Source organism: Gordonia sp. IITR100 (assembly GCF_002009645.1).
Taxonomy (GTDB): Bacteria; Actinomycetota; Actinomycetes; order Mycobacteriales; family Mycobacteriaceae; genus Gordonia; species Gordonia hongkongensis.
This window is the reverse complement of sequence record NZ_MVKV01000006.1, coordinates 173,015-223,109: the sequence shown is the minus strand read 5'-3', so window position 1 is coordinate 223,109 and position 50,095 is coordinate 173,015. Positions and strand designations below refer to the sequence as shown.

At 68.8% G+C, this 50,095-nt stretch carries 44 protein-coding genes (1 of these 44 only partly in view); 6 read left to right on the top strand and 38 right to left on the bottom strand.

Annotated features, from left to right (window positions below; all coding sequences use genetic code 11):
* Positions 1 to 327: 327 nt before the first annotated feature.
* The 29 genes from B1818_RS11990 to B1818_RS11850 all read right to left on the bottom strand — a co-directional run bounded on the left by B1818_RS11990 (position 328) and on the right by B1818_RS11850 (position 32,363).
* Positions 328 to 633: an SHOCT domain-containing protein gene (locus tag B1818_RS11990; protein WP_078112865.1), complete on the bottom strand. Its 306-nt coding sequence runs from the start codon at positions 631 to 633 to the stop codon at positions 328 to 330.
* A gap of 10 nt (positions 634 to 643) precedes the next feature.
* Positions 644 to 1,102: a DUF6325 family protein gene (locus B1818_RS11985; protein ID WP_058251776.1), complete on the bottom strand. Its 459-nt coding sequence runs from the start codon at positions 1,100 to 1,102 to the stop codon at positions 644 to 646.
* 52 nt (positions 1,103 to 1,154) lie between these two features.
* Complete coding sequence (locus tag B1818_RS11980) at positions 1,155 to 2,984, bottom strand: long-chain fatty acid--CoA ligase (protein ID WP_078112864.1); 1,830 nt, start codon at positions 2,982 to 2,984, stop codon at positions 1,155 to 1,157.
* Between the two features lie 108 nt (positions 2,985 to 3,092).
* Positions 3,093 to 5,078, bottom strand: coding sequence for an ABC transporter ATP-binding protein/permease (locus B1818_RS11975; protein WP_078112863.1), 1,986 nt, complete (start codon positions 5,076 to 5,078; stop codon positions 3,093 to 3,095).
* A 221-nt stretch (positions 5,079 to 5,299) separates the two neighbouring features.
* Complete coding sequence (locus B1818_RS11970; protein WP_249145343.1) at positions 5,300 to 5,809, bottom strand: hypothetical protein; 510 nt, start codon at positions 5,807 to 5,809, stop codon at positions 5,300 to 5,302.
* A 25-nt stretch (positions 5,810 to 5,834) separates the two neighbouring features.
* Positions 5,835 to 6,713 carry an acyl-CoA thioesterase II gene (locus B1818_RS11965; RefSeq protein WP_065632354.1) on the bottom strand — a complete coding sequence of 293 codons (879 nt, stop codon included), beginning with the start codon at positions 6,711 to 6,713 and terminating at the stop codon, positions 5,835 to 5,837.
* Positions 6,714 to 6,777: 64 nt separating this feature from the next.
* Entirely contained in the window at positions 6,778 to 8,202 is a 1,425-nt protein-coding gene (pyk, locus tag B1818_RS11960) for a pyruvate kinase (RefSeq protein WP_065632353.1), read from the bottom strand.
* Positions 8,203 to 8,376: 174 nt separating this feature from the next.
* Positions 8,377 to 9,882, bottom strand: coding sequence for a glutamate synthase subunit beta (locus tag B1818_RS11955; RefSeq protein ID WP_078112862.1), 1,506 nt, complete (start codon positions 9,880 to 9,882; stop codon positions 8,377 to 8,379).
* Complete coding sequence (gene gltB, locus B1818_RS11950; RefSeq protein ID WP_078112861.1) at positions 9,875 to 14,446, bottom strand: glutamate synthase large subunit; 4,572 nt, start codon at positions 14,444 to 14,446, stop codon at positions 9,875 to 9,877. The genes B1818_RS11955 and gltB overlap by 8 nt, the downstream gene beginning before the upstream one ends.
* 273 nt (positions 14,447 to 14,719) lie before the next feature.
* A complete protein-coding gene (gene lgt / locus B1818_RS11945) occupies positions 14,720 to 16,324 on the bottom strand; it encodes a prolipoprotein diacylglyceryl transferase (protein WP_078112860.1) in 1,605 nt (534 codons plus the stop codon).
* A 78-nt stretch (positions 16,325 to 16,402) separates the two neighbouring features.
* Entirely contained in the window at positions 16,403 to 17,212 is an 810-nt protein-coding gene (gene trpA, locus B1818_RS11940; protein ID WP_058251767.1) for a tryptophan synthase subunit alpha, read from the bottom strand.
* The gene (trpB, locus tag B1818_RS11935; RefSeq protein ID WP_058251766.1) at positions 17,209 to 18,555 is read right to left on the bottom strand and encodes a tryptophan synthase subunit beta; all 1,347 of its coding nucleotides are present in this window, start codon (positions 18,553 to 18,555) and stop codon (positions 17,209 to 17,211) included. Before trpB ends, trpA begins: the two co-directional genes overlap by 4 nt.
* A 62-nt stretch (positions 18,556 to 18,617) precedes the next feature.
* Positions 18,618 to 19,436 (bottom strand): indole-3-glycerol phosphate synthase TrpC, encoded by an 819-nt coding sequence (gene trpC, locus B1818_RS11930; protein WP_058251765.1) that lies wholly within the window; start codon positions 19,434 to 19,436, stop codon positions 18,618 to 18,620.
* A 158-nt stretch (positions 19,437 to 19,594) separates the two neighbouring features.
* Positions 19,595 to 20,389 carry a TIGR02234 family membrane protein gene (locus B1818_RS11925; protein WP_058251764.1) on the bottom strand — a complete coding sequence of 265 codons (795 nt, stop codon included), beginning with the start codon at positions 20,387 to 20,389 and terminating at the stop codon, positions 19,595 to 19,597.
* Positions 20,386 to 21,960: an anthranilate synthase component I gene (locus B1818_RS11920; protein WP_058251763.1), complete on the bottom strand. Its 1,575-nt coding sequence runs from the start codon at positions 21,958 to 21,960 to the stop codon at positions 20,386 to 20,388. Before B1818_RS11920 ends, B1818_RS11925 begins: the two co-directional genes overlap by 4 nt.
* Positions 21,957 to 22,136, bottom strand: coding sequence for a tautomerase family protein (locus B1818_RS11915; protein WP_004021167.1), 180 nt, complete (start codon positions 22,134 to 22,136; stop codon positions 21,957 to 21,959). The genes B1818_RS11920 and B1818_RS11915 overlap by 4 nt, the downstream gene beginning before the upstream one ends.
* Positions 22,137 to 22,209: 73 nt before the next feature.
* Positions 22,210 to 22,611, bottom strand: a complete 402-nt coding sequence (gene hisI, locus B1818_RS11910) for a phosphoribosyl-AMP cyclohydrolase (RefSeq protein ID WP_058251762.1) — start codon at positions 22,609 to 22,611, stop codon at positions 22,210 to 22,212.
* Positions 22,612 to 22,651: 40 nt separating this feature from the next.
* A complete protein-coding gene (gene hisF, locus B1818_RS11905) occupies positions 22,652 to 23,425 on the bottom strand; it encodes an imidazole glycerol phosphate synthase subunit HisF (protein WP_058251761.1) in 774 nt (257 codons plus the stop codon).
* Entirely contained in the window at positions 23,422 to 24,288 is an 867-nt protein-coding gene (locus tag B1818_RS11900; RefSeq protein WP_068970344.1) for an inositol monophosphatase family protein, read from the bottom strand. The genes hisF and B1818_RS11900 overlap by 4 nt, the downstream gene beginning before the upstream one ends.
* Positions 24,288 to 25,031 (bottom strand): bifunctional 1-(5-phosphoribosyl)-5-((5-phosphoribosylamino)methylideneamino)imidazole-4-carboxamide isomerase/phosphoribosylanthranilate isomerase PriA, encoded by a 744-nt coding sequence (gene priA, locus B1818_RS11895; RefSeq protein ID WP_058251759.1) that lies wholly within the window; start codon positions 25,029 to 25,031, stop codon positions 24,288 to 24,290. The genes B1818_RS11900 and priA overlap by 1 nt, the downstream gene beginning before the upstream one ends.
* Positions 25,032 to 25,111: 80 nt before the next feature.
* Entirely contained in the window at positions 25,112 to 25,447 is a 336-nt protein-coding gene (locus B1818_RS11890) for a hypothetical protein (protein ID WP_058251758.1), read from the bottom strand.
* Positions 25,444 to 26,085, bottom strand: a complete 642-nt coding sequence (gene hisH, locus B1818_RS11885) for an imidazole glycerol phosphate synthase subunit HisH (RefSeq protein WP_058251757.1) — start codon at positions 26,083 to 26,085, stop codon at positions 25,444 to 25,446. The genes B1818_RS11890 and hisH overlap by 4 nt, the downstream gene beginning before the upstream one ends.
* On the bottom strand, positions 26,082 to 26,720 hold the full coding sequence (gene hisB / locus B1818_RS11880; RefSeq protein ID WP_055476578.1) for an imidazoleglycerol-phosphate dehydratase HisB: 639 nt from the start codon (positions 26,718 to 26,720) through the stop codon (positions 26,082 to 26,084). Before hisB ends, hisH begins: the two co-directional genes overlap by 4 nt.
* The gene (locus tag B1818_RS11875) at positions 26,717 to 27,862 is read right to left on the bottom strand and encodes a histidinol-phosphate transaminase (protein ID WP_058251756.1); all 1,146 of its coding nucleotides are present in this window, start codon (positions 27,860 to 27,862) and stop codon (positions 26,717 to 26,719) included. The genes hisB and B1818_RS11875 overlap by 4 nt, the downstream gene beginning before the upstream one ends.
* Entirely contained in the window at positions 27,859 to 29,202 is a 1,344-nt protein-coding gene (gene hisD, locus B1818_RS11870) for a histidinol dehydrogenase (RefSeq protein ID WP_058251755.1), read from the bottom strand. Before hisD ends, B1818_RS11875 begins: the two co-directional genes overlap by 4 nt.
* Before the next feature lie 203 nt (positions 29,203 to 29,405).
* Positions 29,406 to 30,335, bottom strand: coding sequence for a carboxylating nicotinate-nucleotide diphosphorylase (gene nadC / locus B1818_RS11865; RefSeq protein WP_058251754.1), 930 nt, complete (start codon positions 30,333 to 30,335; stop codon positions 29,406 to 29,408).
* Entirely contained in the window at positions 30,332 to 31,405 is a 1,074-nt protein-coding gene (nadA, locus tag B1818_RS11860; protein ID WP_055476574.1) for a quinolinate synthase NadA, read from the bottom strand. The genes nadC and nadA overlap by 4 nt, the downstream gene beginning before the upstream one ends.
* Before the next feature lie 194 nt (positions 31,406 to 31,599).
* Positions 31,600 to 32,106, bottom strand: a complete 507-nt coding sequence (locus B1818_RS11855; protein WP_078112859.1) for a DUF1990 family protein — start codon at positions 32,104 to 32,106, stop codon at positions 31,600 to 31,602.
* Positions 32,103 to 32,363: a helix-turn-helix domain-containing protein gene (locus B1818_RS11850; protein ID WP_055476572.1), complete on the bottom strand. Its 261-nt coding sequence runs from the start codon at positions 32,361 to 32,363 to the stop codon at positions 32,103 to 32,105. The genes B1818_RS11855 and B1818_RS11850 overlap by 4 nt, the downstream gene beginning before the upstream one ends.
* 101 nt (positions 32,364 to 32,464) lie before the next feature.
* Between B1818_RS11850 and map the strand changes: the two genes are divergently transcribed.
* Both map and B1818_RS11840 read left to right on the top strand, forming a co-directional pair.
* Entirely contained in the window at positions 32,465 to 33,238 is a 774-nt protein-coding gene (gene map / locus B1818_RS11845; RefSeq protein ID WP_058251752.1) for a type I methionyl aminopeptidase, read from the top strand.
* A 160-nt stretch (positions 33,239 to 33,398) separates the two neighbouring features.
* The gene (locus tag B1818_RS11840) at positions 33,399 to 34,127 is read left to right on the top strand and encodes an NUDIX domain-containing protein (protein ID WP_058251751.1); all 729 of its coding nucleotides are present in this window, start codon (positions 33,399 to 33,401) and stop codon (positions 34,125 to 34,127) included.
* Here the strand turns inward: B1818_RS11840 and B1818_RS11835 are convergent.
* From B1818_RS11835 to B1818_RS11810, 6 genes are all read right to left on the bottom strand, one after another.
* Positions 34,090 to 34,686 (bottom strand): DUF2567 domain-containing protein, encoded by a 597-nt coding sequence (locus B1818_RS11835; RefSeq protein WP_058251750.1) that lies wholly within the window; start codon positions 34,684 to 34,686, stop codon positions 34,090 to 34,092. The genes B1818_RS11840 and B1818_RS11835 overlap by 38 nt on opposite strands.
* A complete protein-coding gene (locus B1818_RS11830) occupies positions 34,683 to 34,922 on the bottom strand; it encodes a hypothetical protein (RefSeq protein ID WP_055476568.1) in 240 nt (79 codons plus the stop codon). The genes B1818_RS11835 and B1818_RS11830 overlap by 4 nt, the downstream gene beginning before the upstream one ends.
* A gap of 33 nt (positions 34,923 to 34,955) precedes the next feature.
* Positions 34,956 to 35,993: a biotin synthase BioB gene (bioB, locus tag B1818_RS11825; protein ID WP_058251749.1), complete on the bottom strand. Its 1,038-nt coding sequence runs from the start codon at positions 35,991 to 35,993 to the stop codon at positions 34,956 to 34,958.
* A gap of 41 nt (positions 35,994 to 36,034) precedes the next feature.
* On the bottom strand, positions 36,035 to 36,718 hold the full coding sequence (bioD, locus tag B1818_RS11820) for an ATP-dependent dethiobiotin synthetase BioD (RefSeq protein ID WP_254859655.1): 684 nt from the start codon (positions 36,716 to 36,718) through the stop codon (positions 36,035 to 36,037).
* A 308-nt stretch (positions 36,719 to 37,026) separates the two neighbouring features.
* Positions 37,027 to 38,226: an 8-amino-7-oxononanoate synthase gene (locus B1818_RS11815; protein WP_078112858.1), complete on the bottom strand. Its 1,200-nt coding sequence runs from the start codon at positions 38,224 to 38,226 to the stop codon at positions 37,027 to 37,029.
* Positions 38,223 to 39,551 carry an adenosylmethionine--8-amino-7-oxononanoate transaminase gene (locus B1818_RS11810; RefSeq protein WP_078112857.1) on the bottom strand — a complete coding sequence of 443 codons (1,329 nt, stop codon included), beginning with the start codon at positions 39,549 to 39,551 and terminating at the stop codon, positions 38,223 to 38,225. The genes B1818_RS11815 and B1818_RS11810 overlap by 4 nt, the downstream gene beginning before the upstream one ends.
* 130 nt (positions 39,552 to 39,681) lie before the next feature.
* Between B1818_RS11810 and B1818_RS11805 the strand changes: the two genes are divergently transcribed.
* The 4 genes from B1818_RS11805 to treY all read left to right on the top strand — a co-directional run bounded on the left by B1818_RS11805 (position 39,682) and on the right by treY (position 47,541).
* Positions 39,682 to 40,239: a TetR family transcriptional regulator gene (locus tag B1818_RS11805; RefSeq protein WP_078112856.1), complete on the top strand. Its 558-nt coding sequence runs from the start codon at positions 39,682 to 39,684 to the stop codon at positions 40,237 to 40,239.
* A gap of 159 nt (positions 40,240 to 40,398) precedes the next feature.
* Positions 40,399 to 42,576: an acyltransferase family protein gene (locus B1818_RS11800; protein WP_078112855.1), complete on the top strand. Its 2,178-nt coding sequence runs from the start codon at positions 40,399 to 40,401 to the stop codon at positions 42,574 to 42,576.
* 229 nt (positions 42,577 to 42,805) lie between these two features.
* Positions 42,806 to 45,220: a glycogen debranching protein GlgX gene (glgX, locus tag B1818_RS11795; RefSeq protein ID WP_249145358.1), complete on the top strand. Its 2,415-nt coding sequence runs from the start codon at positions 42,806 to 42,808 to the stop codon at positions 45,218 to 45,220.
* A gap of 5 nt (positions 45,221 to 45,225) precedes the next feature.
* Complete coding sequence (gene treY / locus B1818_RS11790; protein WP_078112853.1) at positions 45,226 to 47,541, top strand: malto-oligosyltrehalose synthase; 2,316 nt, start codon at positions 45,226 to 45,228, stop codon at positions 47,539 to 47,541.
* Between the two features lie 81 nt (positions 47,542 to 47,622).
* Here the strand turns inward: treY and B1818_RS11785 are convergent, their stop codons facing one another.
* The 3 genes in view from B1818_RS11785 to B1818_RS11775 are tightly spaced (at most 59 nt apart) and all read right to left on the bottom strand, a layout consistent with a single transcriptional unit that may run on beyond the window.
* Complete coding sequence (locus B1818_RS11785) at positions 47,623 to 48,519, bottom strand: hypothetical protein (RefSeq protein ID WP_078112852.1); 897 nt, start codon at positions 48,517 to 48,519, stop codon at positions 47,623 to 47,625.
* A 59-nt stretch (positions 48,520 to 48,578) separates the two neighbouring features.
* Positions 48,579 to 49,751 (bottom strand): MlaD family protein, encoded by a 1,173-nt coding sequence (locus B1818_RS11780; RefSeq protein WP_078112851.1) that lies wholly within the window; start codon positions 49,749 to 49,751, stop codon positions 48,579 to 48,581.
* Positions 49,748 to 50,095, bottom strand: the 3' end of a protein-coding gene (locus tag B1818_RS11775; RefSeq protein WP_078112850.1) for an MlaD family protein. The gene runs 801 nt beyond the window's last position; only the last 348 of its 1,149 coding nucleotides appear in the window; its start codon lies off the right edge, out of view; its stop codon occupies positions 49,748 to 49,750. The genes B1818_RS11780 and B1818_RS11775 overlap by 4 nt, the downstream gene beginning before the upstream one ends.

The following is a 50,095-nucleotide window of genomic DNA, read 5'->3' as shown; positions in this document are numbered from 1 at the left end:
ACCACACGCCCACAACACAATCAGACGATCACGCGCCCCAACCCACCCCACCTGAAACCCTTCCACGGATTCAGGCTGAGGTGCGAGGAGCGTAAGCGACGCCCCCTCCGCTCCCTGAGGTGCGAGGAGCGCAAGCGACGCCCCCTCTGCTCCCTGAGGTGCGAGCGAAGCGAGCCACGAAGGGTCTCGCAGACGCCTCACCAGGCCCTTCGTGGCTCGTCGCTATCGCTCCTCGCACCTCAGGGAGCAGGGGGGTCGACTCCCTCGCACCTCAGGGTCCGGGGGTTATGCGGTTCTTTCGGATCAGGGAGCAGGGCGGAGCGGCGATCAGGTCCCGAGGATCTTCGCTTTCTGCGCGGCGAACTCGGCTTCGGTGAGAATGCCCTGCTGGTACAGGGCTCCGAGCTCCTTCAGCGCCGAGATCGTGTCCGTCGGACTCGATGCGGGCGCTTGCGGCTGAGGTGGCTGGGCGTACTGGGGTTGTACGTACTGCTGTTGCGGCTGTGGGTCCTGGGCGGCGGCACCCTGCTGGGCCCACCGGCTCGCCTGGCGCCGGGACACCCGATTGCTCACCGCTGTCGCGGTTCCGGAGATGACAGCGGTGCGTGCGACACCGCGGAGAAGTCCTGGCATGTCGGTCCTTTCAGGATTCGATTCGGTTGTCGGCGGCATCGAGCTGCTCCAGTAACGCGTCCACCGGAATCCGGCCCGATGCGACGAGCTGTCCACCGCCGTTACGGACGGCTGTGGCGAACGGCGCGGCCCAGGCGTTCTCCCAGACGACAACGGCCGCACTGGAGCCCGGGTCGATGATCGCGGCTGCCTCCGCGAGATCGGAATCGTCGAGCAACGAGGTCGCCGCGCCGTCGAAGATCGCGAAATCAGCGCCGAGCGAGTTGATCTCGAGCCGGGCGACCGTACCGTCGGCGTCCTTGGTGATGAAGACGATGTCGATCAGTCGCACGATCCCGCGGTCGATCAGATCGATGAGGTGTGGAAGTGCCTCACCGGTCGGCTGCTTGCCCGTCCACTCGACCACGATGTAGTCGATGGGTCCGAGTTCGCGGTCAGCCGTCTGGTCGACACCTGCTTGGTCGTCCAATTCCTTCTCCCTGTCTCGTGCCGGCGATGTGACCGTCTGCAACGAGCCCCGGTCACGACCTCAGATCCACCACCGAACGTCCCGGTTGCGCCTCGTACAGTTCGCCGATCTCACTGGCGTACTTGGTCGCAATCGGCTTGCGGCGCAACTTCATCGTGGGGGTGAGCTCGTCGCCGCCGGGATCCCAGGCAGTCGGCACGATGGTAAATCGTTTGACCTGCTCCACGCGGGACAGTGACCGATTTCCGGCACGGATTGCCACCGCCACCTCGTCCACCACATCGGGGTGCGAGGACAACTCGGTCAGGTCGGCACCGGACAGGTCGAGTCGCTTGGCTCGCGCGGCCGCCGCATCCGGGTCGAGAACCACGAGCGCGGACACATAGGGCCGGCCGTCGCCGATCGCCGCGACCTGACCGATCAGCGACGACGCCGCCTTCATCGCGTTCTCGATGTTGTTGGGCGACATGTTCTTCCCGGACTCGTTGATCATCAGTTCCTTCTTGCGGTCGACGATGGTCACGTTGCCGTCACCGTCGATCGTCGCGATGTCACCGGTCGACAGCCAGCCGTCGGCATCGATCGTCTCGGCCGTCTTGTCGGGCTGTTTGCGGTAACCGCGCATCACGACCGGTCCGCGGACGAGGAGCTCTCCGTCGTCGGCCAGTCGCACCTCCATGCCGCGCACCGGTTTGCCGACGGTGCCGATCCGGAGGTTGTCGCTGGTCGTCATCGTCGAGACGCCAGTCGTCTCCGACATCCCCCAGACCTCGAGAACCGGAATACCGAGTCCCAGGAAGAACTTCAGCACCTCCGGTGGGATCGCGGCCGCACCCGATCCGGCGAAGGAGACCTGATCGAGGCCCAGCGCGGAACGGACCTTGTGCAGCACAAGGCGATCGGCGAGACCGTGTGTGAGACCGCCGGAGCCCTTGCCGTCGATCTGGGCCTGCGCCGCCGAGGCCCCGGCGCGGAACGCCCAGTCGGCGAGCGCCTTCTTGACCGGGCTGGACTCCTCGGCGAGCTTCGCCTCGATCCCCGCTCGGATCTTCTGCCACACCCGCGGCACCCCGAAGAAGAACGTCGGGTGCACGTCGGGAAGGGCCGCGGCGATCTCCCGGGGATCAGGCACCGTGGTGATCTGGATGCCGCGCATCATGTTCGCGGCGTGGGAGGAGACCCGGTCGGCGATGTGCGCTGCCGGTAGATACGAGATGGCCCGGTCGTCGAAGCCCGCCTGAACGATCTCGGCGAGCGCCGTCATCTCGGCGACGATGTTGCGATGGGTGATCTCGACGCCCTTCGGCGGGCCGGTGGTGCCCGAGGTGTAGATCAGGGTCGCGAGGTCCTCGGGTTCCACCGCCTGCCACGTCGCGGTGAAGTCGAATCCGGCCGGCGGCGGGGACTGTTCGAGATCGGCCAGCGACAACGCGCCCGTCGCGACGCCGTCGACGACGATCCTGGTGGACACCCCGGTCGCCGCGGCGGTGATCGCGGGCAGGAACACCTGCTCGGTGACGACGACGGAGTTCTCCGCGTTGCCGAAGAGGTACTCGATCTGTTGGGGCGAACTGGTGTTGTAGATCGAGAAGGGAACCGCGCCGAGGTGCAGCGCCGCGGCGTCGACGAGGTGGAACTCGGGGCGGTTCGTCAGCATGATCCCGACGGTGTCACCGCGCTTGACCCCCAGGGCCGCGAGCCCACCGGCGATGGCTTCGACGCGCGCGGCGTACTCCGCCCACGTGATCTCCTGCAGCCCGCCGACCGTACGGATGGCGACGGCGTCGGGCCGTACGGTGACCGTCTGCTGGAACGCGGCGGGCAGTGTCGCCACTGCGACACCGGTCTGATGGGGGAACGTGATGGTCTCTGCAGCGGTCATGACAGTCCTCGACTGGCCGGAGTGATGTGTTGCACGTCACATTAGCCAGTCCGGGCGTGTGTCACGGCCGGTTCCGGTGAATGGTGAACGGTTGACAAAAACCCCAGATCAGGACGGTTTGTCGAGCGAAGGACGCTCGGTCAGCGACTCGAGATTCCAGGCGCCGCCACCGGTCAGTTCGAGCAGGTCGGTGTGATGCTGGTCGGTGGTGCTCCGGTGACTCACCGACACCAGGATCGTCTCCGGCAGCTCCGTGCGGATGAGCGAGTACAGCGAGTACTCCAGCCCCTCGTCCACGGCCGAGGTCGCCTCGTCCATGAACACGGCCTGCGGCCGGGTCAACAGGATGCGCGCGAAGGCGACGCGCTGCTGCTCGCCCGGGGAGAGCACCTTGACCCAGTCCTCCTCGTCGTGGAGCCGGTCGACCAGATGCGGGAGGAAGACCTTCTCGAGCGCCGCCTTGATGGCCTCGTCGCCGACGTCGTCGGGCAGTGCCGGGTAGGCGACCGCCGTGCGCAGATCCCCCAGCGGGATATAGGGCATCTGCGACAGGAACAGGGTGTGCTCTCCCGGCGGTCGGGTGAACTCGCCGTCGATGAAGGGCCACAGTCCGGCGAGGCCGCGGAGCAGTGTCGTCTTGCCCGAGCCCGACCGCCCTTTGACGACGAGAGCGGCCCCGGGTACCAGGGAGAGGTTGAGCCCGCTGATGAGTTCGTCGCCGCTCGGGGTCTTCACGTCGACGTCCGAGAGGGCAACGGCGCGTTCCCGATCCACGGTCGTGACCTGGGCCATGGTCCGCGACCGTGCATCGGCGTCGGCGAGACCGTCGAGACGGATGATCGACGCGCGAAGAGCGGTGAAATCGTCGTAGGCGTTCCGGAAGAACGAGAGTGCGTCGTGCATCTCGCCGAAGGCGCGGGCGGTCTGCGTCATGTCACCGAGCTTGATCTGACCGTCGAAGAACCGCGGTGCCTGCACGAGAAGTGGGAACACCACCGCGAGCTGCGACGCGCTGAAGTTCCATCCGACGAACGCCAGCTGCACATGGATGATCTGCCAGAAGTTCTTCACGACCGCACGGAATCGAGTCATCAGGTTGTTGTGTTCGACGCGCTCGCCGCTGTAGAAGGCGACGTTCTCCGCGCTGTCACGGACGCGGACGAGTGCGTAGCGGAAGTTCGCGGTGAGGCGTTCGCGCCAGAAGTTCAGTCGGATCAGCGGGCGTCCGATGGCGAACGCGACCACGCTGGCGACGAGAACGTAGACCAGGACCAGCCACATCATCATGCGCGGGATCTCGACCCCGAACAGCGTGACCGGCCCGGACAGGTCCCAGAGCACGACCGAGAACGACACGATGGACGCACACGCCGGGAGCACACCGTTCGTCGAGACCCCACCGCCGCCCCAGAACAACGACGAGCCGACGGTGGCGATGTTGGTGATGTCGGCCTCGATACGCTGGTCCGGGTTGTCGACCCCGGGGTGGATGTCGACGGCCCGTCGCTGCGGATCCGACTTACCGCGCCCGAATCGTCTGCGCCGTAACAGTCCCGCGCTGAGGTCGACGAACCGGTTGCGGTAGAAGGCACGGCCGGACATCCAGTCGGCGGTCGCCCCTTCGGTCAGCCAGTAGCGGAGCCGGATCTCGAAAGCCGCACCGACATAGATCTCGACCATGGTGCGGACGACGTGAGTGGCGGCGAGGATGCCGAAGATCGTAATCGAGTGCCAGAACGCGTCTTTGCCGATCTGGAGCATCTCCGCCCCCTGTGGCCCGCCCGTCGCGATGCCCTCGGCCGCGGTCTGCAGAGACGTGTACAGGTCGTTGCTCCAGTAGCTGAACAGGACGCTCAGCCGCACACCGAGCAACGAGAGCAGGGTGAGGACGACGACCAGCGCCCACGCCCAGACCCGAGTTCTCGGGTCGGTGAAGAACCCCCCGATCACCCGCCACAGCGGGCCGCCCCACCGGCTGAACCGCGACAGCAGGTAGCCGATCACCAGGATGGCCACGGCCGAGATCGCGAACGCGATCGCCAACCACTCCAGACTGGCCCACACCTCGTTGCCCCAGTCGATGCTGTACTCCACGCACACTCCTCGCGTCGGATGGCCCGGCGGCGGGCATCACGGTCGACAAACCCCGGTCGATCGCAGCGAGGACCCCGTCGCCACAACGGGTCCGGGCCTCAACGATGATCCGGCGCAGTTTAACCCGGCGTTCACCCGGTGTCCGGGCAACCGCGTCGACGGAGCGCCGACCGGTCGCCGGGAGCGCGGAATGTCGGTTTTGCCGAGCGGTTCTGGTGACGTCAGCCCAGCGGGCGCAGCACCGCACCCTGCTGGAGCGCCGCGGTCGAGACCGACTCCGAGAAGCGACCGTCGGCATCGCCGACGCTGACGAGATAGCCCGCGTCGGTGTACTCCACGCCGCTCACCTCGAAAGTGAGTTGGCACCCGTCGTCGCCGCGGAGGAACACCGACAGCGTGGTGGTCGCCACATCGCCACCGGCCGCGTCGTAGAGGACGACCGGTGCGCCGCGGGCGAGGGTGCCGCCCCCGGGCAGGGTGGCGACCTCGGTCAGACAATCCGCAACGACCCCGCCCTTGGCGGTGAACGTGGGCGCGGTCAGGAGTCCGGCGACGACCGCGACGCCCACGATGACCGCGAAGACGATCATCGCGGCGGCGGTCGCGACGATGACCGGGACCCGCGTGCGCCGCTGCCATGTCCGGCGCGGCAGCGGCGGGCCGGGGTCCAGCCACATCTCGGGTGCGGGGCCGTACCCCGGGGTCATCGACCCGCCCGTGCCGCGATCCATCAGCTTCCCCTGCAGACCCGTGCGGTCACTTCTTGGGCGGGAAGTACTTGATGAGCGCTTCTTGCACGACCGACGTCGCGAGAGTGCCGTCGCGCATCCAGAACCGGCCCGATCCCATCCCGCGTGACCCGGTGGCAACCGGTGACCGCGTGGCGTACAGCAGCCAGTCGTCGAACCGGAACTCGCGGTGGAACCACATCGAGTGATTGACGGTCGCGGCGAACAACCGGTCCATGCCCCAGGAGAGGCCGTGGGTGGTGATGATCGAGTCCAGTACCGTGGTGTCGGAGGCGTAACACATTGCGGCGACGTGCATCACGGGGTCGTCGGGCATCGTGCCGTCGGCCTTCATCCACACCCGGTTGTCGGTCAGCTTCTCCCCCGCCTCCTTCGCCTTCCAGCTCGGATCGTTCGCGAAACGGATGTCGATGGGGTGCAACGCATTCACGAAGGCCGCGATACGGTCCTCGTAGCCCTTGAAATGCTCACCGAGAGTGGGTAATTCCTCCGGATAGGGCACCTGGGGGATCTCCACCGCGTGCTCGAGCCCAGAAGTGTTGTCCTGGAACGCGACCAGCATCGTGAAGATCTCTTCGCCGTCCTGCTTGGCAGTCACCTGACGATTGGCGAACGACCTGCCGTCGCGGAACCGGTCGACGTGGTACTCCAACGGTTTGGTGACATCACCGCCACGGATGAAGTGCGCGTGCAGCGCGTGGATCGGCGGGTTGCCCCGACTCAGACTCCGGGCCGCCGCGACGACCCCCTGGCCGAGCAACTGACCGCCGAACGTCCGGGCGGTGACCTGCTCGGGATGGTGCCCGATGAACAGGTCGTCACCCTGACGTTCGACGTCGAGCAATGCGAGCAGCTTGCCGAGATCCCCGGCCTGGTCCACGGTCATGCCTCACACCCTAGAACCCGGACGCGGCTGCGTCGTGCACCGGCCCGAGCAGGAGCGGACGCGGTCAGTGGTCCTGCTCGCCGATCCGGTGCACGTGGATCAGGTTGGTCGAACCCACCGTCCCGGGCGGGGCCCCGGCCACGATCACCACGACGTCACCCTCACTGAGGCGCCCGATACGCAGCAGCTGATGGTCGACCTGGTCGATCATGTGGTCGGTCGTGTCCACGTGGTCGACGATGAACGTCTCGGTTCCCCAGCTCAACGCGAGCTGGCTGCGGACAGCCTGGGTCGGCGTGAACGCCAGCAACGGGAGGCGCGAGTGCAGACGGGCCAGTCGACGCACGGTGTCCCCGGATTGGGTGAACGCGACCAGCGCCTTCACCTCGAGGCGCTCGCCGATGTCGCGGGCCGCGTAGGAGATGACACCGCGCTTGGTACGGGGCACGTGGGACAGCGGCGGCACGTCGCGGGGGCCGGTCTCGACCGCCCGGCAGATCCGGTCCATGGTCCGCACCGTCTCGAGCGGGTACTTGCCCACCGACGTCTCGCCGGACAGCATGACCGCGTCGGCACCGTCGAGCACCGCGTTCGCAACATCGGAGGCCTCGGCCCGGGTCGGCCGCGAGTTCTCGATCATCGAGTCGAGCATCTGCGTCGCCACGATCACCGGCTTCGCGTTCTCGCGGGCCATCTGGATGGCCCGCTTCTGGACGAGCGGGACCTCTTCGAGCGGGAGTTCGACGCCCAGGTCACCACGGGCGACCATGATCGCGTCGAAGGCCAGCACGATGGCCTCGAGGTTCTCGATCGCCTCGGGCTTCTCGAGCTTCGCGATGACCGGCACCCGGCGGCCGACGCGGTCCATCACCTCGTGGACCAGTTCGATGTCGGACGGGCTGCGCACGAAGGAGAGCGCCACCATGTCCACGCCCAGTTCGAGGGCGAATTCGAGGTCTGCGATGTCCTTCTCCGACATCGCCGGCACCGAGACACTCATCCCGGGCAGCGACAGCCCTTTGTTGTTGCTGACCGGGCCGCCCTCGGTCACGGTGCAGAGCACGTCGTTGCCCTCGACCGCGGACACGGCGAGGCCGACCTTGCCGTCGTCGACGAGCAGGCGGTCGCCGGGGCTCGCGTCCTCGGCGAGCTGCTTGTAGGTGGTCGAGACGCGGTCGTGGTCGCCCACGACGTCGTCGACGGTGATGCGCACCTGCTCGCCGGTCTCCCAGACGGTCGAGCCGTCACAACCGTCGAAACGGCCGAGCCGGATCTTGGGGCCCTGTAGGTCGGCGAGGACGCCGACGGCTTTCTCCGTGGTGTCCGAGGCCTTGCGGACGCGCGCATAGACGGCCGCATGGTCCTCATGCGTGCCGTGGCTGAAGTTCATCCGGGCCACGTCCATGCCGCTTTCGACGAGCTCTTTCAGTCGCTCGTCGCTCGCGGTGGCGGGGCCCAGGGTGCAGACGATTTTGGTTCGGCGTGTCACAAGAACACCTTAGTCCCGTCCATGGTCCATCTCCATGTCGCCGACGACATGTCACCGGCCCGCCACCGGCTGTTACCGCTGGTGGCGAGCCGCTACCGCCGAGTATGAAATTTACTTAACTTGTTGCGGCCGCGTGTGTTCGACCGAGCCCGTCGGGTGGCGACGAGGGCCTGCTCAGCGCACCGACAGGGGCAGGGACGCCGGACGGACCGGAGACGGGAGGTCGGACTCGCCGACCAGGAACTCGTCGACCGCACGCGCGGTCGAGCGACCCTCCGCGATCGCCCACACCACCAACGACGCGCCGCGGTGGGCGTCACCGCAGACGAACACGCCCGGGGCGTCGGTCTGCCAGTCGCTCCCGCAGGAGATCACGCCGCGCCGGTTCGGCTCGATCTCGAGATCGGTCAGCAGCGTCCCACCCCGTACCCCGGCGAACCCGATCGCGAACAGGGCCAGCTCGCAGGGGATCTCGAATTCCTCACTCACCGGCGTGATCTCGCGGCGACCGTCGGCGTCGCGCGTCACCTCGACCTCGGCGAGCACCATCGTCGTGACGTTGCCGTCCTCGTCACCCTCGAATCGCTGCACCGCGACCTGGTGCAACCGTTCGCCGCCTTCGTCGTGTGCGCTCGAGGTCCGCATGATCAACGGCCATGTCGGCCACGGCGACCGTTCGTCGTCGCGCTGCCCGGGCAGTTCCGGGTTGTAGTCGAGTTGCACGACCGAGGCCGCGCCCTGACGGTGCGCCGTACCCAGGCAGTCGGCTCCCGTGTCACCACCGCCGATGATCACCACGTGCTTGCCCGCGGCGGTGATGGGTGACGGCCCGTCGCCCTCGCACTCCTTGTTGGCGGGCACGAGATGCTCCATGGCGAGGTGGATGCCGTTCAGCTCCCGCCCCGGCACCGGGTTGTCGCGTGCCTCCATCGCACCGATGGCCAGGACCACCGCGTCGTGCTTCGCATGTAGATCAGCCACGGACAGGTCGGCCCCCACGTCGCAGTTGGTGACGAAGGTCGTTCCCTCCGCCCGCATCTGGGCGATACGCCGGTCGATGTCGGACTTCTGCAGCTTGTACTCCGGGATGCCGTAGCGCAGCAACCCGCCGAGACGGTCGTCGCGCTCGTAGACGGTGACGTCGTGACCGGCCCGGGTGAGCTGCTGTGCCGCAGCCAGTCCCGCGGGTCCCGAGCCGACGACCCCGACCGACTTGCCGGTCGTGGACTCGGGCGGCTCGGGCCCGATGATGCCTTCGGCCCACGACTCGTAGGCGATGGTCTTCTCGATGCGCTTGATGGTCACGCTGCCGCCGGTCGCCGGTTCGGAGATCGACAGCACGCAGGCGGACTCGCACGGCGCCGGGCACACCATCCCGGTGAACTCCGGGAAGTTGTTGGTCGCGTGCAGCCTGCTGCTCGCGGCATCCCACCGGCCGCGCCGGACGAGGTCGTTCCACTCCGGGATGAGATTGCCCAGTGGGCAACCCGCGGTTCCGGAGTGACAGAACGGGATACCGCAGTCCATACACCGGCGGGCCTGTCCGCTGACCTCGTCGAGAACCTTGATCGGATTGTCGGCGTGTTCGTAGACATCGTCCCAGTCCTGGACGCGTTCGGCGACCGGACGGTACTTAGCCTCTTTCTTCGGGACCTCCAGGAACCCGCGCGGGTCAGCCACGTGCCGCCTCCATGATCGCTGAATCGACGTCGCGCCCTTCGGCTTCGGCCATCCGGGCCGCGTCGAGGACACGCTTGTAATCGGTGGGCATCACCTTGGTGAACGCCAGGCAGCGTCGAGGCCAGTCGGCCAGTATCGACGCGCCGATCGCGGAACCGGTCAATTCCGTGTGCGTGGCGATGGTGTGCTTGAGCCAGGCGAGGTCCTCCGGGTCAGGACGCAGGAGTTCGACCATGGCCATGTTGACCTTCGCGGGATCGAGGTCGTGGACGAACGCGATACCACCCGACATGCCGGCCGCGAGATTGCGTCCCGTCGGTCCGAGGACGACCACCCGGCCACCGGTCATGTACTCGCAGGCGTGGTCGCCCACTCCTTCGACGACCGCCGTCGCACCCGAGTTGCGTACCGAGAAGCGTTCGCCCACTCGGCCTCTGAGGTACACCTCACCGGAGGTCGCCCCGTAGAGGATCGTGTTGCCGGCGATCACCTGGTCCTCGGCGACGAACAGCGAGTCGGGATTCGGCGTGACGACGATCTTGCCGCCGCACAGCCCCTTTCCGACGTAGTCGTTGGTGTCACCGGTCAACCGGATCGTCACGCCCGGCGGCAGGAAGGCTCCGAGCGACTGCCCGGCCGAACCCTCGAGCCTGACCGTGATCGTGTCCTCGGCGAGGCCGTCGGCCCCGTACCGCCGGGTCACCTCCGAACCGAGCAGGGTGCCGACCGTCCGGTTCACGTTGCGCACCGGCAACTCCAGGGTCACCGGGTGTGCGTCCTCGAGTGCACCCTCGGCGAGCTGGATCAGCGTCTGGTCCAGCGCGCGCTCGAGGCCGTGTTCCTGGCCCCGCACCCGACGACTCGGACCCTTGTCCTCGACCTTGCGGAAGATCGGGCTGAGGTCGAGCCCCTTGGACTTCCAGTGCGCGACCGCGGCGTCGGTGTGCAGACGCTGAGACTGCCCGATGGCGTCGTCGAGCGTGCGATAACCCAACTGCGCCAGATACTTCCGGACGTCCTCGGCGATGAAGCGGAAGAAGTTGACCAGATGGTCGACCTGACCGGTGAAGCGGGACCGCAACAGCGGGTTCTGGGTGGCGACGCCGACCGGGCACGTGTCGAGGTGACAGACGCGCATCATGATGCACCCGGCGACGATCAGCGGCGCGGTCGAGAACCCGTATTCCTCGGCGCCCAGCAAGGCCGCGGTGATGACATCGCGCCCGGTGCGCAGCGCCCCGTCGCACTGCACCGTGATGCGGTCGCGCAGGCCGTTCAACATCAGCGTCTGCTGGGCGTCGGCGAGGCCGATCTCCCACGGCGTGCCGGCGTGTTTGAGCGAGGTGAGCGGCGACGCGCCGGTGCCGCCGTCGTGCCCGGAGATGAGGACGACGTCGGCGTGCGCCTTCGACACTCCGGTCGCGACCGTCCCCACGCCCACCGCACTGACCAGCTTCACGTGGATGCGTGCCTGCGAGTTCGCGTTCTTCAGGTCGTGGATCAGCTGGGCTAGGTCCTCGATCGAGTAGATGTCGTGGTGCGGCGGCGGCGAGATCAGCGCGACACCCGGCGTCGAATGCCGGGTCTTCGCGATCCACGGATACACCTTGTAGGCCGGGAGCTGGCCGCCCTCACCGGGTTTGGCACCCTGCGCCATCTTGATCTGAATGTCGGTGGCGTTGATGAGGTAGTCGCTGGTCACGCCGAACCGGCCCGACGCGACCTGCTTGACCGCGCTGCGGCGTTCCGGATCGTACAGACGCTCCACGTCCTCGCCGCCCTCCCCGGAGTTCGAGCGGCCGCCGATCCGGTTCATGGCCATCGCGATGGTCTCGTGGGCCTCCGCGGAGATCGAGCCGTAACTCATCGCGCCGGTGTTGAAGCGCTTCATGATGTCCTCGACCGGCTCCACCTCGTCGAGCGGGATCGGTTCGCGCGCATCGAGATCGAAGTCGAACAGTCCGCGCAGGGTGCCGCCCTCACGCGAGAGCCGGTCGACCTCGTCGGAGTACTGCTGGAAGATCTCGGCCCGGCCGGTCTTGGTGGCGTGCTGCAGCAGGAAGATGGTCTCGGGCGAGAACAGGTGCAATTCGCCCTCGCGGCGGTACTGGTACTCGCCGCCGACCTCGAGCCGACGGTAGACCTGTTCGGTGGGGTTCTCCGGGAAGGCCCGGTGGTGGCGGATGCGCACCTCCTCGGCCAGTTCGTCGAGTCCGACGCCCTCGATCCGCGACACCGTACGGGTGAAGTACTCGCGCACCACCTCCGACGACAATCCCACGGCCTCGAAAGCCTGTGCCGCGGTGTAGGAGCTGATGGTCGAGATGCCCATCTTGCTCATCACCTTCAACACGCCCTTGCCGAGCGCCTCCAGATAGTTGCCGATCGCCTTGGCCCGGGTCACCCCGGTCAGCTCACCCTCGGCGATCAGGTCTTCGATGGTCTCGAGCGCCAGGTAGGGATTGACCGCGGCCGCCCCGAAACCGATCAGGGTGGCGATGTGGTGGACCTCGCGGGCATCGCCGGACTCCACCACCAGCGCGACCCGCGTCCGCTCCTTGGTGCGGACCAGGTGGTGGTGCACCGCCGAGGTGGCCAGCAGCGACGGGATGGGCGCGTGCTCGGCGTCGGTGAGCCGGTCGGAGATCACGAGCGTCGTGTGCCCCTCGGCGATCGCCTGACTGGCGCGCAGCCGGAGGTCCTCGAGCGCCGCGGCGAGACCCGCACCGCCCTCGGACACCTCGTAGAGCGCCCGGAGCACCTTCGCCGACAGACCGGGATTGTCCCCGTCGTCGTTGATGTGGACGAGTTTGGCCAGCTCGGCGTTGTCCAGCACCGGCCAGTGCACCATGATCTGGCGGCACGACGCCGCGGTCGGCCGCAGCAGGTTCTGCTCCGGGCCCATCACGCGGCTCATCGACGTGACGATCTCCTCGCGGATCGCATCCAGCGGCGGATTCGTGACCTGGGCGAACAGCTCGACGAAGTAGTCGTAGAGCAGCCGCGAACGCTGCGACAGCACGGCGACCGGGGTGTCGGTGCCCATCGATCCGAGGGGTTCGTAGCCCGACGCCGCCATCGGGGTCAGGAGTACGCGCAGATCCTCCTCGGTGTAACCGAAGGAGATCTGCCGGCGGACGACGGTGTCGTGGTTGGGCTGGAAGACCGGCCGGTCCGGGAGCGTCGCGATGTCGAGCAATCCGGCGTGCAACCACTCGTCGTACGCCTCGGCGTTCATGAGCTCGCCCTTGAGTTCCTCGTCCGGGATGATCCGGCCCTGCTCGGTGTCGACGAGGAACATGCGGCCGGGTTCGAGCCGGCCCTTGCTGATCACGTCGTCGACCGGGACGTCGAGCACACCGGACTCGGAGGCGAGGATGACCCGGCCGTCGCGTGTCTGCCACCACCGGCCCGGGCGCAGTCCGTTGCGGTCGAGGACCGCGCCGACGACCGTGCCGTCGGTGAACGTGACGCACGCGGGACCGTCCCAGGCCTCCATGATCGAGGAGTTGAACTGCAGGAACGCCCGACGACGGGGATCCATGTCGGGCACGTTCTCCCACGCCTCGGGCACCATCATCATCACCGCGTGGTGGACGTCCCGACCGCCGAGGTGCAGGAGCTCGAGGACCTCGTCGAGCGACGCCGAGTCGGAGGCCTCGGGCGTGCAGATCGGGAACGCGCGCTTGAGATCGCCGGGGATGAGGTCGGTCTCGAGGAGCGCCTCGCGGGCACGCATCCGGTTCCGGTTGCCGCGCACGGTGTTGATCTCGCCGTTGTGCGCCACGAACCGAAAGGGGTGCGCGAGCGGCCACGACGGGAAGGTGTTGGTGGAGAACCGGGAGTGCACGATGGCGATCGCACTGAGGCAGCGATCATCTCGCAGATCCTCGTAGTACAGCGGGAGCTGCATCGTGGTGAGCATGCCCTTGTAGACCATCGTTCGACTCGACAGCGATGGGAAGTACAGCCCGGTGCCGGCTTCGTCGATCTCCAGTGTCACCCGTTCGGCCTGCTTGCGGAACGGGTAGATGAAGCGGTCGAGAGCGAGCCCGGCGATGCGGTCGGCGCCAGGCGCCGGGTCGACGGTGACGAACAGCTGCATCATGTACGGCATGCACGCGACGGCCGTTCCGCCGACGTCGGCGTGTTCGTGGTCGACGGGGAGGTCCCGCCAGCCGAGTACGGTGATGCCCTCGTCGGCGGCGAGGGCCTCGACCCGTTCGATCGCCGCGCGGCGGAGATCGGGGTCCATGGGCAGGAAGCACGTTCCCGCGGCGTAGCTGTTCGATCCGTCCGCGGCGGGCTCGGGAAGGTCGAAGTCGACGGTGTCGCGCAGCAACTCGTCGGGGAGTTGGATCAGAATTCCCGCGCCGTCACCGCTGTTGGTCTCCGCCCCGGCCGCACCGCGATGCTCGAGGTTCTCCAGCGCCAGCAACCCGTCGGCGACGATCGAATGCGAACGGCGACCGTGGATGTCGGTGACCATGGCCACACCACACGAATCGACCTCGGCCTCCGGGTCGTACAGACCCTGCTTGGCCGGCAGCGCAGAAAACAGCATCACTACCTCCACTCGAACCGAGAACCGGCTCGCTGCTGAGTGTCCAATGGGACAGCACTGGCCCGTGGAGCATTGCGCGGCGTACGAATGACCGTGCCGAGATCGGTACCGGGCTGAGTCAGAACCGTTGAGCGCTCACGTGCTCTGGAACGGTCGGTACCGGGCGGAGGGATCGCGCACCGTGAGATCCGATCCTATCCGAACACCCGGGGAGGCGTCGTCACCCGCGACCTGTGACCCTGCCGACGGATCAGCGCGTGGCAGGACCGAACGTCAGGACTTGTCTGCGTCAGACGAACCGGCACCGGCACCCGGTGTGGTGTCGGTGGGGGTGTCCGTCGGGATGTCGGTATCCGACTCCTCAGCGGGATCGGCGGTGTCGGTGACCGCGTCGGCCTCAGGGTCTGCGGAGTCCACGGTCTCGTCGGCAGCCGGTTCGTCCCCCGGCGACGTCGCCGTCTCCGGCTGAGCGGGCGTTCCGGCCTCGGTACCGGCCTCGGTCGCCGAGGTCGTCTCCTCGTCGGCCCCGAGCTCGTCCGCGGGCGCGACCGCTTCGTCTGTCGGAGTCTCGGGATCCGAGGTGGTGTCCGACTCGGCCTCGTCGAGCGCTTCGCCGGCCGGCTCGTCGACTGGCTCCTCGTCACCGGCCTCGACGGTGTCCTCGCCTGGCTCGACCGGACCGTCGGCAACCGGCTCCACGTCGGTCGTCGAGTCCGTGTCCGGTTCGGCGCCCGGTTCCGCATCGCTGCCCGCGGTCACGGGGTGTGCGGCCGCAACCGGGTCATCCGTGCCGGCGGTGTCGTCGGTGGACGGCTTCCCCGCCGTGCCCGCCTTCCGACCATGGTCGTCGGAATCGAACAGGGATGATCCCGCCGCACCCGTCGCCACCCCGGCGGCGGCCGCCGGACTCGGGTCCGGTTCGATGTCCTCGTCGTACCAGTCGTCGACGTATCCGGCGACACCCTGCTCCGCGAGCTCCGCGGCACGGTCGTCGTGATACATCTCCAGTCCCTGTTCGCGTCCCTTGGGCGCGACCACGAAGTAGACGACGGCGGCGAGGAACACCAACGCCGCGGTGAAGAGGTTCGGTCGGATGCCCGCGATGTCGTTGGCGACGGCCGCGCGGTCGTCGCGCAGCAACTCGATGAAGAACCGGCCCAGGCAGTAGCCTGCGACGTAGAGCGCGAACAACCGGCCGTGCCCGATGCGGAAGTACCGGTCGACGACCACCAGGAGCACGACGATGAGCACGTTCCACAGCAGCTCGTAGAGGAAGGTCGGATGGACCACCGCGACCACGACGCCGTTGGACACGCCGTCGATCAGTCCGGGGTCGGAGTACCCGGCGGCGTTCTCGCGTTCGTAGATCTCCAGGCCCCACGGGAGTGTGGTCTCGCGTCCGTAGAGCTCCTGGTTGAAGTAGTTGCCGAGGCGACCGATCGCCTGTGCCAACAGGATCGGCGGCGCGATGGCGTCGCCGAAGGCGGGCAGGCGGATGCCGCGCCGACGAGCGCCGATCCACGCGCCCACCGCACCGAGCGCGACCGCGCCCCAGATACCGAGTCCGCCGTCCCAGATCTTCAGTGCGTCGATCGGTTCCTTCAGCGCATCAGCACCGAAGTACGTCTTCCAATCGGTGATGAGATGGTAGAGCCGGCCACCGATGAGGCCGAACGGGACCGCCCAGATCGCGACGTCGAGAACTTCGCCGTCCTGGCCACCGCGGGCCATCCATCGGCGGTTGCCCCACCAGACCGCGACGATGATGCCGACGATGATGCACAACGCATACGCGCGTAGCGGGAAGGGTCCGATCTCCCAGACGCCCTGAGGCGGACTCGGGAGGTAGGCGAGCATCGTCGAGGTCGGCGCGATCACGCTGTCACCCTAGCCGACCGGATGGGACGTTCGACCTGTCGACCGGGACCCGCCGAGTCGATCACGAGAGCGTCCGCTTCAGACAGACGCCCGACGCGAGCGGACCCCTTCGGCCAGTTCGCAGACGAGCGAGGCCAACCGGTCCTGGCCCGCGTTCGCGGCGGTCACCAGCGCCGAACCCACGATGACTCCATCTGCGTACGAGGCGATCTGGGCCGCCTGCTCACGGTTGCGAACGCCGAGCCCGACGCCGATCGGGATGTCGGAGTACTCGCGAACCCGCGCGCACAGCTCGGGAGCCATGTCCGACACGGCATCTCGCGCACCGGTGACACCCATCGTGGATGCCGCGTAGACGAAACCCCGGGATGCATCGACGGTGAGGGCGATCCGCTCGGTCGTCGACGACGGAGCGACGAGGTAGATGCGGTCGAGCCCGTGCCGGTCCGCCGCCTCGTGCCACTCCGCGCCCTCTTCGGGGATCAGGTTCGGGGTGATGAGTCCGGCACCGCCGGCCGCCGCCAGATCGCGGGCGAAGTTCTCGACGCCGTACTTGAGAACGGGGTTCCAGTAGCTCATGACCACCGCGTTACCGCCGGCGGAAGTGATGGCCTCGACGGCGGTGAACACGTCACGGACACGCACACCGTTGGTCAGTGCCTGGTCGGCGGCGTCCTGGATGGTCGGGCCGTCCATCACCGGGTCGGAGTAGGGCACGCCGACCTCGATGATGTCGCAACCGGCGTCGACCATCGTCCGGAACGAGGTCAGCGACTCGTCAACGGTCGGGAAACCGACCGGGAGGTAACCGATCAGTGCACTGCGACCCTCGTCCCGGCAGCGGGCGAACACGGGGCCGAGCTTCGACGGGATCGACTGTGTACTCATGCCTGCTCTCCGGGCTTTTGGACGTCCGACGATTCCGACAGGGTGGCCTCGTCCTGGGACGGCGGGGCGTCGAACAGCCCGAACCAGCGGGCGGCGGTGTCCACGTCCTTGTCGCCGCGACCGGAGAGACTCACGACGATGATCGCGCCCTCCCCCAGTTCCTGCCCGAGCTTCAGGGCGCCGGCGACCGCATGGGCCGACTCGACCGCGGGGATGATGCCCTCGCGGCGGCTGAGCAACGCGAGGGCGTCCATCGCCTCGGTGTCGGTGATCGGCCGGTACTCCGCCCGTCCGGTGTCCTTGAGATAGGCGTGTTCAGGCCCGACCCCCGGGTAGTCCAGGCCGGCCGAGATCGAATGGGATTCGATGGTCTGACCGTCGTCATCCTGAAGCAGATAGGAGTACGCACCCTGGAATGCTCCGGGTGTCCCACCGGTGAAAGTCGCTGCGTGGCGGCCGGTCTCGACGCCGTCGCCGGCGGCTTCGAAGCCGACGAGCCGGACGCCCTCGTCGTCGATGAACGGGTGGAAGATGCCGATCGCGTTGGAACCCCCGCCGACGCAGGCGGTCACCGCGTCGGGCAGGCGTCCGGCCTTCTCCAGGATCTGCACGCGCGCCTCGAGCCCGACGATGCGCTGCAGATCGCGAACCATGACCGGGAACGGGTGCGGCCCGGCAGCCGTGCCGAAGCAGTAATACGTGTTGTGCGCGTTGGTGACCCAGTCACGCATGGCCTCGTTGATCGCATCCTTCAGTGTCGCCGAACCGTTGTCGACCGCGATCACCTCGGCACCGAGGAGTCGCATGCGGGCGACGTTGAGCGCCTGGCGATCCGTGTCGACCCGGCCCATGTAGATCACACACTCGAGGCCGAGGAGCGCGCACGCGGTCGCGGTGGCGACCCCGTGCTGACCGGCGCCGGTCTCGGCGATGACGCGGTGCTTGCCCATCCGCTGGGCCAGGAGTGCCTGTCCGAGAACGTTGTTGATCTTGTGCGAACCGGTGTGGTTGAGATCCTCGCGCTTGAGGAAGATCCGCGCCCCGCCGGCGTGCTCGGACAGGCGCTTCGCCTCGTACAGCGGAGACGGGCGGCCGGCGTAGTCGCGCTGCAGGCGGTCCAGTTCGGCGAGGAAATCGTCGTCGGCGCGGACCTTCTGGAAGGTCGTGGTCACCTCGTCGATGACGGCCATCAGGGCCTCGGGTACATGGCGCCCGCCGTAGACACCGAAGTGCCCGTGCTCGTCGGGTTCGATCGAGGTACGAGTGGTGAGCCCGACGCTCGCGGTGGGCAGCGGAGTCGCCTCGGCGGCGTCGGTGCGGACGGAATCAGGATGAGCGGTCACTTCAACTCACAGACGATCGGGCCGACAGGCTCACACGGACCGATGCCGGCCCGGACACTTTGTCAGCGAACAGGTTTCGGGCACGACGGGTGTGTGCCCGCGGTGACGAGCTCACGGACCGCGGCACTCGGGTCGCCACTGGTGACGAGACCTTCGCCGACGAGTACCGCATCGGCGCCGGCACCGGCGTAGGCCAGCAGATCGGCGGTGCCGCGCACACCCGACTCGGCGATCCGGATGGTCTCCGTGGGCAGACCGGGTGCGATGCGCGAGAAGGTGTCCCGCTCCACCTGCAGGGTCTTGAGGTTGCGTGCGTTCACGCCGACGACCGAGGCGCCGGCTTCGAGGGCGCGGCTGGCCTCCTCCTCGGTGTGTACCTCGACGAGCGCGGTCATGCCCAGGCTCTCGGTGCGGTCGAGAAGTGAGGCGAGCACGTTCTGCTCGAGGGCGGCGACGATCAACAGGATGACGTCGGCGCCATGGGCGCGGGCCTCATGGATCTGGTACGTGCCGACGATGAAGTCCTTGCGCAGCACCGGGATGTCGACCGCGGCGCGGACGGCGTCGAGGTCGGCGAGCGAGCCGCGGAACCGGCGTTCCTCGGTGAGCACGCTGATGATGCGCGCGCCGCCGTCTTCGTACGCGCGGGCGAGTTCGGCGGGGTCCCCGATGCTGGCGAGTTCGCCTTTCGACGGACTGGCGCGCTTCACCTCGGCGATGACACCGATTCCGGGCTGACGCAGGGCGGCCAGCGCATCCTTGGGGGCGGGAGCCTTGGCGGAGGCCGCTTTGACCGAGGCGAAGTCGACGACGGCCTCACGTGCCGCGACGTCGGCTTTCACTCCCTCGATGATCGATTCGAGAACGTTGGGCACGCTCACAGCGACTTGCTCCCTTCTCCCTCGACGTGTGTTCTCAGGGTAGACGGGCCGTTCGGGCCGGTTGCGTCCGGGTTGGCCGATCAGCGACCTCATCGCGCTGATGCGTCCATCGTCGGAGTCTGCGACCGGGCGTCGCCGACCCGTCATCGGCTTGCGGTTCAGCGACGGTCGGGGTCGGTCGGGTCGATGCCGGTGTCGAGCGCGTCCCACATCATCCGCTCGTTCGCTCCGGGCGGCGTCGGATCCGCCGCCGGGCCGGGGTCGTCCGCCCGACCGCTCGTTCCGGGCTTCGCAGAGCCGGATCGGGTCGCATTGGGCTCCGTGACCGCGGCCTCGTTCTGCTCGGCGGCCTTACGACGCTCGTAGTCGGCGAAGATCTCGGTCTCGATCTCCTCGCGGCGAGCGGCCGGAGTGGTGTATTTCGACGATCGGGTGGCCCCCTTCGCAACGCGCAGCAGCATGACCGCTGCACCCACCGCACACACGGTGCCGGCGAGCACGACCACCGCGGCGAGGGGGTTGGTGTCGACGAAGAGCACGATGTAGCGATCGGGGATGCTGCCCGCCTCGGCGGCGTACGCAGAGTCGGTGCCCCCGGTGATCAGCGAGATCGCCGGGAAAGCGGCCAGGAGCCCGCCGACGGCGACCAGGATCGCGACGACTCGGAGGGCCCAGCCACGCACTGACAGCGCCGCGAGTATGCCCGCCAAGTAGACCAGCGCGAGCGGCGTGAGCCAGGGACTCCAGTCCCCGCCGTTGACCTCGAACGCGCGCTGCGGGGACAACCCGTCCTCGGCGGAGACGGTGGCCCAGGTCAGCCGGCTCGCACCCCAGAAGGCCGCTGCGGCCGCCGCCATCAGCAGTGCCGCGACGACCTGTCGGCGCCGGACGGACTTGCGGCGGATGGCCTCTACGTCAGGACCTGCCGCGGCTCCGGATTCGTCAGAGGTCATGAGTTCTCACCCACCCGTCGCATCGTCGAGGCGGCCGCGACCGCGTTGAGCACCGCGGTGGCCTTGTTACGCGCCTCGTTGTACTCGTACTCGGGCTCGCTGTCGGCGACCACGCCGCCGCCGGCCTGCACGAACGCCTTGCCGCGTGCGAGCAGCGCGGTGCGGATCGCGATGGCGGTGTCGGCGTTGCCGGCGAAGTCGATATAGCCCACGATCCCGCCGTACAGACCCCGGCGGGTCATCTCGTGTTCGTCGATGAGTTCCATCGCCCGCACCTTCGGGGCCCCGGTGAGCGTTCCGGCCGGGAAACAGGCCGTCACGGCGTCGAGGGCGTGCTTGTCGTCGCGGAGGGTCCCCGACACGGTCGAGACGAGATGCATGACGTGGCTGTAGCGCTCGATGTGCCGGTAGTCGCTGACCTTGACCGTGCCGGGCACGCACACGCGGCCGAGGTCGTTGCGGCCGAGGTCGACCAGCATCAGGTGTTCGGCGTTCTCCTTCTCGTCCTCGATCAGCCCCTTGCCGAGCAGCTGGTCTTCTTCCTCGGTCGCGCCGCGCCAGCGGGTGCCGGCGATCGGGTGCGTGGTCGCCACCCCGTCGGCCACGGTGACCAGTGCCTCGGGGCTGCTGCCGACGATGGTGAACGGCTTGCGCGCGATCGCGTCGGGCGAGCCGGTGTCGCTGTGCTCCTCGGTGCCGGGCATCCGCAGCAGATACATGTACGGACTCGGATTGGACGCGCGCAGCACGCGATAGACGTCGAGCGGGTCGGCGTCGGAGTCCATCTCGAAGCGCATCGACGGCACGACCTGGAAGGCCTCGCCGGCCTCGATCTCGCCGACGAGATCGGTGACGATCTCGCTGTACTCCGCGAGCGATCGCTGCGCGGCGAACTCCGGCCGCGGGCGGTCGAAGGTCGACACCGTCGACGGCGCGGGTGCGGCGAGCGCTTCGGTCATCCGGTCCAGCCGGTCGAGTGCGTCGGCGTAGGCGTCCTCGACCCGCTCGTCGGAGCCGTCCCAGTTGACCGCGTTGGCGATGAGCGTGATCGTGCCCTCATGATGGTCGACCGCGGCGAGGTCGGTGGCCAGCACCATCATCATGTCCGGGAGGCCCAGATCGTCGACCGTGGTCTCGGGCAGACGCTCGAGCCGGCGGACCATGTCGTAGGCCATGAAGCCGACGAATCCGCCGGTCAGCGGCGGCATCCCGGGGAGCGGGTCGGTCTGCAGGAGGCGCAATGACTCCGCGAGGACCTCGAGCGCGTCGCCGCCCTCGGGTGCGCCGACGGGCACCGACCCCCACCAGTGCGCCTGTCCGTCGACGACGGTCAGGGCCGACGGTGCGCCCGCGCCGATGAACGACCATCGGGACCAGGACCGCCCGTTCTCGGCGGACTCCAGCAGGAAGGTCCCCGGACGGTCGCCCGCGAGTTTGCGATAGGCCGACAGCGGCGTCTCGGAGTCGGCGAGGACCTTACGCGTCACCGGTACGACGCGGTGATCGCGCGCGAGGTCGAGGAACTCGGCGAGAGTCGTGGTGTCGGCGGCCCCGCCGGTGGTGGCGGTCATCCGAGCGGCTCGCCGCCGACGCCCCACTGATTACGCGGAACCTCCGTGATCGTCACCCAGACCGAGTCGGGGTTCTTGCCGGTTGCCTTGGCATAGGCCTCGGTGACCGCGGCAATCGTCTCGCGCTTGACGCGATCCGACAGTCCCGGCGTCTGCGAGATCTGGATGAGGGGCATGGACGCACCGCCTTTCGAAGGTCTCGAGCTGTGGCGTGTCCCGGAGTTCGCACCCGGGACTCGTGTCTCGGGTCTATTCTGCTGGGTCCGTCGAGCCCGACCCGGATTCGGCCCCGGAACCCGGCGCCGCGTCGATCCCGAACGTCAGCGACTCGGTGTCGAAACAGCTGTGGTTGCCGGTGTGGCAGGCCGCGCCCACCTGGTCGACGATCAGCAGCACGGTGTCGCCGTCGCAGTCGATGCGGGCGTCGTGCACATACTGCGTGTGCCCGCTCGTCTCCCCCTTCACCCAGTACTCCTGGCGTGACCGCGAGTAGTAGGTCCCCTTCCGGGTGGCGAGCGTGCGCTCGAGCGCGACGTCGTCCATCCAGGCGACCATCAGCACCGTCCCGGTGCTGCGTTCCTGCGCCACCGCGGTGAACAGGCCGTCGGCGTTGCGTTTGAGGCGTGCGGCGAGATCGGGATCGAGTGCCATCAGCGACCTTCCGGATCGGTGCGGGAGGGGACGCGGCGTGTCATCGGACGGTGATCCCGGCGTCGCGCATGGCCGTCTTCACCTGGGCCACGGTGAGTTCGCCGAAGTGGAAGACCGAGGCCGCGAGAACGGCGTCAGCGCCCGCCTGCACCGCCGGCGCGAAATCGTCGATGCGGCCGGCGCCGCCGCTGGCGATGACCGGCACCGACACCGCGGCGCGTACGGCAGTCAGCATGCGCAGGTCGAAGCCCTGTTTGGTGCCGTCGGCGTCCATCGAGTTGAGCAGGATCTCGCCGACACCGAGGTCCTGGCCACGGACCGCCCACTCGACCGCGTCGATCCCGGTGCCCTTACGGCCGCCGTGGGTGGTGACCTCCCAGCCCGACGGCGTGGGTTCCGCACCTTCGGGAACGGTCCGGGCGTCGACGGACAGCACGATGCACTGCGAACCGAAGCGCCGGCTCATCTCGGCGAGCACCTCCGGCCGGGCGATGGCCGCGGTGTTGACGCTGACCTTGTCGGCCCCGGCGCGCAGCATGGTGTCGACGTCGTCGACGGTCCGGATGCCCCCGCCGACGGTGAGCGGGATGAACACCTGATCGGCGGTGCGCTTCACCACGTCGATCATCGTCGAGCGCCCCGAGCTCGACGCGGTCACGTCGAGGAAGGTCAGTTCGTCCGCGCCTTCGCGGTCGTAGCGCTCGGCCAGCTCGACCGGGTCGCCGGCGTCGCGCAGGTTGGCGAAGTTGACGCCTTTGACCACGCGGCCGTCGTCGACGTCGAGGCACGGGATGACCCGGGTCGCCAGCGTCATCGTCGGGTCTCCTTCGGGGTGGTGGATTCTGGGGTGATGACGTCTGCCGTCCATTCCGGGATCGTCTCGCCGATGACACGCATCAGACCGGCGTGCACGGTCGGGGTACCGGCGACCAGCGACGGCGACGCCACGGTCCACGGACGGCCGGCGATGTCGGTCGCCACACCGCCGGCGGCCCGGACCAGCGCCGCTCCTGCCGCGTTGTCCCAGGGGTGCCGGCCGAAGGCGATCGCCCCGCCGAACACGCCGGCCGCGGTGAACGCCATGTCCACACCCGTCGACCCGGTCATCCGGATCCGGGCGGCACGCGTGCTGAGTTCGCGCAGGAGGTCGGCCCGGCGCGCGCCCGGGTAGCGGCCACCGCCGCGGGCATCGAACGGACCGAAGGCGATGGCTGCCTCGGCGAGTTCCATGTCGGGGGCCGGCGGGACGGCTACGCCGTTCAGCAGCAGCGGACCGTCGGCGTGTGCGGCGTACCGGCGTCCCACGAGCGGCAGCCAGGTCATCCCGAGCGTGGCCTCGCCGTCGACCACCAGACCGAGGAGGATCCCGGTGAGCGGCATCCCCGCGGAGTAGTTGAAGGTGCCGTCGATCGGGTCGAGCACCCACACCGGACCGTCGACGACGTCGGCGCCGCCGAATTCCTCGCCGTGGACCGGGATCTGGGTCCGGTCGGCGAGCTCGGCCCCGATGTGGCGCTCGAGGTCGAGGTCCACCTGCGTGGCGAAGTCGGTGCCGCCCTTGTTGATCGCGCTCGGCGCACCCTGACCGTCGACGAAGCGATCGACGGCGGCGTCGAGGATCGACCCGGCGGTGTCGAGCAGCCGGGGCAGGTCGAGGGTGGAGTCCGCCGCGCTCATCAGACCCCGGCGACCGCGGTCAACGCCTCCGGCAGCGTGAATCGGCCCGCATAGAGCGCCTTGCCGACGATGGCGCCCTCTACACCCTGGCCGGTGAGGCCGGCGATCGCGACCAGATCGTCGATGGCCGAGACGCCGCCCGAGGCCACGAGGGGGGCGTCGGTGGCCGCGGCGACCTCGGCGAGGAGATCGAGGTTCGGACCCTGCAGCGTGCCGTCCTTGGAGACGTCGGTGACCACGTAGCGGGCGCATCCGTCGCGATTCAACCGCTCGAGGACCTCCCAGAGATCGCCTCCGTCGGTGACCCAGCCCCGCCCGCGCAACCGGTAGGAACTGCCGTCGCGGATCACGTCCAGACCGACCGCGATGCGGTCCCCGTGCTCGGCGATCGCGCGGGCACACCACTCCGGGTTCTCCAGGGCGGCGGTACCGAGGTTCACGCGCGTGCACCCGGTGGCGAGGGCGGCGGCCAGCGAATCGTCGTCGCGGATGCCGCCGGACAGTTCGACCTTCACGTCGAGTTCACCGACCACGCCGGCCAGCAGTTCGCGATTGTCGCCGCGGCCGAACGCGGCGTCGAGGTCGACGAGATGGATCCACTCCGCACCGTCCCGCTGCCACGCCAGCGCCGCGTCGCGCGGCGAACCATACGACGTCTCGGTGCCGGCCGCGCCCTGGACCAGGCGGACCGCCTGCCCGTCGGCGACGTCGACGGCGGGAAGGAGTTCGAGGGTGCTACCCATGGGTGAATCTGTCCTGTCTGTTCTGGATCGAGCGCGGTTCTTGATCGAGCGAGTCGGCGGTGGACGTGATCGGGGTGGGGTCAGGCGGGGTGGTGACCGTCGCGCGCCGCGATCAGGTCTGTCCGGGCGCGGTCGACCATGCGGTTGGCAACGGTACCGATCGCGGCGATCATCGCCGCCACCGCCACCAGCGCGGCGACCAGTCCGGCGATCGGCGACCAGTGCGCACACAGCGCGATGATCGGGACGGACACGATCAGGACAAGCACTCCCGCACCGAGAGCGTAGAAGGCGAGCTTGGCGATCGAGAAACCGGAGGACGTCGAGGAGGCACTCGCCTGTTCGGCCCCGGACGGTCGCCCGACGGGTCCGTCGCCGTACCCGGCGGCGTCCGGGCGAGGCGTGCCGTCGGTCACGAGAGTCCCCGAACCCAGTTCTCCAGCAGGTGCGCACCGGCGTCGCCGGACTTCTCCGGATGGAACTGGGTCGCCGACAGCGGCCCGTTCTCCACCGCGGCGAGGAACGGTCCACCATGTTCGGCCCAGGTCAGCTTGGGCGCGGTCAGCGGCGAACCCTCGTTGTCCATCTCCCAGGTCTGCGCGGCGTAGGAATGCACGAAGTAGAAGCGGGTGTCGGCGTCGAGCCCGTCGAAGAGCACGGTGCCCTCGGGTGCGTCGACCGTGTTCCAGCCCATGTGCGGCAGAACGGGAGCGGGCAACTGGGTCACACTGCCCGGCCACTCCCCGCAGCCCTCCGCCTCGACGCCGAACTCGACGCCGCGCTCGAACAGGATCTGCATGCCCACGCAGATGCCCAGCACCGGGCGACCGCCGGCCAGTCGTCGCCCGACGATCCGGTCGCCCTTGACCGCGCGCAGACCTTCCATGCAGGCGGCGAACGCGCCGACGCCGGGCACGACGAGGCCGGTGGCGTTCAGGGCCGTGTCGAAGTCGGAGGTGACCGTCACCTGTGCCCCGGTCCGCTCGAGCGCGCGCTGCGCGGACCGCAGGTTGCCCGAGCCGTAGTCGAGGATCGTGACGTCGGCGGCGCTCACAGCGCGCCCTTCGTCGACGGCACACCGGTCACGCGCGCGTCGTATTCCGTCGCCGCGCGCAACGCGCGGGCCACGGCCTTGAACTCCGCCTCGGTGATGTGGTGCTGGTCGCGGCCGTAGAGGACCCGCACGTGCAGCGCGATGCGCGCGTTGAGCGCGATCGACTCGAACACGTGCCGGTTGATGACGGTCGAGTACGGGACACCCGGGTAGCCACCGATCACGGCGGTCAGCATGTGCTCGGGCTCGCCGGTGTGGACGCAGTACGGGCGGCCCGACACGTCGACGACGGCCTGGGCGAGGGTCTCGTCCATCGGGATCCAGGAATCGCCGAAGCGACGGATGCCCTTCTTGTCACCGAGCGCCTGGCCGAGAGCCTGGCCGAGCACGATCGCGGTGTCCTCGATGGTGTGGTGGCCCTCGACCTCGATGTCGCCCTTCGCCTCGACGGTGAGATCGAAGCTGCCGTGCTGACCGAAGGCGGTGAGCATGTGATCGAAGAACGCGATGCCGGTCGATATGTTCGTCACGCCGGTGCCGTCGAGATTCAGCTCGACGGAGATCGACGACTCCCTGGTGCTCCGTTCGACCTTCGCGACACGGGGCGCGGGGTTGGTCGCAGAGGGGGTGCTCACTGAGTGTTCTCCAGATCTGTGGTGGCGAGCGTGCGGCTGACGTCGAGGAAGGCGTCGTTCTCATGCGCGAGACCGATGGTCACCCGGAGGTGACCGGCGATGCCGACGTCCCGGATGAGGACGCCCTGGTCGAGGTAACGCTGCCACGACGCCGCAGCATCCCGGAACCGTCCGAACAGCACGAAGTTGGCGTCGGAGTCGATGACGCGGTACCCGAAGCCGGTCAGGGCCGCGACCACGCGCTCGCGTTCGGACCGGATCGCGGCGACGCCGGCGAGGGTGTCGTCGCTGTGGCGCAATGCGGCTCGCGCGGCGGCCTGGGTCAGCACGGACAGGTGGTACGGGAGCCGCACCAGCTGGATCGCGTCGACGACGGCGGGTGCTGCGGCGAGGTAACCGAGCCGGCCACCGGCGAAGGCGAAGGCCTTGCTCATCGTCCGGCTGACGACGACCTTGGCCGGGAACTCGTCGATGAGCTCGACGGCGCTCGGAGCCGCCGAGAACTCGGCGTAGGCCTCGTCGACGATCACGATGCCCGGAGCCGCCTCGACGATGCGACGCAGGTCCGCGAGCGGGATCGAACCGCCGGTCGGGTTGTTCGGCGAGGTCACGAAGACGACGTCCGGTTCGCGGTTCGCGACTTCGGCGACCGCGTAGTCGGTGTCGAGCGAGAAGTCGCCCGCCCGCGCCGCGACCAGCCAGGTGGTGTCGGTGCCGTCGGAGATGATCGGATGCATCGAATACGACGGCACGAACCCGAGCGCACTGCGGCCGGGACCGCCGAAGGCCTGCAGCAGTTGCTGCAGAACCTCGTTGGAACCGTTTGCCGCCCAGAGGTTCTCGACGCCGAGCTGCACACCGGTGGCCCGGGTCAGGTAGGCGGCGAGGTCGGCACGGAGGGCGACGGCATCGCGATCGGGATAGCGGTGCAACTCAGCGGCGGCCTCGCGCACCGACGCGGCGACATCGTCGATCAGGGCCGGCGACGGCGCGTGCGGGTTCTCGTTGGTGTTGAGGATCACCGGAACCCTGAGTTGCGGTGCGCCATAAGCGCTCTTGCCACGGAGGTTCTCACGTAGCGGCAGGTCGTCGACGGTGATCGAGCTGCCCAGGGTTGCCGTCACCGGATCGGCGGCCGTCACCGGCCCGCGCTCCCGACGAAGCGCTGCTTCACCGCATCACCGTGACCGGGCAGGTCCTCGGCGTCGGCGAGGGTCACCACCTTGTCGGCGACCTCGCGCAGCGCGGCCTCGTCGTAGTCGATGACGTGGACGCCCTTGAGGAAGGTCTGCACCGACAACCCGGAGGCGAAGCGCGCCGAACCCGAGGTGGGCAGAACGTGATTGGAGCCCGCACAGTAGTCACCGAGGCTGACCGGCGCATAGGGCCCGACGAAGATCGCGCCCGCGTTGTGCACCCGGTCGGCGACCGCGGCCGCATCCCGGGTCTGGATCTCGAGGTGTTCGGCCGCATAGGCATCGACGACGGCGAGCCCCGCGTCGAGATCGTCGACGAGGACGACGCCCGACTGCTCCCCCGACAGCGCGGTGGTCACGCGCTCGCGGTGCTTGGTGGCCGCCACCTGCTGCTCGAGAGCCTCGTCGACGGCGTCGGCGAGGACGGCGCTGTCGGTCACGAGCACCGACGCCGCGAGGACGTCGTGCTCGGCCTGGCTGATGAGGTCGGAGGCGAGGATGCCCGCGTCCGCCGAGTCGTCGGCGAGGATCGCGATCTCGGTGGGTCCGGCCTCGGAGTCGATGCCCACCACGCTGCGGCACAGACGCTTGGCCGCGGTGACGTAGATGTTGCCCGGGCCGGTGATGAGGTCGACAGGGTCGAGAACGGCATTCGGCTCGTCCGCGGATTCCGTGTCGGCGCCACCGTAGGCGAGCAGGGCCACGCCCTGGGCACCGCCGACCGCCCACACCTCGTCGACGCCGAGGAGCGCACAGGCGGCGAGGATGGTCGGGTGCGGCCACCCGCCGAAGTCCTTCTGCGGAGGCGAGGCGACGACCAGCGAGCCGACCCCGGCCTCCTGGGCGGGGACGACGTTCATGATGACCGACGACGGATAGACGGCGTTGCCGCCCGGGACGTACAGGCCGACGCGGCGGACCGGAATCCACTTCTCGCTGACGACGCCGCCGTCGACGACCTGGGTGCGGGTGGTCTCCCGGCGCTGGTCGGCGTGCACCTTGCGCGCGCGGGTGATCGACTCGCGCAGCGCCTCGGCGACCTGCGGGTCGAGCCCGGCCAGAGCATCGGCGATGACCCGAGCGGGCACCCGCACCGACGCGGGGCGGACACCGTCGAACTTCTCGCCGTAGTCGAGCGCAGAGCTGCTGCCGTTCTCAGCCACCGCATGCACGACCGGTGTCACCGTGTCGAGGACGGCATTGACATCGGTACCCCCGCGGGGCAGCGCACGACGCAACTCGGCGAGTGTCGGCGTGCTACCGCGCAGGTCAATTCGGGCGAGCATGATCTCTCCTGGTGGCTGCTGATGTACCCGACAAGGATACGTGTCGGGTGCCAGCGGGTTTCTGGTGCGGGTTGTCACCGAGAACGTCGGGGCAGTTCGATCCGGTATGCGGACGAATCTGCCCCCGTCCTTCCACGTGGCTGATCGCCAGAACCGAGTTGTCCGACGTCGACGCCCGAACCGACACCGGGCAGCCGAGCGACCTAGGGCGCCGGGATGTCCAGACCGAGGTCCAGGACGGTGACGGAGTGAGTCAGCGCGCCGACGGCCAGGTAGTCGACCCCGGTGCGGGCATAGTCGGCCGCGACGTCGAGCGACAGGCCTCCCGAGCTCTCCAGCTTGGTGCCCGGCGACCGGGTGTTGCGGCGCTGGACGGCCATCTGGGTCTCCCACGGCTCGAAGTTGTCCAGCAGGACCAACTGCGGTTCGAGTCCGAGGACCTCGTCGAGCTGGGCCAGCGAGTCGACCTCGACCTCGACCGGGAGGCCCGGTGCCGCCGCCCGCACGGCCTCCAGCGCCGCGGCGACCGAACCCGCGGCGACGACGTGGTTGTCCTTGATGAGGGCGGCGTCGCCGAGCCCCATCCGATGATTGACTCCCCCGCCGGCACGAACCGCGTACTTCTGCAGATGCCGAAGACCCGGAAGCGTCTTGCGCGAGTCGCGGATTCGGGCGTCCGTACCCTCCACCGCCGCCACCCAGGCCGCGGTGGTCGTGGCGATCCCCGACAGGTGCGAGATCAGGTTGAGCGCCGTGCGTTCCGCGGTCAGCAGCGCTCGCGTCGGAGCGTGGACGGCGAGTACGACGGTGCCGGGTTCGACGCGGGTTCCGTCGTCGACGCGCGACGTGATCGTGTACTCGCCCGCCCCGATCACCTCGTCGAAGACCGCCTCGACCACCGGCACGCCGGCGATCACACCATGCGCGCGGCTGATGATCGCCGCGTCGACGACCGCGTCGGCGGGGACCGTGGACGTGGTCGTGACGTCGGGTCCGTATCGCAGATCCTCGTCGAGCGCGGCGCGGATCAACGCGCGGACCTCGTCGGTGACCGCGGCGCCGAGTTCACCGCCCGCGGCCTGGCCGACGAAGCCTCCGGCTGGGGCCGTCGTCGAGGGGGTGGAGCTGCTCACTCGCCCGATCCGGGATTGCCGATCGCGATCATGCGCTCGACGCTCTTGCGCGCCTTCTCGGCGACGTCGGCGTCGACGAACACCTCGTCGCGACCCTCCCGCAGGCACCGGAGCATGGCCGCCGGGGTGATCATCTTCATGTAGGGGCACGATGCCCGGTCGTTGACGGCCTGGAAGTCGACCCCCGGTGCGGCCTTGCGCAATTGATGCAGCATCCCGACCTCGGTGGCGACGAGCACCTGCTTCGCGCCGGTCTCGCGCGCGGCGTCGAGCATGCCGCCCGTCGACAGGATCTTCACCTTCTCCTCGGGCACGAAACCCTCGCCGGCCAGATACAGCGCCGAGGTCGCGCAACCGCATTCGGGGTGGATGAACAGGTCGGCGTCCGGGTGCGAGTTCGCCTGCGCGGTCAACTCGTCACCGTTGATGCCGGCGTGCACGTGGCATTCGCCCGCCCAGATGTGGATGTTGTCGCGGCCGGTCTCGCGCTTGACGTGCGCGCCGAGGAACTGGTCGGGCAGGAACAGGACGTCACGGTCGGGATCGATCGAGGCGACCACGTCGACGGCGTTCGACGACGTGCAGCAGATGTCGGTGAGGCCCTTCACCTCGGCGGTGGTGTTCACGTAGGACACCACCAGCGCATCGGGGAACTCGGCCTTCCAGGCCCGGAGTTCGTCCGCGGTGATCGAGTCGGCCAGCGAACATCCGGCGCGCTCGTCGGGGATCAGGACCCGCTTCTCGGGGCTCAGGATCTTGGCGGTCTCGGCCATGAAGTGGACGCCGCAGAAGATGATCTCGTCGGAGTCGACCTCGGCGGCGATCCGCGAGAGGGCAAGGGAGTCGCCGACGTGGTCGGCCACATCCTGGATGGCCGGGAGCTGGTAGTTGTGCGCGAGCAGCGTCGCGTTACGCGCCTTGGCGAGGCGGCGGACCTCGTCCGCCCACTCCTGCGTCGGCTCCACGCCGGTGTAGCCGCCCGGCGCGTCGTACCACGTCGCATCGACGAGCGCCGAGTCCTCGACTGCGGGCGCGGTCATCGACGTGAGGCGATCACTGGTGATGCTCATGTGCCACTCCTCTGGCTACCCGGCGACGAGTTCCGTCCCCGGGACGCTGGTTCCCCAGATCACGGGCCGTGTGTCCGAGGCAGGTTTTCGACTCATGGTCGAAAACGCTATGCATCGTAACATTCGCCACACTCACGGCATTCCCATGACCTCGTCGCCGGCGTTCTCGGCCGCGATTCAGGCGGACGACGAGTTCAGCCACACATCAGAGCGTCGAGGTAGCGCTCGGTGAATCGCGACTGCGCAACCCGCCCGATCGGCCCGCCCAGACGCGTGAACCACCGCCCCGGACGCGAGAAGGCGACGACATGCCCGACCACGGTGTCGTCGTCGAGCCATTCCACCCAGAAGCGCTCTTCGCCGATCTCGGGATGGCCGGGCAGCGTGCCGTACGCGAAGCCGCGCTCGCGCGGGGCGTCGATCACCTCGACGACCCGGCACCGTGCGGTGATCGCGAGGGGGCCGAGACCGGCGCGCAGGTCGACGTCGGTGCCGACAGTGGCCGCGGGCGTCGACTCGTCGACGCCGAAGCCGGCACGACGATGCATGTCCCAGTTCATGATTCGCCGGCCGGCCGTGGTGAAACAGGCAGCTCCCGAGCCGATGACCCGTGACCGGCGCAGATGGTGGTAACCGGGCGGGAGCGTCCCGTCCGTCGCGCCGACCTCGGGATAGGTGAGATCCGATCGGTTCGCGGTCACCCGACTCGTGCCACCTCGGCGTCGAGCACGAGCGCCAGATCGTCGAGTGAGGTACCCAGCGCGCGAGCAAGCGCCGCGATCGTGGCGAAAGCGGGCGTCGGCATGCGTCCGGTCTCGATCTTGCGCAGGGTCTCCGGCGAGATACCCGCACCCGACGCCACGTCGCCCAGCGGACGATCGCCGCGCAACTCGCGGAGCCGGGCGCCGAGCCGGCGCCCGGCCGCGATCTGTTCCGGGGTCAGGGGGTTACGCACCATGTGGCGATCCTAGCGGATCCGGTATACAAATACCGAGACGCGGTGGTATTTGTATACCGACCAGCGATCCGAGAGGACGCAATGACCACGAGAGGACGGGAATGGTCGAACTGAAGTCGCCTGCCGAGGTGAACGCCATGGGAGTGACGGGGGCGTTCATCGCAGATCTCCTCGACGACCTCGCCGGACGCGCCGACGTCGGGGTCAACCTCCTCGAGCTCGAGGAACGCGCGCGGAAGCTCGTCAACGACCGCGGTGCACAGTCCTGCTACTGGGACTACTCGCCGTCCTTCGGCCGCGGACCGTTCCGCAATGTGATCTGCCTGTCGGTGAACGACGCTGTCCTGCACGGACTCCCGCACGATTACGTCCTCGCCGACGGAGACCTGCTCTCGATGGACATCGCCGTCGCCATCGACGGCTGGGTGGCCGACTCCGCGCGCAGCGTCATCGTCGGCACCCCACGGCCCGACGATCAGCGACTCGTCGCGGCCACCGAAGAAGCACTGGGCGCAGCCATCGACGCCGCTCGTCCGGGCGGTCGGCTCGGCGACATCTCGGCCGCGATCGGAGCGGTCGCCGCCGCACACGGGTATCGGGTCAACACCGAGTTCGGCGGACACGGACTGGGCCGCACCATGCACGAGGATCCCCACGTCGCCAACGTGGGCCGGGCCGGACGCGGCATGAAACTCCGCCCCGGCCTGACCCTCGCACTCGAACCGTGGTTCACGCTCGGTTCCGAGCGCATCAAGTTCGACGCCGACGGGTGGACCATCCGGTCGTTCGACGGCTCGCGCGGCGCGCACAGCGAACACACGATCGCCGTCACCGACGGCGAGGCGATGGTCCTCACGGCGCACGGGGGCGGGTAGTCGCGGTCACCAGGTGGCTTCGACACGGCGCCTCGACCTCGACGCGCTCCTTCGTCGCTTGCTCGGCCCGGCGGCTTCGCTCGGAGCCGGCTCAACCAGCAGGGGGTCGCCGACTCCTCCAGCGGAGGTCACCAGCAGGGTGCACCCTACAATCGGGCGCATGCCATCCGCCGGGTCCGAGCCACCCATCGCCGACGGTGCGACCCTCCGGGTGGAAGTCCTGAGCGTCGTCTTCCAGATCCGCGTACCCGAGACCCGGAACACGCCGGACACCGACGACCCGTCGTTGTGCGTCCTGTTGTCGCGGTCCGCCGACGGCGTGTGGACACTTCCCGGCGGCGGGGTCGGCGCCGAGGAGACGTTGTCGGCGAGCGCACGCCGGCTCGTCGCGGACGCGCTCGACGTCCGTGAGATCGCGCATCTGGAACAACTGTCGGTCTTCTCCGACCCGCACCGGGTGCCCACGGTCCGCACCATCGCGTCGACCTACATGGGCCTCGTGCCCTCCGACGCCGAGGCGACACCCCCCGACGCCGCGGGCTGGTTCGCCGTCGACGGATTACCGCCCCTGGCCTTCGATCACGCCGGGATCGTCGAGGCCGCCCGGCATCGACTCGCGGCCAAACTCTCCTACACGAACATCGCGTTCGCGCTGGCCCCCGCCCGTTTCCCGATGTCGGCGCTGTCGGAGATCTACTGCGCCGCACTGGGTTATCCCGTGGACACGACCAACCTGCTCCGCATCCTGAGCCGGCGCGCGGTGGTGGTCGCCACCGGGACCGTCGGCAAGACCGGCCGTAACGGGGGTCGCCCGCCGGCGCTCTACGCCTTCGCGGAGAAGGAGTTGCGCGTCACGGATGAGTTCGCGACGCTGCGCCCACCGATGTGAACACGCCCGCCGGCAGCTCGTCGGACTCGAGATCTCCGACGCCCAGATCGGCTGTCCGCGAGGACAACACGCAGACGAGGTACACCACGGCGAACGCGAACGGGGCGCAGATGAGCAGCGTCCACGGCTCGCTCGAGCCGGACCGCGTCGCGCCGTCGAGCCACAGCTCCGGCGCGACCCGGTAGACGGCGTCGACCGGCAGCGCGGTCGGATCGTCGTCGAACCGCAGGCCCGCGACCCACATCCCGACCGACGCCGCAAGCGCCGAACCTGCCACCGTCGCGAGGGCGGGCCACACGAATCCGGCGACCCCGCGCCACGTCCGGGCCGCAAACCACACGACGATGGCGGTGACCGCGCCGTAGGCGAACATCGTCAGGGCGAAGGCGCCCACGCCGGCGAAGTCGGCGGGGATGTCCTCGCGACGCAGACCCTCGAACACGACGCCGGTGGTCGGCGGGGTGAGGAGCGCCCAGACCACCCCGGCGACCACGCCGATCAGGGCCACGCCGACGGCGACCGCGGCCAGTCGCGAGACCGTGCGGACCGGCGGTTTCACCGGCGACCCAGCTCCGACGAGTCAACCGTCCCGTGCCTCGAGCAGCGGGCATCCCATCCGTCGGGCCGCACCTGGACCACCATCCGGCGACCGCACTGCCCACAGAAGCGAGGGGGTTCGAGACCCAACCGGGCGGCCGGCGGCACGGCGTCGGGAGCCTGCAGTTCCAGTTCGAGTCCGGTGAACACACCGAACCGGCACGGCTCGGCGAGAGGACCCGGGACGGTGTCGATCATGAGAACACGCTACCCATCGCTGCGACGAACCCGTCAGATCGTGTCGTTCAACGACTTGATCGGCATGGACAGATCACTGAGCAGATCGAGGTCGTCCTCGGCGGGCCGGCCGAGGGTCGTCAGGTAGTTGCCGACGATGACGGCGTTGATGCCGCCGAGGATGCCCTGTTTGGCCCCCAGGTCGCCGAGCGTGATCTCACGACCGCCCGCGAAGCGCAGGATGGTGCGCGGCAGCGCCAGACGGAAGGCGGCCACCGACTTGAGGGCCTCCGCGGCGGGGAGCACGTCGAGATCGCCGAACGGGGTGCCAGGCCTAGGGTTCAGAAAGTTCAGCGGCACCTCGTCGGGCTCGAGCGTCGCCAGTTCGGCGGCGAACTCGGCCCGTTGCTCCAGGGACTCACCCATACCGAGGATGCCGCCGCAGCAGACCTCCATGCCCGCCTCCCGGACCATGCGCAGGGTGTCCCAGCGCTCCTCCCACGTGTGGGTCGTCACCACGTTCGGGAAGTGGCTGCGCGCGGTCTCGAGATTGTGGTTGTAACGGTGCACGCCCATGTCGCGGAGCTGGTCGACCTGCTCCTGGGTGAGCATGCCCAGGCTGCACGCGATCTGGATGTCGACCTCGTTGCGGATGGCCTCGATTCCCGCCGCGACCTGACTGAGCAGCCGCTTGTCGGGACCGCGGACCGCCGCGACGATGCAGAACTCGGTCGCACCGGTCTTCGCGGTCTGCTTGGCCGCCTCGACGAGGGAGGGGATGTCGATCCACGCACTTCGTACCGGCGAGGCGAAAAGTCCGGACTGGGAACAGAAATGGCAGTCTTCCGGGCACCCGCCGGTCTTCAGCGAGATGATGCCCTCGACCTCGACCTCGGGCCCGCACCAGCGCATCCGCACATCGTGGGCGAGCTGGAGCAGTTCGGTCAGCCGGTCGTCGGGCAACCGCAGAACCCGGAGAACCTGCTCCTGATCGAGCGGCTCGCCGCGGTCGAGCACCTGGTCACGGGCGATTGCGAGGATGTCGTCCGACGCCGGTGCCGAGGTGGCGGCGTCGACTGTTGCCTGGGTCACTGGTGATACTCCTTGGATGATTGTTCCGCTGCGGGAACGTGTTACGGCGTCCGGACGAGCTGTTCCGGATGGCTGGGAGAAAGGGTCGCGAGCCACTCGTCGTCGAACCACGACGCTGCGTGGCGGCGGAACTCGCCGGGTTCGAGGTGCGTGGCGCCGGCGGGGAGGACCCCGACGACCGGCACCCCGGTCACCCGCGGCAGGTCGGTGCGGTTGCACCGCATCGCGAGGTCGGGATCGTCCGGCCACCAACCGATCACGAGCCCGGCGGGACGCAGACCGCGCGCCCGCACCGCGTTCACGGTGAGTTCGGCGTGATTCAGCGCGCCCAGCCCCGGCGCCACCACGACCAGCACACCGTCGACGGTGTCGGGAACGAGAGTGGCCGCGGCGATGTCGAGGATCGTGGCCGACTCCCCCAGCCGCACCAGCACTCCGCCGGCGCCCTCGACGAGGGTCAGGTCGTGTGACGCGGCCAGATCGTCCACGGCGCGGACGATCACCGCCGGATCGGCCAGTGGCATCCCGGCGCGGCGCGCGGCGGTGTCGGGCGCGAGGGGTTCCGGGTAGCGGAAGAGCTCGACCGCGGTGACGTCGCCCGCCAGGCGTTGCACCTCGGCGAGGTCGCCGGGTTCGTCGGGACCGACGCCGGTTTGTACCGGTTTGCATACGGCGACGCGCCCTTCGTGGCTCGTCGCTATCGCTCCTCGCACCTCAGGGAGCAGAGGATGGGCAGACGCTAACGCTCCTCGCACCTCAGGGAGCAGAGGATGGGCAGACGCTTGCGCTCCTCGCACCTCAGGGAGCAGAGGATGGGCAGACGCTTGCGCTCCTCGCACCTCAGGGAGCAGAGGGTGGGCAGACGCTAATGCTCCTCGCACCTCAGGGAGCAGGGGGTCGGCCACCTCAGGGAGCAGAGGATCGGCCACCTCAGGGGGCAGGCAGGCAGCGGCGAGTGCCGCGGTCACGACGGTCTTCCCGACGTCGGTCGAGGTCCCGGTGACGGCGAGGACCCTGCCGCGGCGTGCGGCGATCACCGCGCACCGACTTCGCGGAGCGCGGCGTCGACGACGGCGGCCACGTGGTCGAGGGCAGCGGCATCGAGGTCGGCGCGCACCGTGATCCGCAGCCTCGAAGTCCCGACCGGGACCGAGGGCGGACGGAAACATCCGACGAGGACGCCACGGTCCCGGCACGCGGCAGCAGCCGCCACCGCGCGTTGCGGATCCCCGACGACGATCGAGATGACCGCCGCGGCGGGCTCTTCGACGCCACACGCGAGCGCCAAGCGACGGGCGTTGTCGCGCAGTCGGTCCGGCAACCCGGGTTGCGCCCGCAGGATCGTCAGGGCGGCATGCGCGGCGCCGACCGCGGCCGGGTTCAGGCCGGTGTCGAAGATGAAGGTGCGGGCGCAGTCGATGAGGTGCGAGCGCAGCAGCTCCGACCCGAGGACCACACCGCCCTGCGCGCCGAGCGATTTCGACAGCACGGTCGTGACGACGAGATCGGGAGCACCCGAAAGTCCCTGTTCGGCGACGAGTCCGCGACCACCCGGACCACGCACCCCGAGAGCGTGGGCCTCGTCCACGAGCAGGACGGCCCCGTGCGCGCGTGCCGCAGCATACAGATCCGCGACCGGCGCCGGTTCACCGTCGATGCTGTACACCGAATCGGTGACGACGAGCGCCCGGGCCTCGGTACGTTCGGCGAGGGCCCGCCGGACCGCCTCGTGATCGCCGCGGTCGACGACCACCACCCGGGCACGCGACAACCGGCAACCGTCGATCAGCGACGCATGGGTGCCGGTGTCGCTGACGATCAGGTCGCCGCGCGTCGCCAGCGCGGTGATCGCACCGACATTCGCCAGGTAACCGGACGAGAAGACGAGTGCCGCATCGAATCCGAGGAAGTCGGCGAGATCGTGCTCGAGATCGATGTGTGCCAGGGTGGTGCCGACGACGAGGCGCGACGCCGTCGAGCCACCTCCCCACCGTTCCGCGGCGGCCCGCGCACCGGCGATCACCGCGGGGTGGGTCGACAACCCGAGGTAGTCGTTGGAACCGAGGTTGATCTCGTCGCCGGCCGCCCTGCGGACGTGTGGGCTGCGATGCAGGCCGGCCTCGGCGCGCGCACGGGCGGCGCCGGCCAGCCACGCCAGACCGATCTCTCCCCCGCCGCTGACCCGCGCATCGCCGTCGACCCTCGAATCCCGCTGCACCTGAATCGAAGTCATGACCGCACCACCGCCGGCTCGCGATCGCCGACCGTGGCGTGCACGGCAGCGGACACTCCGCGCACGATCACCCCGATGTCCTCGGGTGTGCAGATGAACGGCGGCATCGTGTAGACGAGATTGCGGAACGGCCGCAGCCATGCCCCGGCCTCGACGGCCGCGTCGGTGGCCGCCACCATGTCGACCGGGCGATCGAGTTCGACGACGCCGATCGCGCCGAGGACCCGCACATCGACGACGCCGTGGCGATCACGCAGCGGTTCGAGTCCGTCGCGGAGCCCCCGCTCGATCGCCGAGACCCGCTCGGCCCAGGGCGTTTCCAGCAGCAGTTCGATCGCTGCGACGGCCACCGCGCAGGCCAGCGGGTTGGCCATGAAGGTCGGGCCGTGCGCGAGTCCGCCCGCCTCCCCCGCACTGATCACCTGAGCGATCTCGGACGTGCACAGGGTCGCGGCGAGCGTGAGGTAGCCACCGGTGAGCGCCTTGCCGACACACATGATGTCGGGCGCGACGCCGGCGCCCGGCGCCGCGTCGGCCCCCGGGGCGGCGTCGGCCGCGAACAACGTTCCGGTACGGCCGAATCCGGTCGCGATCTCGTCGAAGATCAGCAGGACGTCGTGGCGGTCACAGATCTCCCGGAGCGCACGCAGATATGCCGCGTCGTGGAATCGCATGCCGCCCGCGCCCTGGACCACGGGTTCGACGATGACCGCGGCGAGCTCGTCGCGGTGCGCGCGCACGGTGCGCTCGAACTCGGCGACGTAGTCGGGCCGGAACTCGGCCGGCGGGGCGTCGACGAAGATCTGTTGTGCGAGAACACCCTTCCACATCGCGTGCATGCCGCCGTCGGGATCGCAGACGCTCATCGGGGTGAAGGTGTCGCCGTGGTAGCCGCCACGCCAGGTGAGCAGACGCGTGCGGCCGGACCGACCGCGGCTGCGCCAATACTGCAGCGCCATCTTGACCGCCACCTCGACCGACACCGACCCCGAGTCGCAGAAGAACACCTTCTCCAGGCCGGCCGGGGTGATCTCGACGAGGAGCTGCGCCAGCCGGGTGGCCGGTTCGTGGGTCAGGCCGCCGAACATGACGTGCGACATCCGACCGAGCTGAGCGGCCGCGGCGGCGTCGAGTCGGGGGTGTCCATAACCGTGGATCGCCGCCCACCAGGAGCTCATCCCGTCGACCACCGATCGGCCGTCCGCGAGTTCGAGGCGGACACCCGAGGCCGAGGCCACGACCAACGGCCGGGTGGCCGCCGGCAGCGCACCGTAGGGGTGCCAGATGTGGTCGGCGTCGATGCGACTGATCGCGTCGTGATCCATGAGGCACCTCCCGGCCTGTCGTTAGGCAGTCCTGAACACCGTCCAGGGTCCTGAACACCGTACAGGGCGTCCTGAACGCTGTACAGGCCCGGGGTTCGATGCCCACTGCCGGGTCATTACGCTGACGCGGGTGAGCAACAGTCGCACCGACGTTCTGCGCGCCGCCCGCGACATCCTGGGCGAGCACAGCCTGGCCGACCTGTCGATGCGACGCCTCGCCACCGAACTCGGCGTCCGTCCCAACGCGCTGTACTGGCACTTTCCCAACAAGCAGACCTTGCTGGCCGCACTCGCCGACGACATCCTGGGTGCGGTCGCCATCCCCGACACCTCGCTGGCCTGGGACGAGCGCCTCGATCTGCTCGCGACCGACATGCGCAGTGCGCTCCTCGGAGTGCCCGACAGTGCCGAGGTCGTGTCCTCGAGCTGGGCGAGCGGCCTGTCGTCGAAAGCCATCACCGCTGACATCATCGCCGCCGGCACGGCCGGTGGTCTGTCCGTCCGCAACGCCGAGGCGGTCAGCACCGCACTGTGTCAGCTGGTCATCGGGCTCACCATCGAGGAACAGACGCGCGCGCAGATGGAGCGTCTGGGTGTCACCGGGCCGTCGGGTCGCGACTTCGCGGGCGAGTTCCGCGACGGGCTGGCCATCATCCTCGACGGAGCCCGGACGCGCCGCTCGCGGTGAACCCCGCGCGGCCCCGCAGACCGGTGCGCGAGTGTCGCGGTCGTCCGAATCGGTGTTTCACAGCTTCGACGAGTACATTGCTAGCCGGTCATCCCGGCCCCGAGACCGATCTGTCCCCCACCGGAAAGAACACGCCCTGTGGCATCGACGACGCGAGTAGTGGCGCCGGAGTCGTCCCCCTCGACGCCGACAACGCCCGCATACCGCACCGACCTCGACGGCCTGCGCGGTATCGCCATCGCCCTCGTCGCCTGCTTTCACGTGTGGTTCGGCAAGGTCTCCGGCGGCGTCGACGTCTTCCTCACCCTCTCGGGATACTTCTTCGTCGGGTCGCTGCTGCGGCACGCGATCACGAGCCAGGCTCCGCACGTCTCGTTCCGCGACACCCTCAACCCGTGGCCACGTCTCAAACGGCTCCTCAAACGGCTTCTACCGGCGCTGCTCACCGTCCTGATCGCGGTCACGGCGCTGACCCTGCTGATCCTCCCGCAGACCCGGTGGGCCAATGTCGGCCGCGAGGTCATCGCGAGCGCGCTGTACTACCAGAACTGGTATCTCGCGCAGAACTCCCAGGACTACCTCGCCGCGAGTTCGGCGAACAGCCCCTTGCAGCACATCTGGTCGATGTCGGTGCAGGGCCAGTTCTTCGTCCTGACCCTGCTCGTCGCCCTCGCGTTCGCGGCGTTGCTCAAGGTCGGTGCCCGCGTCGCCCGGCCGTTCGCCGACCCGCGGGTCATCAGGTTCCTCGTCGGCGGCGCGGTGTTGGTCGTCGCACTCGCGTCCTTCTACTGGGCGCACCGCGGCCTGGCGATCAACCAGCCGTACAACTACTACGACACGATCTCCCGTCTGTGGGAACCGCTGGCCGGCGGCCTGCTCGCGATCTGGTTGCCGTCCCTGCGAATCCCGAACTGGCTGCGCAACATCGCGACCGTCTTCGCTCTTGCGCTGATCGTCAGCTGCGGGTTCTGGATCGACGGTGTCAACGCCTACCCCGGTCCGATGGCGCTGGTGCCGGTCGGCGCGACGCTGCTGATCATCTGGGCGGGCGCGACGGCGTTGCAGAAGCCACCTCGGGGGTCCCATGCCGCGGCCACCGAGATGCCCGTCACGAACCGCTGGCTCGCGAGCAGGTGGCCGGTCTGGCTCGGGACCATCGCGTACTCGCTGTACCTGTGGCACTGGCCGCTGCTGATCTTCTATCTGACCTGGCGCGACAAGAACCATGCCAACTTCGTCGAGGGCGTGCTCATCCTCGCCGCCTCGGTCGGGCTCGCGTGGCTCACCAAGCGCTACATCGAGGACCCGCTGCGCGGCGGCGATCGTTCGGCGCTCAGCCGCGGCCGCCGCGACGGACGGTCGCGGTGGCTGTCGTACACGTCGGTCGTCACCTCGATCCTCGTGGTGGCGACGCTCGTCACCGGCGTCGGCATCACCGTGTGGGAGCGGCACGTCGCGAACATCGTCGTCGACACCAAGAACCTCGACCCGAGGTCGTACCCGGGGGCCCGAGCACTGCTCGACGGCTGGCCGGTGCCCGCCCTCGACCCACAACCGTCGGCGCTGGAGGTCATCAAGGACTTCCCCGAGACCTCCACCGACGGGTACATGAGCGACTTCACCGACAACGAGATCCACGTCGGCACCTACGGCGATCCGACCGCGACGCGCACCATCGCGCTCGCCGGCGGATCGCATGCCGAGATGTGGATCTCGGCGCTGGACACCCTCGGCAAGCGCAACGGTTTCAAGGTGAAGACCTACCTCAAGATGGGGTGCCCGCTGTCGACGAACCGGGTACCCAAACAGCGCGGCGTGCCCTACCCGGAGTGCTACGACTGGGGACAGCGCGTCATCGATCGCGTCATCGCGGACAAGCCGGACGCTGTGCTGACGAATTCGACGCGACCGCGGGACTACGAACCCGGCGACTGGGTGCCACCGGACTACGTGCCGATCTTCGACCGTTTCCTCGACGCCGGGGTGCCGGTGTTCGGTATGCGGGACACCCCGTGGCCGAAGAACGCGAAGGGCACCATCGACACCCCGATCTGCCTCGCCGACGGCGGCGACGCCGAGAGCTGCGGGTCGCGCCGCAGTGCTGTCCTCTCACCCGCGGACCCGGCGACGGAGCTGGCCGCCACGCGACCCGACTTCCACCCTCTCGACATGTCCGACGGCATCTGCGACGCCGAGCGGTGCCCGGCGATCGTCGGCAACATCACCGTCTACAAAGACCCGCACCACCTGAGTGCGACCTACGTCCGCAGCCTCACCGACGAGCTGGGGCGCCAGATGGAGGCACAACTGCCGTGGGCCGGTCCCGCGGTACCGTGACGGCCGGCGGAAGCTGCGGGCCTCCTCAGGGAGCGATAGGTGGGGCAGCCCACATCTGACCCGACCGGCCGCGTCCTGAGATGACCGGCCGCGGCAACGCGACTAGGGTCGACCCATGACGTCGCCGAAGGCGGGTAAGACCGAACCGCCAGCCCCCGGTGAACAGCCTGGCGATCCCGACTCCTCCCCCGATCCCGACACCACCGCGGAGTCCGGCGACCCGGTGCCGATGCCGACCGACCCGATCCAGGCCGAGGCGCTGGTCCAACCGGAGCCGGCGCCGATCCCGGTGTGGCCGGGCACCCCGTATCCCCTCGGGGCCACCTACGACGGCGTGGGAACGAACTTCTCGCTGTTCTCCGAGGTGGCCGAGGCCGTCGAGCTGTGCCTGATCGACCGCGAGGGTCATGAGCGTCGAATCCGGCTCGAAGAGGTCGACGGCTACTGCTGGCACTGCTACCTGCCCAACGTCGGTCCCGGCCAGTTCTACGGCTTCCGCGTCTACGGACCGTACGACCCGTCGCAGGGACTGCGATGCGACCCGAGCAAGCTGCTGCTCGACCCGTACGGCAAGGCCTTCCACGGCGACTTCGACGGCGACGCGTCGCTGTTCTCCTACCCGCTCCCGACGCCGCCCGACGAGGCCGCGGACGGCAACGGTGACGACGCCGACGAGACCCCCGCGACCGAGGCGGCCGACACCGGCGACGACGTCGCGGTGGACGACGCCGACGAGGCGACCGCGCACGCTGCCGAACAAGACGATGCGGCCGATCCCGCCGCCGGCGAGGTCGCACCCACCGAGGCAGGACAGGCCGACGCCGACGCCGCCCCTGCCGAGGACGAGAACCTCCCCGATGCCGGTCCCGACCCCGAACCGGTCAACCCGATGCCGCAGCTGGACTCACTCGGGCACACCATGGTCTCGGTCGTGATCAACCCCTACTTCGACTGGCAGAACGACCGGTCGCCCAACCGTCCGTACCACCAGACGGTGATCTACGAGGCGCACGTCAAGGGCATGACCGCGACCCATCCCGACATCCCCGAGTACCTGCGCGGCACGTACGCGGGACTCTGCCATCCGGTGATCATCGACCACCTCAAGGAATTGGGCATCACGGCCATCGAACTGATGCCCGTGCACCAGTTCATGCAGGACTTCGTCCTGCGCGACCAGGGTCTCCGAAACTATTGGGGCTACAACACCTTCGGGTTCCTGGCACCACACATCGAGTACTCGTCGAACCCGGACCAGCCGGCCAGCGCGGTGACCGAGTTCAAGGCGATGGTGCGCGAGTTCCACAACGCCGGCATCGAGGTCATCCTCGACGTCGTCTACAACCACACCGCCGAGGGCAACCACCTCGGGCCCACCGTGTCCTTCCGTGGCATCGACAACGCCGCCTACTACCGGCTCGTCGACGGCGACCCCGAGATGTACATGGACTACACCGGAACCGGCAACAGTCTCAACGGTCGTCATCCGCACACGCTCCAGCTCATCATGGACTCACTGCGGTACTGGATCCTCGAGATGCACGTCGACGGGTTCCGTTTCGACCTCGCGTCCACGCTGGCCCGCGAACTGCACGACGTCGATCGTCTGTCGGCGTTCTTCGATCTGGTGCAACAGGACCCGGTGGTCAGTCAGGTGAAACTGATCGCCGAACCCTGGGACATCGGCGAGGGCGGCTATCAGGTGGGCAACTTCCCGCCGCTGTGGACCGAATGGAACGGCAAGTACCGCGACACCGTGCGCGACTACTGGCGCGGCGAGCCGTCCACCCTGGGCGAGTTCGCCTCCCGGCTCACCGGGTCGTCGGACCTGTACGAGGCGACCGGCCGGCGGCCGCTCGCGAGCATCAACTTCGTGATCGCGCACGACGGCTTCACGCTGCGGGACCTGGTGTCCTACAACGAGAAACACAACATGGCCAACGGTGAGGACAACCGGGACGGCGAGAGCCACAACCGGTCGTGGAACTGCGGGGTCGAGGGACCCACCGACGATCCCGAGATCAACGCACTGCGCGCGCGGCAGCAGCGGAACATCCTGGCGACGCTGTTCCTGTCGCAGGGAACGCCGATGCTGGCGCACGGCGACGAGATCGGGCGTACCCAGCAGGGCAACAACAACGTCTACTGCCAGGACTCCGAATTGTCCTGGATGGACTGGACACTCGCCGAGGAGAACGCCGACCTGCTGGCGTTCACCCGCAAGGCCATCGCGCTGCGCACCCGGCATCCGGTGTTCCGGCGTCGTAAGTTCTTCGGCGGGAAGCCGATCCGATGGGGCGACCAGGCACTCGACATCGCGTGGCTCACCCCCGCCGGCCAGGAGATGACCGCCGAGGACTGGGACAGCGGGTTCGGCAAGAGCCTCGCCGTGTTCCTCAACGGAAACGGACTCGGCGAGAAGGACGAACGCGGCGAGCTGGTCGTCGACGACTCCTTCTTCATCTGCTTCAACGCCCACTACGAGGACCTGGACTTCACCCTCCCGCCGACGTGGTACGGCAACGAGTGGGTCGGCGAACTGGACACGACGCATCCCGTGGGGGACAGCGAACTGACGGCCTCCGCCGGCGAGTCGGTGTCCGTCGGCGCCCGCTCCGTACTGGTCCTGCGAAAGACCTCGTGACTCGTATGAGCAACCGCCCGACCCCGCACGCGACGTACCGGCTCCAACTACACGGCGACTTCGGATTCGCCGATGCCACAGCGCATCTCGACCACCTCGTCGAGTTGGGGATCAGCCACGTCTACCTCTCCCCGATCGGTACGGCGTCGGCCGGGTCGACGCACGGCTACGACTGGTTGCCGCCGCCGGCGGTCTCCGCCGTGCTGGGCGGGATCGACGGGTTGCGCGAACTGCGTTCCGCCGCAGCCCGACGCGGGCTGGGTCTGATCATCGACATCGTCCCCAATCACACCGGGGTCGCCGACGCACTCGCCAACCCGTGGTTCGCCGACCTGCTCCGCCACGGCCCGGCATCGGAGTACGCGAACTATTTCGACGCCGACTTCGGCGACGACAACGGCGCCGACGGGAAGCTGGCCCTGCCGATCGTCGCCGCCGACGGGGACCTGAGCCCGCTCGAGATCGACGAGCACGGGAATCTGCGGTACTACGATCACGCGTTCCCGATCGCCCCGGGCACCGGCGACGGAACACCGGGCGAGGTCCACTCCCGTCAGCACTATCGGCTCGTGCCATGGAACAGCGGCCTGATCGGCTACCGGCGGTTCTTCACGGTCAACGAACTCGCCGGTCTGCGCCAGGAGGACCCGGAGGTCTACGACGCGACGCACCACTGGCTGCGTGAGTTGCTCGACGCCGACCTCATCGACGGTGTGCGCGTGGATCATCCGGACGGTCTGTGGGACCCCCAGGACTATCTGCGCCGACTTCGTGCGGACGTCGGGGACGATCGTCTCCTCTACATCGAGAAGATCCTGGCGCCGGACGAGCCCCTCGAACCGACACTGCCGGTCGAGGGCACCACCGGGTACGACCACATGCGCGTGATCGATGCCGTGTTCGTGGCGCCGGCCGGCGTCGCCCAGCTCACCGAGCTACACGAACGGATCACCGGCGAGAGCGGTGATGCGCGGTGGGTGGAGGCCGCCGAGCACGATCGCAAACTCCGCACCGTGCGGGAGTCGTTCCCGGCGGAGCTCAGACGTCTCGTACGCGCCGTCATCGCGCGCGTCGAGGGATCACCGGCCGCGGATCCGGACGTGATCGCCACCGCCTGCGCCGAACTGATCGCCGCGCTCGGGGTCTACCGGGCGGACTACCCGTCGTTGCGTCCACGCCTGCTCGCCGTCGCCACCGGGATCGCCGAGGCGAAACCCGAACTGCGTGCCGCGATCGACCTCATCGTGCGGCAGACGGCGGTGCCCGGTGAGGCGACATCGAGGCTGGCGCAGACCTGCGGGGCGGTGACCGCGAAGAGTGTCGAGGACAGCTTGTTCTATCGGACGGCCCGGCTCGTCTCCGCCCAGGAGGTCGGTGGCGATCCCGCGAATCCCGTGCTGTCGCTGGCCGACTTCCACCACCACAACACCGAGCGCGCGGCACAGTGGCCGCTGGCCATGACGGCCACGTCCACGCACGACACCAAACGCGGTGAGGACGTGCGCGCGCGGATCGCGGTGCTCGCCCAGATCCCCGACCGCTGGTCCCAGCTCGTCGACAAGGTCTGGCGCGAGACCGACGTGCCGGATGACCTGACCGGTTACTTCCTCCTGCAGAACATCGTCGGGGTCTGGCCCACCGGCGCCCCGGTCACCGACGAGTTGCGGGGCCGGTTGATCGAGTACGCCCGGAAGGCGACTCGCGAGGCCGGGCTGCGCACCACGTGGACAGAGGTGAACGAGGAGTTCGAGACCGCAGTCGAGACCTGGATCGGCCAGGTCACCAGCGGGGACGTCGCATCCTCGGTCGCCGCACTCGTCGACCGCATCAGACCGGCGTGGGAGCAGGAAGCGCTGGCGCGCAAGGCGATCGCGATCCTCGGGCCCGGGGTCCCCGACATCTATCAGGGCACCGAGTGGTGGGAGGACTCCCTCGTCGATCCCGACAATCGACGACCGGTCGACTTCGGCCGGTCGACCGAGCACCCGAAGACCCGACTCGTCCAGGAAGCTCTACGTGCCCGGGCCGCGCATCCCGATGCGTTCGGCGTTGCGGGCACCTATCAACGGCTGACCGCCGACGGGCCCGCCGCCGACCACACCATCGCGTTCGTGCGCGGCACCGGCGACACCCCCTCGGTCGTCGTGGTGACCGCCCGGTTCACCCACAACCTCGACCACGATGCCGCGGCCGCGACGTCGATCACCCTGCCGCCGGGCTTCCGGTGGCGCGACGACCGAACGGAATCGGTGTACGAGGGATCGGTCGACCTCGCCTCGGCCCGTGGCGAACACCCCGTGGCGATACTCGTCCGGACGTGACGTCCACCCACCACTGATGGACGAGCGCGCCCCCGAATCGGAGGCGCGCTCGTCCATTACCGGTGAGTGTGTCAGCCCGGTTCAGCCGCCCGGCGCGGGCTGCGGTGCCGGCGACGGCTGGGGTGCCGGCGCACCTGCGGCGCCGGGCAGCGACTGCGACGGATCGATCTGACCGCTGGGGCTCCCCGGCGGCCCGTCGACCTCGGACACCAGCCACTTGCCGTCTTCCTTGCTGAGGTCCAAGCGGAAGACCATCAGGCTGGTACCGCCGCTGGGCAACTTGACGCTGCGGCCGGTCACCTCCGCCATCACCACGGTCTTGGCGGTGTCGGCATCGACGGTCTCGACGGCGACCACGCTGATCGTCGAGGACACCTCGATGTTCAGGGACTCCACATTGGCCTCGGTGTCGGCCCGTTCCTGCTCGAGGCGGTTGCGCAACTCCCCCGTCGACAGCGGACCCAGCAGTTCCTTCGAGTTGCCCGCGTTGTCGGCGTTGAGCGTCGTCACGAGCTTCGTGACGAAGTCGGCCGAGGCCGCCTTGGAGTCGGCGAACGCGTCGGCCTCTCGCTGGAGGTCGTAGGCGCGCCAGCCGAAGAACGCCACCAGCGCGATGAGGGCGACCGCGACGATGGCGGCGAGAACCTTCTTGATCCCGCCGCCGGTGACCGTGAACGAGATCTCGCGCCGATCCGAACCCGCCTTCGATGATGCTGCCGGCAACGGGTCACCCGCGGCACCGGAGGCGTCGGCACCGTCGGTCTGGGACGTGCTCGCCACCGTGCCGGTTCCGCTCCGTCGAGCCGACTTCCCCCGCGGCGTCGCCGCGGTCCCGGCGTCGTTCGTGTCCTCCGCGCTCGTCGCCCCATCGGTGTGATCGGCTGCGACAGCCCCGCTCTCGGGCGACGTGCTGTCGGCCTTCTCGTCCGTTGGATTCATATCGGGATCAGTACGATCTGGGTCATTCCGGTCAGTCATCTACAGGTCACACAACTTGTCTGTCGTCGTCGAGTGGCCGTCAGTCGTCGAGCGGCCCATCACTTGTCGAGCGGAACGGTACGGGCGTTCGGGTCGTAACCCGGCGGCGGTCCCGCGGTGTCGTCGCCCGGTGGCCGCGGCGCATTGGCCGAGCCACGGATCTGCTGACGCGGATCCTCGGTCACACAGTACAGATTGGTCGGGATGGTCAGCTCGAGGATCTGCGTCGGCCGCCGCGGCGTCACCGGGTAGTTGCAGCTCGGACGCGGGTACACCGACCCGAAGGCCCACCACGCACCGTCGTGGAACATGGTGAGGCTCTTGACACTGGCATCGCGGATCGCGGGGAACAGCGTCGCGAGCGCCGGCGCACGCAACGCACCCTGCTCGGCGATGTCGACGAACTGCTTCGTCACATCGGTGATCGGATCCGTCAACTGGTTGATCGACCCGGCCAGGCTCGTGAACTGCGAGGGACCCCGGTCGAGGAGCTCGCGGAGTTCCTTGTCGGAGGCAGCCGCCGAGTTGACCAGCGAACTCAATCCCGCCACCGTCGTGCCGAGGTCGGGCTGGATCTGTGCCGTCGTCTTGAAGATGGTCCCCGCGTTCTGGATGAACTTGGTGGTCTCCGGCAGCGCGGTGTACAGCTTCGCGAAGATCGTGCCACCGGAGTCGAAGATGACGGACAGGTCGTTCGTGCCGTCCTCGTCGTAGAGGGCGATCTTCAGATTGTCCACGGCGGAACGGAGTTTGGCCGGATCGATCTGGTTGATCAGTTCCAGCGAGGACTCGAGCAGCTGCGAGAACGGCACGGTGACCTCGGTCTGGTCGGCCCGGATGACGTCCCCGTCCTCCAGGTAGGGGCCATCGGAGGTGTCCGGCTGGAAGTCGACGTACTGCTCGCCCGCAGCCGACAGACCCAGTGCCGCAACAGTGGTGTCGCGGTTGATTCTGTACCGGTCCTCGACCGTGACGACGACCTCCACCGAATCCGGTTGCACCCGAACGGTGTCGACGTCGCCGATGCGCGCGCCGCGCAGCGTGACCCCGGACGTCTCCTGCAGACCGCCGGAGATCGGGAACTGGATGGTGAGCTTGTACTTGTCGGCGAACGGCTGCCACCGCAGGATGCCCAGGGCGAGATAGCTGAGTCCGACGACCATGACCAGTACCAGGGCGATGTTGCCCACGAGTACCGAATTCCGGCGTAGGACACCGAATATGCCGCTCATCCGCAACACCCCCTCGTCCCCGTGATCCGCGCCAGCAGACGGGTCAGTGTCTGCTGCAACGCCGCCGAACCCTCGTCCACGTCCTGGATCTCGGGCAGTCTGCTCGCCGAGTCGAAGCCGACACCCGGGCTGAGCCAGTAGACCTTCGACGACACCGCCGCCGCGCTACCCGGTGTGGACTTGACCCACTTCGGTGTGAGCTCGTGCAGGTTGTCGGCCAGCGATCCGAGCGGACCGGCGGCCTGCCGGAGCCCGGCCAGCACCGTCGACAGATGGCCCAGCATCTCGACCAGGTTGTCCTGATCGCTGTCGAGGAAGTCGTTGGTGGCCGCGGTGACCTGCTG

Excerpts from the sequence above, each read along its gene's own strand:
- B1818_RS11840 (WP_058251751.1), top strand. The coding sequence starts at position 33,399 with ATGCCATCCGCCGGGTCCGAGCCACCCATCGCCGACGGTGCGACCCTC.
- B1818_RS11925 (WP_058251764.1), bottom strand. The coding sequence starts at position 20,389 with ATGACCTCTGACGAATCCGGAGCCGCGGCAGGTCCTGACGTAGAGGCC.
- trpA (WP_058251767.1), bottom strand. The coding sequence starts at position 17,212 with ATGAGTACACAGTCGATCCCGTCGAAGCTCGGCCCCGTGTTCGCCCGC.
- B1818_RS11810 (WP_078112857.1), bottom strand. The coding sequence starts at position 39,551 with ATGGATCACGACGCGATCAGTCGCATCGACGCCGACCACATCTGGCAC.
- glgX (WP_249145358.1), top strand. The coding sequence starts at position 42,806 with ATGCCGACCGACCCGATCCAGGCCGAGGCGCTGGTCCAACCGGAGCCG.
- gltB (WP_078112861.1), bottom strand. The coding sequence starts at position 14,446 with ATGCTGTTTTCTGCGCTGCCGGCCAAGCAGGGTCTGTACGACCCGGAG.
- B1818_RS11965 (WP_065632354.1), bottom strand. The coding sequence starts at position 6,713 with ATGACCGTGGACCAGGCCGGGGATCTCGGCAAGCTGCTCGCATTGCTC.
- B1818_RS11900 (WP_068970344.1), bottom strand. The coding sequence starts at position 24,288 with ATGAGCGCGGCGGACTCCACCCTCGACCTGCCCCGGCTGCTCGACACC.
- B1818_RS11990 (WP_078112865.1), bottom strand. The coding sequence starts at position 633 with ATGCCAGGACTTCTCCGCGGTGTCGCACGCACCGCTGTCATCTCCGGA.
- hisD (WP_058251755.1), bottom strand. The coding sequence starts at position 29,202 with ATGCTCGCCCGAATTGACCTGCGCGGTAGCACGCCGACACTCGCCGAG.
- map (WP_058251752.1), top strand. The coding sequence starts at position 32,465 with ATGGTCGAACTGAAGTCGCCTGCCGAGGTGAACGCCATGGGAGTGACG.
- hisI (WP_058251762.1), bottom strand. The coding sequence starts at position 22,611 with ATGGCACTCGATCCCGATCTCGCCGCACGCCTCAAACGCAACGCCGAC.
- treY (WP_078112853.1), top strand. The coding sequence starts at position 45,226 with ATGAGCAACCGCCCGACCCCGCACGCGACGTACCGGCTCCAACTACAC.
- priA (WP_058251759.1), bottom strand. The coding sequence starts at position 25,031 with ATGGGTAGCACCCTCGAACTCCTTCCCGCCGTCGACGTCGCCGACGGG.
- B1818_RS11815 (WP_078112858.1), bottom strand. The coding sequence starts at position 38,226 with ATGACTTCGATTCAGGTGCAGCGGGATTCGAGGGTCGACGGCGATGCG.
- B1818_RS11850 (WP_055476572.1), bottom strand. The coding sequence starts at position 32,363 with ATGGTGCGTAACCCCCTGACCCCGGAACAGATCGCGGCCGGGCGCCGG.
- hisF (WP_058251761.1), bottom strand. The coding sequence starts at position 23,425 with ATGACGCTGGCGACCCGGGTCATCCCGTGCCTCGACGTCGACGACGGC.
- B1818_RS11920 (WP_058251763.1), bottom strand. The coding sequence starts at position 21,960 with ATGACCGCCACCACCGGCGGGGCCGCCGACACCACGACTCTCGCCGAG.
- B1818_RS11780 (WP_078112851.1), bottom strand. The coding sequence starts at position 49,751 with ATGAGCGGCATATTCGGTGTCCTACGCCGGAATTCGGTACTCGTGGGC.
- B1818_RS11970 (WP_249145343.1), bottom strand. The coding sequence starts at position 5,809 with ATGGATCGCGGCACGGGCGGGTCGATGACCCCGGGGTACGGCCCCGCA.
- B1818_RS11785 (WP_078112852.1), bottom strand. The coding sequence starts at position 48,519 with ATGACTGACCGGAATGACCCAGATCGTACTGATCCCGATATGAATCCA.
- B1818_RS11915 (WP_004021167.1), bottom strand. The coding sequence starts at position 22,136 with ATGCCCCTCATCCAGATCTCGCAGACGCCGGGACTGTCGGATCGCGTC.
- B1818_RS11830 (WP_055476568.1), bottom strand. The coding sequence starts at position 34,922 with ATGATCGACACCGTCCCGGGTCCTCTCGCCGAGCCGTGCCGGTTCGGT.
- nadA (WP_055476574.1), bottom strand. The coding sequence starts at position 31,405 with ATGAGCATCACCAGTGATCGCCTCACGTCGATGACCGCGCCCGCAGTC.
- B1818_RS11980 (WP_078112864.1), bottom strand. The coding sequence starts at position 2,984 with ATGACCGCTGCAGAGACCATCACGTTCCCCCATCAGACCGGTGTCGCA.